Source organism: Hymenobacter sp. CRA2 (assembly GCF_002007105.1).
GTDB lineage: Bacteria > Bacteroidota > Bacteroidia > Cytophagales > Hymenobacteraceae > Solirubrum.
The window spans coordinates 1-57,671 of sequence record NZ_MVBC01000022.1; the positions used below are offsets into that span (position 1 = coordinate 1).

Below are 57,671 nucleotides of genomic sequence, written 5' to 3' on the forward strand. Positions count from 1 at the left end.
CAGGCCCGTACCCGTGAAGCACTGGAGGCGGCTATCCAAACCGCGGTTGAGTGGATTTCCAGCAAGGATGCCAAAGCCTGGTTCAACCATTGTGGTTATCATGTACATCGTTCATGAATCCGCTATAAGGTTCTACTGCCCCTCCCACACATTATCCCGCGTGTAGCTGTCAGGCACCAAAGTGCTGCCCAACTTCACCTGCTTCACGGCTTTGTCGCCGGGCAGGTTCACGGTTACGGTGCGGGCGCCGGTTTCCCAGACGCCAATGTTGCGGTGCGCCTGCTGGGTGCTGCCGTCGGCGTAGGTGATGGTCAGGTCGACGGGCACGGGCTTGGTGCCTTTGGCTTCTACTGTCACGTCGTAGCCGGCGCCTTGCTTGGTCACGCTCTGGATGGAGAGGTCGGGGTAGCCGCCGTCGAAAAACCAGCGCTGCCAGAACCAGTTCAGGTTGCGGCCGGCGCCGGCGTTCATGGAGTTGAAGAAGTCGTAGGGCATCGGGTGCTTGCCGTGCCAGTTCTGGATGTAGGTGTGCAGGGCCTTGGTAAACAGCTCGTCGCCCAAGAGGTCCTTCACGTAGAGGTAGCCGAAGGCGGGCTTGGGGTAGGAGTTCAGAAAGAAAGCCGTGCCCGTTTGCTGGGTGCTGAGCGTGGTGATGGGCACGTCGACCTCGGTGGCGGCGCTCTGGGCGTAGGGCACCACGCCGTAATCGTCGCTCATCTTGGGCTCGATGATGCTCGAAATCAGCCACTCGCCGATGGTGGCCCAGCCCTCGTCCATCCAGCCGTACTTCGTCTCGTTGATGCCCATGTAGAAGGGGAACATCGTGTGGAAGATTTCGTGGTCGGTGAGGGTAATGGCGTCCTCGCGGGTTTCCACCGGGTTGTCGTTCACCATCATGGGGTACTCCATCTGGTCGAGGCCGTCGAACACCGTCTCATGGGAGTAGGGGAAGGGCCACTTCGGGAAAGTGTAGCTCATGGCCTGCACCGTCTTGCGCCCGAAGTCGATGACTTCCTGGTAGTCCTTGTGTTTGGGGCTGTACACGGCGTCCACGCGGGTGCGGCGCTTGGTAGCCGGGTCCACTACCAGGCTGGTGCTCTGCCACACGTAGTGGTCGGCGGTGGCGAAAACGAAGTCCGTCACGTCCTGGGCCTCGAAGTGCCAGGTGTTCTGTGCGTTCGGGGCGGTGATGCCGCGGCGCTGGGCCTCGTCGGGGCTGATGATGCTTACCACGGCGTCCTTCTTCTCGGCCTCGCGCAGGCGCTTGGCGTAGGTTTTGGTCAGCACCTGATCGGCGTTGGTCAGGTCGCCGGTGGCCCACACCACGAAGTCCTTGGGCACGGTGATGTCGGCCTTAAAGGAGCAGAAGTCGTTGTAAAACTCCTGCTGGCCGTTGTAGGCGAAGTCGTTCCAGCCGTCGATGTCGTCGAACACGGCCACGCGGGGGAAAAAGTAGGCCACGAAAGCGGCGCCGGGCTCCACCTCGCCGGTGCGCATGTGCGAGCCTTTGTTGAGCGTGTACGAGTACGTGATGGACACCTTCGCGCGCTGCTTGGTGGTGAGCAGCTGCGGCAGCGGCACCAGCATGTTGGTGTGCTGGATCAGCAGCTTGTCGGTGTCCACCGCCTGCCCGTTCACGCTCAACTGCTCGATGTTCACGCCATCGGTTTCGTCGGCCGGGTCGATGCGGCTGGTGCGCGGGGCACCCTTCTGGTAGTAGTTGGGGTAGAGCTTGAAGAGCAGCCGCGGCAATGACTCGGGGCTATTGTTCAGGTAGTCGATATCCACCGTGCCGGCCACGCGCCGGGTCGTCGGGTCGAAGCTGACCTTGATGGTGTAGTCGGCCGTGTTCTGCCAGTAGTTCGGGCCGGGCTTGCCGTCGGGGCTGCGGGTGCCTTTGGTGTAGGTAGCCTGCAGGTTGCGTGGAATAGGCAACTGCGGGGCAGTTTGCTGAGCGAGGCTGGGAAGCGTGCTGAGGGCGAAGAGAGAAGCGGCGAGCAGGCCGGGGAAGCGCATGTAAGACTGTTTGTTGGGCGTGAAATAAAAGCTGATAGATGTTTTGTGGTATAAAATTATATTTAAGCGCAATGTTATAATGGTTTGAAATATTCGGATGCGTCTTTGATTTCTTTGTACGCTTTAGTAAGTCTGCTTGCTATGTTGGTGAGGTGTTCAATTTTTGTTTCTGAGAATACTTCAAGTTTATAGTAATAGCTAGCCATTACAGAAACACTTGTGATTAATGTGTTGGGAGTGAAATTGTAGTTTGCATAATTTTCGATTGTTTTCACTAGTGGCAAAATAAATCTGATATGAATGTCGTTTAGTTTTTGGTTCTCTAGTTTGTTGCTCGCAATTTCTTGTCGAGCTTTTGCTGTAGAGGTTATATTTGTAATAAATTTGATTTCTTCATTAGTTTTCACAATGCTATTGTCTTCATGTGAAGCCGAGATAAGCTCGTTGATATCTTCAATAACGCTGTCTTGCGCATTTTTGAAGTCTTTTAGGATGCCTTCTATCTGTCTATCTATCTCTTGGTTGGCTGCGTCGATGATTTTAGGTATTGAGCTGATGAATCCAACGGAAGATTGAATATTTTGAAAGAATTCAGTTTTGCCTTGTGTTGGGCCTTTTTTATTGGAGATTAATGCTTTGAACAAATCTGCATGGTTGATTTTGCTGATATTATCTATCGGGTAGTTTGCTTCATTGAATATATTTAAATTCTTAATGTTTTTCATATTTAAATCCTTTAACTTGTCAATACATATATTGATATTTATAATTTGAATTTTTACTGTTTCTTCAGATAGTAATACAAGTGAATGAAAATAATCTTATATTTCTTTTAATCTTTTGCGTTCCTTATACGCATCGATTAAGCGGCTCACTAAAATCCCTGAAATGAAAATAGCAACTGGTGTTATCAGCTTGATGAGTTCAACGCCAGCCATGCCAGAGCTGGAATGCTGACTGGAATCAGTGGCGGCTGCTAAGAGTAAAAAAAACATATTCTTAATTTATGGTTTGTCAAGCCAAAATAGTAATACAGGGAGCAGGTTTGGAAGTTGCTGGGCATAATCAACTCCAAACCTGCTCCCTGTATTACTTCAGCCGCACCAGCGTAGCGCCGTAGCCGAACTTTTCCTTGCGCGCTTCCTCGAAGAACTTAATATCCCGGTTGCGGCTCAGGCGCTTGTGCAGCTCCTTGCGCAGGGTGCCGTTGCCCACGCCGTGGATGAACACGATTTCGTGCATGTTGGTGGCCAGGGCCCGGCTCAGCGCGTCCTCAAAGGCGGCGGTTTGCAGCTCCAGCACGGCAGTATTGCTCAAGCCTTCGGTGCCGCCTTCGGGCTTGAGAGCTTCCAGGTGCAGGTCTACCTCGTGGGGCGGGGGCACAATGGCCTTGGCCGGCTCCGCCTTGGGCGCGGGCACCACCGATTTGGCGTCGCCGCGCAGCTTGTCGGCAATCTGGTCGCGCAGCTTCACCGGGTCCACCGTGGGGGCGGGCTTGGGCGCCTCGTCGGTGGTGGGCACGGCGATGGGAGCGGCGGGCTTTTCGTCGAGCTGGAACAGGTAGGCTTCGCGCTTGATAACCGGCGCCTCGCGGCGGCTGGAGTAGAAGGAGCTGGCCTTGAAGGAGACGCGCTTGAGCAGCGTATCGTAGAGCGTAGGCGCGTTCAGCTGCGAGGGCAACAGCTGCACCACAGCCGTAGACCACTGGTCGAAGTCCTTCAGGTGGCGGTGGCCCAGCGGCTGGCTCACGGTCTTGGGCGCGAGCTTATCGGCGGCCAGAGCGCGGTACTGCCCGTTGCGCTCCTCCCCGAAGGTGAAGAGCACATCGGCGTCGGTATTGTTGATGAGGTGAGCCACCAATAGCTCCGAGGTCTGCTGCACCAGAGCCAAGTACAGGCCCTTGGGCGCAGGCAGCGCGGGGGCGGCTTTGGCCGGCGTTACGGTGCTGCCGGTGGGCGTAGTCGTAGTCGTAGGGGCCGCGGCCGATTTAGCAGCGGCTTTGTTCGGCTTGATGGGGCGCGGGGCGGCTACCTGCGAAGGCGCCAGCTCGCTGCCGCCGAAAGCCTTGAACTCTTCGGCGGCCACCAGTACCAGCTCGGAGCGCAGTACCGGCACCGGGAAATCATCGATGGTGACTTCTACCAGGTTCTGATCGAGGATGCGGGTAACGATGCCTTCTTCGCGCCCGGACATGAGGCGCACTCGGTCTCCAATATTCATAGTGGTTGCAGTTCGGGTTCGGGGATAGGCCTACATACGGCGCAAAAGCGGCTTGCGCAAGGTAGGGCAGGGGGTAAAGGTCGGCAGAGAAACGGGAAAAGTTGCCTGTAGGCCCGAAAGCGGCGCGGCGGCCATCGGGGGCGCTCCTCTACTACGCACGGGCCGCCGGGACAAGTCCTAGAACAGTTAGGCAGGGTAATAAAGTGCATCGGGACTTGTGCTGATGCCGTTCACCAAACCAAGAAATGCGCCGGGACTTGTCCTGGCAGCTTGTTCGGGCTCAATACACGTGCCGCGACAAGTCCCGACGCGGTTTAAGGCCTTGACGAAGTGCCCCGAGACAACACGCGGGCAGCTACAAACCTTACAGCAGCAAGTCGGAACGCGTACCGGCCGCTTTTAGGGGCTGGCTGGCTTCGTTACAGATACAGCCCGTGCATGACCAGCCCGCGCTTGCGGTTCAGCTCCAGCGCCGGGGCCGGCAGGTGGAAGATGCTGGCCACGTAAAACACCGTGCGCAGGGCCTTGCTGCGCGTGGGGATGCGGCGCAGATCGATGTCGAAGGATAGATAGTACTGCCGGTAGGCGTCGAGGCCGGCGGCGCGGTTGGTGTTGGGGTCGTTGAAGACCATCTGCTGGCCGCCGTAGCCCAGGGCCGGCTGCAGCCAGCGCGGCCAGCGGTTGCCGGCGGGCAGAAACGCGCCCACGTCGGCGCAAAGCCAGTAGGTCTGGCCGTTGTAGTCCTTGAGCAGCCGCTCGCCGTCGCCTTTGCCGAGCACGTTGGGGCGCAGCGCGGCGTAGCGCGTGCGGTGAAACGACACCTTGGGCATCAGGCGCACTTCGCCCCAGGCCAGCTGCTGCCCGATCAGGCCCGCCGAGCCGAGGAAGTTGGCCGCCAGATCGGTAGCCGAAGCGCCGTAGTCGGCGTCGCGGCCGTCGAAGTACTCGATAGGGCTCTGTAGCAGAAACCCCACGAAGCCGCCGTACCACAGGGCTTTTTTCGCTGATAGGCCCGACCAGCGCAGCAAATCCACCGCGCCGCGGCTTTCGTGGAAGGCGCCCCAGAAGTGGCCCGCTTTGTCGAGCTGCTTCCACTCGGGCAGGTCGTTGAACCAGTGAAAGCGCGTCCGCTCCCCCGTGTACCAACCCGACGCCAAAGCCGAATAGGTACCCGCGTAGCCCACAGCGAAAGTACCGACGACGAGCGGCAGGCGGTAGCGGGGTATGACCAGAGGGACGGAACAGCGGCCAAGTAGCGGCACTTCTACTTTGTGTACTGTCGGGAGCTGCGTGTGCGTGGTATCAGGTAAAGTGACTATAGGGGGTAAACGCAACACTTGCTGCGCCCAGGCTGAGTGAGTCCTCAATCCATTAAAAAACATTAATAAACCACACAAATAAAAACGGGCGTAACTTAGTGTCGGCATAGGCCGAAAAGTACGCAGAAAAGCCCGGTTTGGCCGTTATCGGTAACCAAAAGGCCTGCTTGTATACGCCATGCTTTCCTGTTGACACCATCTTTTTCTCAACCATTCCCACACTCAATGAAAGCACTTCGACTCCTCGCCGTGCTGCTGCTGGCGCTGACCGGCGCGGCACGCGCGCAGGTGGTCACCACCAACCCGGCGTTTTTCACGGCGGGCGACCCGGTGACCATTACGTTTGATGCCACCCAAGGCAACGCGGGGCTGAACAACTTTACCGGCGACGTGTACGCCCACATCGGCGTCATCACCAACTTGAGCACCTCGCCCTCGGACTGGAAGCACGTGAAGTTCACCAACTTCAACGCCCCCGATCCGTCGGTGCTGCTCACGCGCGTGGCCCCCAACCGCTACACGCTCACCATCACGCCCGATGTGCGCACCTGGTTCAACGTGCCGGCCTCGGAGCAGATCCTGAAGCTGGCCATGCTGTTTCGCAACGGCGCTGGCACGCAGGTCGGCCGCGCCACCGGCGGCGGCGACATCTTCATCGACGTAGCCCAGAGCGCCAACCTCTCGGTGCGCATCACCACTCCGGTAGCCGGCCCGAACCCGACCTTCATCAACAGCGGCACGGCCGTAAGCGTATCGGGCACGGCCTCGCAGGCTGCCACGCTCACCCTGCGCCTCAACGGCACCCAGGTGGCCCAGCAGACCAACGCTACCACGCTCACCAGCAGCGTGACGCCTACCCAGGCCGGCCGCAACGTGATTCGCCTCACGGCTACCGTGGGCAATACGTCGGTGTCGGACTCCAGCATCGTGTACATCCGCCCGGCGGTGGCTACGCAAGTGCTGCCCAGCGGCGTGCGCGACGGCATCAACTACCTGCCCGGTGGCACCTCCGCCGTGCTCGTGCTGACGGCCCCGAACAAGCAGTTCGTGTACGCCATCGGCGAGTTCAACAACTGGCAGCCCGAGCAGGCCGCCTACATGAACAAGACGCCCGACGGCAAGCAGTGGTGGGTGCAAATCAACGGCCTGACGCCGGGCCGCGAGTACGCCTTCCAGTACCTCGTGGATGGCACGCTGCGCGTAGCCGATCCGTACGCGGAAAAGGTGCTCGACCCCGACAACGACCGGTACATTCCGGCCGTGACTTACCCCAACCTGAAGCCTTACCCCACGGGCCTGACCACGGGCATCGTATCGGTGCTGCAGACCAACGCCCCGGCGTATACCTGGACGGCTACTGGCTACCAGCGCCCGGCAAAAACCAAGTTGGTGATTTACGAGCTGCACCTGCGCGACTTCATCGCCCGCCACGACTACCAGACCCTGGTGGACACCCTGGGCTACCTGCAGCGCCTCGGCGTCAACGCCATCGAGCTGATGCCGGTGGGCGAGTTCGAGGGCAACGAATCGTGGGGCTACAACCCCTCGTTCCACATGGCCCCCGACAAGTACTACGGCCCCAAAAACGAGCTGAAGCGCTTCGTGGACGCGGCCCACGCCCGCGGCATGGCCGTGATTCTGGATATGGTACTCAACCACGCCTTCAGCCAGAACCCCCTGGTGCAGCTGTACTACGCCAACAACAACGTGACCTCCGATTCGCCGTGGTTTAACGTCACGCCTACGCACCCCTTCAACGTGGGCTTCGACTTCAACCACGAAAGCCCTCTCACCAAGGCGTATTCGAAGCGCGTGATGGAGTACTGGCTGACCGAGTACAAGATGGACGGCTACCGCTTCGACCTTTCGAAAGGCTTCACCCAGACCAACTCTGGGGCTGACGTCGGGGCCTGGGGCCGCTACGACCAGTCGCGCGTAGACATCTGGACGGACTACTACAACTACATCAAGTCCGTGGACCCAACCGCGTTTGCCATCCTGGAGCACTTCGCCGATAACACGGAGGAACTTGCCCTGTCGAACGTGGGGCTGATGCTGTGGGGCAACATGACCTACAACTACAACGAGGCCGCCATGGGCTACGTGAATACCTCCAACCTGAGCGGTACTTACTACGGCAACGCCGCCGTGGGCGGCCGCGGCTGGACGCAGCCCAACCTGGTGAGCTACATGGAAAGCCACGACGAGGAGCGCCTGATGTTCAAGAACCTCAGCTACGGCAACCAGACCAACCCCGCCCACGACGTGCGCACCCTGCCCGTGGCCCTGGCCCGCAACGAAGCCGCGGCGGCCTTCTTCTTCACCGTGCCCGGCCCGAAGATGATCTGGCAGTTTGGCGAACTGGGCTACGACGTGAGCATCGACTTCAACGGCCGCGTGGGCAACAAGCCCATCCGCTGGAACTACTACCAGGAGCCGGCCCGCCGCAAGCTCTACGACGCCTACAGCGCGCTCATCAAGCTGAAGAAAAGCGAAGCGGTGTTTGACAACCCGACCAGCTACACCCAGCAGCTGGCCGGCGCCGCTAAGAGCATTCACCTGAGCGACGCCACGCAGAAGGTCACCGTCATTGGCAACTTCGACGTGAACAGCACCACCATCGACCCGGCTTTCCAGCAGACCGGCAAGTGGTACGACTACCTGAAAGGGGACAGCATCACCGTCTCGAACGTGAATGCCCAACTGACGCTGCAGCCCGGTGAGTACCACGTGTACACCACCAAGCGCGTAGCTCGCCCCGGCACGGTGCTCCCCACCAAAGCCGCCCAGCAGGTAGCCGCCCTGGGCCTCACGGTAGCCCCGAACCCAACCTCGGCCCGCGCCACCGTACGCCTGATGCTGCCCTCGGCCGCTCCGGTTAAAGTGAGCGTGCGCAACATCATCGGCCGCGAGGTGAAAACCATCAGCCTCGCCAACCGCCCGGCCGGCACGGTGGAAGTGCCCGTGTCGCTCGACGGCCTGGCCGCCGGCGTGTACCTGATCAACGTGCAGGCTGGTGCTACCACCGCCACCACGCGCCTGGTCGTGCAGTAAGCTTCGTGTAAGCGTCTAAGCAAAATCCCGCCCCGAGCAATCGGGGCGGGATTTTTCGTGGCCTGGCAAGCGACTTCAAGAGGAGCCGTGCTAACGCAAAGGGACGACGCGTACATACGTGTCGTCCCTTCGTTTATTAGACCTTCTGTGGTTTCTACTCTGCCGCGGCCATTTCCACGTGGTAGTCCACCAGCGAATCGATAGGGGAGCGGATGATCTTGCCGACTTCCATGCCGTGGGCGCGGGCCACCTGGGCCAGCGCGTCGCGGAAGTTGTAGCCCACCGAGCCCACGCAGTTGAAGGAGTAATCCTGGTAGTTGGGGTAGCGCGTCACCAAGTTCTGGAAGAAGGCCTCGAAGCCGTCCACCACGATGTCGCGGCAGTAGCTCACGTTGTTGTGGTCGTAGGCAAACTTGCTGAACGACGCCAGGAAGCGGTTGGGCAGCGGCTGGTTGTAGAGGCGGTCGAAGATCTGCTCGTTTTCCAGCTCGTACTGCTTGTGAAAGGCTTCCTGCAGGCCGTCGGGAAGCAGGCCGCGCATGTAGTCGCGCAGCAGGCGCTTGCCGATCCACGAGCCGGAGCCCTCGTCGCCGAGGAAGTAGCCCAGCGAGTCGATGTTGTGCGCAATGTCCTTGCCGTCGTAAATGGCGGAGTTGGTGCCCGTGCCGAGGATGGCGGCGAAGCCCGGCTTGTTGCCCAGCAGCGCGCGGGCCGAGGCCAGCAGGTCGTGGCCCACAAACACATTAGCCAAAGGAAACACCTGCCGCATGGCCCGCTCCACGGTGGCCACGTTCTGCTCGGTAGAGCAGCCAGCTCCGTAGTAGCTCACCTCACGCACGGCCTGGCGGTTCAGCGTATCGGGCAGGCTCTCGTCGAGCGAGGCCACGATGCCGGCCGTGTCGATGAAGTAGGGGTTGTAGCCCTCGGTGTTGAAGTGGACGCGCTGGTGCGGGTCCGCGAGGTCGAGCTGGCACCAGCTGGTTTTGGTCGAGCCGCCGTCGGCAATGAGAATCATAAGTAAAGCGGGGAAGGGTTGCGGTAGCTCATGCCCGCGCCACCAAATCCGGCGCGTCACGAAGGGGCTAAGTTAGCAGGGGAGCGTAGAAATCGGCACGGCTCAGGACTTGGAAGCGGAGGTTTTTGCGCGGCCTGAGTGACGATTTACCTACTGCTGTGACAACCAGCTTGGATGAGTGCAATCCATATGAAAAAATAACGCAACAATGATGTATAGGCTTTGCGTATTATTCAACATATTTCCCCAAGTGCTAAGGCTCTTTCAAAAACTTCCCACTTTTTCTTACACACCATGAAGTACACCTCTACGCTGTTTAGTACCGCCGCTCTCGCTTTGTGCGCCTTCAGCGCCCAGGCCCAATTTACCATCGATGGCGTAGCCTCCGCCGCCGAAATGGGCACGGGCGTTGGCAAATACCAGCAAGTGGCCGCTTACTCGGGTACGCACTCCGATGCCGACCGGGGCCTCAAGGCCTTGTACGTGGGCTACACCGCTACCACGCTGAACCTGATGCTGGTGGCCTCCCCCGAAGCCGTTACCTCGGGGCAGTACAAGGCCCTGATCATGTACCTGAACACCCCCGGCCGTACGGGCACAGCCCGCGGCACGCGCCTGGCCGGTGGCAGCGAGCCGCTTTCGCCGCTGAAGCACCGGCCCACCATGGATATGGAAGTCGACTACGGCCTGCGCATGTCCATCGGTCCGAATGCTACCGATGTGTACTTCAGCCGCGTGAACTACACCGCCACTGGGGCCAACGACAGCTACATTGGCGCCGGCAACAAATCGGGAACCGTGGTGACCGTAACCACCCCCACCGATTTTGCGGGTAGCCGGATGGCCTACTCCAACACGGCCAGCCTCGCGGCCAATACCACCAATACCGGCTGGGAAGTGGAAATTCCGCTGTCGGTACTCGGCAATGGCACGACCCCGCTGGCAGTAGGCGGCCGCGTGGATCTGTTTGCCGCCTACACCGATGGCGACGGTGTGTTCACCACCGACGTAATTCCGCAGATTACTGGGCAGACCACCGCGTTGGGGGCTGACCCGAACTTCACCACCATCAACGGCACGCAGTCGTTGGCTTACGTCATCGGCACCGGTGTGCTGGCCACCCGCCCCGAGGTAGCTGCCAAGCTGCAGTTCGGCGTGTATCCGAACCCGGCCAGCGGCGCAGCCCGCGTGCAGTACGTGGTGCCGGGTGGGCAGCAGGACGTAGCCCTGACGGTATACAACGCCCTGGGCCAGCAGGTACGTAGCCTGGCCGCCGGCTCGCAGCTGGGCACGCAGAGCTACGAGCTGGACAAGCTCAGCGCGGGCTCGTACCTGGTGAAGCTGCGCGTAGGCGACCAGACGACCAGCACGAAACTAGTAGTCCAATAATCCTAACCTTGTTGTATAATAGAAAAGGGGGCACGTCTCAGGTGCCCTTTTTCTATGGCCGGTAAAGTATGGTGAAGCGCATTGCCAAAACTAACCAGGCCAGGCTGTGCCCAGAAAGCCAGCGCGTACTTGAAGCAGATGGCACGAGAAACAGCACCATGTTCGGCTTTCCTGGCTCATAAGTCTGTAATGACTGGAAAACAAAAAAGCCCCGCGAGCGGGGCTTTTTTGTTGTGTGTCACGGCAATCCTAGCGGCGCGTGAGCGTAAAGGTAGGCTTGGGAGTAGCGTTCAGGTCCAGCTTGATGGTATAGTTGCCTGCGGCAGCTACCGTGATGTTGGCGCCGTTCAGTTCCAGGGCGCCATCAGCGCCGTCGTCGCCGTAGTTGGTGCCCCAGTCGCGGTTGCGGCGGAACTTGAATTCACCGGCGTTCAGCGCGCGCGTGGTGCCGTAAGTACGCGTATCGCAGTCGTAAGTCAGCACTACGTCGGTGTCCCAGTCAACGCCGGCCGGGCCGATAATGGACCACACGATTTCCGCACCGCTAGCGTCGCGCGGGGCAACGCACACCCGGTAGGCGGTAGCCGTCAGGGGCAGCACTTCCGAGTAGAGCGGGGCGTTGGCGGCGTAGCTGGCGCGCAGGCGGGCCTCCAGCGGAGTCGCCGTGCCGGGGGCCAGGCCGAGGGTATTGAGGCTGGTGTTAAGGGCCTCAACCGTCAGCGCGGTAGTCGGGCCGTTGCCGGCGCTGATGTTGGCCGGCGACGCAAAGTTATTGCCCTGGCGGTCCAGCTGAATCGTGTAAGTGACAGCGGGCTGGTATTCGCTCGAGGCGTTCTGCCACGAGAACGACGAAATCGGCGTCCAGGTGTAGGTAATAGCCGTTTGAGCCGCGTTGGCCTGCGTGAGCACCACACTGTTGGTGGAAGCCCTCAGCGTAGGCGAATTGGAAGGCGTAAGGGTTGCTTGGGTTTCATCCTTTTCGCAGGCCGAAAAGGCGAACAGCACTGCTGCTACCCCCAGGAGCCTAGAGAACCAGTGTTTCATATCGTGGGAAATATTGAATGTGGGAATTTGCTTTTTCAGGGGCTGGCTTTCTCCAGAAGGTAAAGCCAGCCCCACGAAAAGTTGGTTAGTAGCCCGGGTTCTGCGGCAGAGCCGGGTTTACTGCCCGGTCGGAAGCCGGAATGGGGTACAGGGCGCGGAACGTTTCTACGCCACGGCCGCCCGGCGTGCCACCCTTCCAAGGCCACAGGTAGGTGCCCTCCGTAAACTTGCCGTAGCGGATGAGGTCCGTGCGGCGGAAGCCTTCCCAGAACAGCTCGCGGCCGCGCTCATCGAGGATGAAGTCGGTGGTGAGCTGGCCGGCCGTGATGGCGCTGCCCGAGGCGTTGGCGTAAGCGCGGGCCCGCAGCTGGTTCACGTAGGTCAGGGCCAAGCCAGCGTCGCCCGTGCCGCCGCGCTTCACTGCTTCGGCGTAGTTCAGCATCATTTCTGCCAAGCGGATCATCGGGAAGTCCACGCTCGACTGGCTCTGCGAACCGCCCAGCGACACCCCCGTGGAGGTAACGTTGCGGAACTTCACCACGCCGTAGCCGTCCGTAAACGCGCCGAGGTCGTTGATTTCCAAGTTTTGGCCCTGGGTCCAGAAACGGCCGCGGGTGTCGCGGGCCGTGTCGGCGCCGAACAGGTTCACCAGGTTCTTGGTGGCGCGCATGCCGCCCCAGCCGCCCTGGGGCATGCCTACTTTGGCTTTCCAGCTAGCGTTGCTGGAGCTGGCCGAGCCGTTCACCAGGAAGGTGGTGCCGCCGAAGCTGCGGGTGTTGCCGGCATCGAAGGTCACCGGCCAGATGATTTCGTTGCGGGCCGGGGCCGTGTGGTTGTCGGCCAGGAACAAGCGGCCGTAAGCCGAAGCGACGTTGCCGGCGGCCGTGGTCGACAGGGCGTAGCCAGGCACGTCAATCACGCGCTTGGCGTAGGTGGCGGCTTCGGTGTAGCGGGGGGTACCGTTGGTGGCACCCGGCTGGCTGGCCGTGTACACGTTGGCGTTCAGGTACAGGCGGGAGAGCATGCCCCAGGCAGCAGCTTTGTCCACGCGGCCGTACTCGTTGGTGCGCGGGTCAGCAAAGTCCGGGTCGTTGCTCAGGGCCAGCAGCTCGCTTTCCACGAATTCGAAGATCTGCTGACGGTTGCGGTACGGCGGCGTAAACACGCCGGCCGGGTCGGTGTCCGTTACGAAGGGGCCACCGCCGTACAGGTCCAGCACGTGGAAGTAAGCCACGGCGCGCAGGAAGCGGGCCTCAGCGCGGTAGCGCTTGGCGGCAGCCACGTCAGCACCGCTCAGGCGCGAGTTCAGCTTGTCGTCGCTCGATTCGCGGATGAACTCGTTGGCAATGGCAATTTCGTAGTAGATGCGGTAGTACAGCCCACGGATCAGCGGGTTGGAGGCCGACCAGTTCATGTTGTGCCAGTCGCGCACGCCGGCGTCGCCCCAGCCCAGCACGGCCTCGTCGGTCGACAGCTCCTGCGCGCTCCACAGCTGGCGGATGTAGTCGGAAGTACCTTCGTCGATACCGCCCACGTCGCCGCCGCCCGTCGCCAGGTTGTCGTCCGAGCCCAGGCCCGTCACGGCGAAGCCGCCGTACACTTTGGCCAGCACCGAGCGGTAACCGTTCAGGTCCACGTATACCCGGTCCGGCGTCGTCTCGTACTTGGGTTTCACGTCCAGGTCACAGGACGCAAGGCTGGCCGTGAGGGCCAAGCCCGTGGTGGCTGCTACCAAGCCACGGATTAAAACTTTATTCATGGATCGGGTGGGTTAGAAGCTGGCGTTCAGGCCGAACGTAAAGGTGCGCGAACGGGGATAGAAGTTGTTGTCAACCCCGTTGAAAATTTCCGGGTCCAGGCCGCTGTACTTCGTGATGAGGAACACGTTCTGAACAGCAGCGGTCAGGCGAAGATTCGAGCCCTCGCGGAAAATCTTGCCCACGTTGTAGCCCAGGGTGATGTTTTCGCCACGGATAAACGAGCCGTTCTCCACGTAGTAGTCCGACAGCACCCCCTGGCTGCGGAAGCCGGTTTCGCGGATGTTCACCGGCAGGTTGCCCAGGAAGCCCGTCGAGGTGTTGGCGTTGGCATAGTTGGCCAGGTTGCCGGCCAGCGAGTTGTACACGTAGTTGCCGGCGTTGGCGCGCAACACAGCGTTCAGGGTGAAGCGCTTGTAGGCGAAGTTGGTGGTGAAGCCAAACGTAGCCAGTGGGGCGCGCTGCTTGTAGCGGTACAGGTCCTGCTCGTTCACCGAGCCGTCGCCGTTGCGGTCCACGTACACGCCTTCCAGCGGCTTGCCGTCCTGGTTGTATACCTGCTGGTACACGTAGTAGGCGTTGTTGGCGTAGCCTACCGAGTTGATCTGGATGTTGGTGCCCGTACCGCCGGGGATACCTTCCACCGGGTAGCCGATGAAGCCTTCCTGCTGGCGGCCAAGGTCCGTAATCTTGGTTTTGTTGTAGGCCACGTTGAAGTTCACGTCCCAGTTGAAGTTCTCCGTACGCACCGGCACGGCGTTGATGGCCAGTTCCACGCCGCGGTTGGTCAGCTTGCCCACGTTGCGGTTCAGCTGGTTGCTCAAGCCACCGGCCGGCACAAATACGTTGGCGAACAGGTCTTCGGTTTTCCGCTCGTATACGTCGAGGGTACCCGAGAGGCGGTTATCCAGCACACCCCAGTCCAGACCTACGTTGAGGGTGGCCGTGGTTTCCCAGCGCAGGTCCGGGTTGTAGCCCGAGGGACGCTGCGTGGTCACGAAGATGGGGTTGCCGTTGGCATCCACCCCGAACTGGTATTGCACGCCCGAGCGGCCGGTTACGTAGCGCGGCAGCGCGTCGAACGGCCCGCCGATTTCCTGCTGGCCCGTGAGACCGTAGCCGGCGCGCAGCTTCAGCTCCGTAATGGAGGCCGTGTTGGCGAGGAAGTCTTCGCCCTTGAGGCGCCAGCCCAGGCCCAAGGCTGGGAAGTAGCCGCTTTGCTCCTTCGGCAGGAAGCGCGAGGTACGGTCGTTACGCACCGTAGCCGTCAGCAGGTAGCGGTCCTTGATGGAAAGGTTGGCGCGGCCGAAGTAGGACTTCAGCTTGTACGGGTCGTAGTAGCCGGTTACCGTTTGCTCCTGGCCGGCGATGTACGGCGTGGTGCGGTCGAAGCGGTAAGCCAGGAACAGCGGGCCCTGGTTTTCAAACAGCTGGTAGGAGTAACCTGCCTGCACGTCAAACTTGCTGTTCTCGCCCAGCTGCTTGTTGTAGGCCAGGTAGAATTCCAGCAGGCGCATGTCTTTATCCTGCTGGAACCGCGAGTAACGGCCGTTCTGGTTGATGTTGGTCGCGTCGGAGTTGAAGTTGCCGAAGTCCGTCACCGAGTTGGTGGTCGAGCCGGAACCGCGCGAGAGGTCGGTGGCCAGGTTCAGGTTGGCGCGCAGCTCGGGCAGGAAGTGGAACTTGTAGTCCAGCTGCACGTTGCCGATGAAGCGCTTCACGTCGCTGACGTTGCGCGTGTTGCGCAGGGCCGCTACCGGGTTGCCGGGGGCCAGCGTCAGCGGCACGCCGGTGGGCGTCAGGTACTGGTAGTAGCCGCCGAAGGGGGCAAACTGAGCTTCCGACGAGCGGACCGGCTGCGTCGGGTCGAAGAAGATAGCGTTGCCGATGGCGCCGTTATCGATGAAGCGGTTCTGCAGCTGCGTGCCCTTGGCGTTTACGTCGATGCGCAGGTGGCCGTCGAGGATAACCGGCGACAGGGTAATGGAGCCGGTGTTACGCTTCAGGTTGTTAGTCTGGACGATACCGTCCTGGTACAGGTTGCCGTAGGAAACGCGGAAGGGCAGTTTGCCCAGGTTGCCGGTCAGGCTAATGTTGTTGTCGTACGTGGCGGCCGAGCGGAAAATCTCGTCCTGCCAGTTCGTGTTGGCGGCGCCCAGCGTGGCCACCTGCGAAGCCATGCCATTGGCCTGGATCAGCGAGCGGAACTCATCGGCGCCCAGCACTTCGTAGGTCCGGAAGGGCTTCGAAATGGACGTCTGCGAGGACAAGTTCACCGTCAGCTTTTCGCCCTGCACGCCGCGCTTGGTGGTGATGAGGATTACGCCGTTGGAGGCGCGGTTACCGTAGATGGCCAGCGCCGAAGCGTCTTTCAGCACCGTCACCGACTCGATGTCGTTCGGGTTGATCAGCGTCAGCGGGTTGCTGGCGCCGCTGATGCCGCCTTTGTCCACCGGCACACCGTCGATTACGAACAGCGGGTCGTTGTTGGCGTTCAGCGACGAGCCGCCGCGGATACGGATGCTGTTGGCCGAGCCCGGGGCGCCGCCGCCGGTGGTGATGTTCACGCCGGCGATTTTACCCTGCACCAGTTGCTCGGGGTTGGTCACCTGGCCCGGCACGAAGTCCTTCGCCTGCACGGAGGCAATGGAGCCCGTCACGTCCTGGCGACGCTGCACGCCGTAGCCTACTACCACGGCTTCGCTCAGCAGGGTGGTGTTTTCGCCCAGCGTGATGTCCTTCACGTTGGTGGTTTGGCCGTTGGTCACGTTCACCGGAATGCGTTGCGTGGAATAGCCCACGAACGAGGTCAGTACCGTCTGCTGGCCGGCGGGCACGTTCTGAATCAGAAACTGCCCCTCCGCGTTGGTGGAGCTGCCCAGCTGCGTGCCTTCGATCATTACAGTTACGCCCGGTAGGGCCTGCTGCTTTTCATCGAGTACGCGGCCGCTCACGGTGCCCTGAGCGGCCGCACTCAATGTGCAACAGATAAAAAAGAGCAGAAACCAAAGTTTCGGCAGGTAGGATTGCTTCATGATGACATGAAATGGGTTGTGGGAAAATTGCAGGGACTGGTGAGACGCGGTCGAAAGAAGCTCTGTAAGCCTCTGTATTTGGTTTTTCTAATGCGTGAGTAGTTACTAAAACTGCCCGACTCATTAATAAACTGCGCAAGATAAAGTTTTGGTAAAGTCAAACCCAATGAATTGAATCAGTTCCTGGCAATGATTTTTTTACTAGTGGGTAGAGACCTGAAAGCCAGTCAGGCAGGAAAAGCTCGCAACTCGCGCAAAAAGCAGGGTGTTCAACGTGGTTTCGGGCGGCAAAATTGGCGAATTCAACGCAATCGTGAGTGACCGTTTAATCACTAAGCGAGTGGGCTGTTACGGTTTCGCTTAATTATGGCACTTTTACCCGACAAAGTTTCCTGATATATGCGCTTTTCTTTTATCGTCGCGGCGTTGGTGGCGGCCAGCGCTACGGCTCAGGCCCAGACGACCTTTCGGCTGACCAGCGTGCCGGCGGCTACGCCCGCCAACGCCACCCTGTACATGGCCGGCTCCTTCAACGGCTGGAACCCCGGCAGCGCGGCGCATTCGTTCACGCGCCAACCCGATGGCACGTACTCGCTCACGCTGCCGGCCAGCGTCACGGGCACCATCGAGTTCAAGTTTACCCGCGGGGCGTGGGCGTCCGTCGAAACCGACGCGCAAAACCAGGACATCAGCAACCGACGCTACACCATCGGCAGCGCGCCCGCCACGGTGGATGTGCAGGTGGCGAACTGGAAAGACCTCGGCGGCACGGCGCCCCCGCCGTGCCAGTCCACGGCGCTGCAACCGCAGGTGCAGGTCATCAGCACCGCTTTTCAGATGCCGCAGCTCGGCCGTACGCGCCGCGTGTGGGTGTATTTGCCGGCCGATTACGCCAGCAGCGGCCGGCGCTACCCCGTGCTCTACCTGCACGACGGCCAGAACGTGTTCGATCAGTGCACCAGCTTTTCGGGCGAGTGGGGCGTGGATGAAGCCCTGAGCCAGCTCCAGCAGCAGGGGCAGGACCCCATCGGCTGCGTGGTAGTAGCCATCGACAACGACGGCGCGCAGCGGCTTAACGAATATTCGCCCTGGAACAACCCCCAGTACGGCGGCGGGCAGGGCGACCAGTATGTGGAGTTTCTGGTGCAGACGCTCAAGCCTTATATAGATGCGCACTACCGCACCCTGCCCGACCGGCTGAATACCGGCATCGGCGGCAGCAGCATGGGCGGGCTCATCTCGCTCTATACCGCGCTGAAGTACCCGGCCGTGTTCGGGCGGGCTGCCATTTTCTCGCCCGCTTTCTGGTTTGCGGAAGCTGACCTGAAGAACTATCTGCACCAGCACCGGGCTGCGGCGGCCCAGCCCACGCGCTTCTACTTTGTGGCCGGCGCGCAGGAAAGCCAGACCATGGTGCCGCTTATGGCCGCCGTGCGCGACTCACTGCAGCGCGCCGGTTACGCCGCCACCGACCTGAGCTACCAGACCCGCACCGACGGGCAGCACGCCGAGTGGTTTTGGCGCCGCGAGTTTCCGGCCGCTTACCAGTGGCTATTTCGCACCGGGGTCACGGCCACGACGCCTAGTGCCAAGGTAGGCTTTTCGCTCTTTCCCAATCCGGCGGCGCATACCCTGCGCGTGCTGCTGCCCAGCGGCTGGGTGCAGGCCAAGCTGGAAATCAGCGACTCCACGGGTCGGGTGTGGCTGCGGCGCACGCTCCGGCAGGCCGATAGTACCATCGGCGTCGCTGACTTGCGGGCCGGCGCGTACACCGTGCGGCTAAAGCATGGTACGAGCAGCGCCGTGCAGCATTTTATTAAACAGTGACGAACAGCTGTTAGCATTTCCGCAAACCAAGCCGCGGATTGGCTGTTAAGTTTGAAGTATTGACGATATACGTACAGGTATTTTGAAAATTGTTAAAATTTAGCGTCAATCATTGAAATAATTTGATAAATGCTTGCGGCATCTTGACAGTCTGCTGTACTTTTGTGCCGTCAACCATTCACTCACTATGACTCTCGCTTCCACTTCTCAGCTGCTTTGGTGGTGGCCCAGCCGTTTTACCGGTCGGGACTAATGCCCTGCGTCTGTTGAGTTGTTGAAGCAGTTGACCCTGCTACCCCTCAGAGTACTAGCAGTACAAGCCCGGCCAACCAGCCGGGCTTGTTGCATTTAAGCCCGGTTGCTGCCACCTCATCCCGAGCCCCATTTCCGCCATGTCTTCTCCCATTCAGCTCCGTACCCGCCACCTGCGCCTGCCCGCCGATACCGTGACGCCCGTAGGCCTGTACCTGCGCCTGCGCGACCAGTACCCCGGCTGCCTGCTGCTGGAAAGCTCCGACTACCACGCCCAGCAAAACGCGTTTTCCTACCTCGCCCTCGACGAACTGGCCCGTTTTGAGCTGCGCGGTGCCGAGCTGCTGGAGCGGCTGCCCAACGGGCAGGAGGAGCGCAGCACCCTGGCCGACCCGCGCCACGAGGCACTGGGCCGCTTGCGGACGTTTGCCAACCGGTTCACTGCCCCCGAAAGCGAACAGCCGTTTATTTCCGGCGGTCTGTTCGGCTTCATGGGCTACGGCGCGGCCCAGTACTGCGAGGACGTGACGTTTGACGGCGCCAAGCCCAGCCCGTACGAGCTGCCCGACGCCCGCTACGGCCTGTACCGCTACGTGCTGGCCCTGAACCACTACCGGCAGGAGCTGCACATCTTCGAGCACACGCCCGAAGGCGAGGAGCCCAACGAGGTGGCCCTGCAGCGTCTGCTGAGCGTGGTGCGCAGCCCCGTGCGGCCCACGTTCAGCTTCACGCTGGAAGGGGAGGAGACGACCAACCAGACCGACGACGAATTCCGCCGGGTGCTGGCCCAGGGGCAGAAGCATTGCCTGCGCGGCGACGTGTTCCAGATTGTGCTGGCCCGGCGCTTTCAGCAGCGTTTTCGCGGCGACGAGTTTCAGGTGTACCGCGCGCTGCGGGCTATCAACCCCTCGCCCTACCTGTTTTACTTCGACTACGGCCACTACCGCCTGCTGGGCTCCTCGCCCGAGCCGCAGTTGCGGGTAGCGCGCGGCGAGGCCAGCATTTTCCCTATTGCCGGCACCTTCCGCCGCACCGGCCACGACGCCGAGGACGCCGCCCTGGCCGAAAAGCTGGTGCAGGACCCCAAGGAAAACGCCGAGCACGTAATGCTGGTGGACCTGGCCCGCAACGATCTGGCCCGCCACGGCAAAAAGGTGGAAGTGCGCCGCTTCCGCGAAATCCAGTACTACTCGCACGTCATTCACCTGGTGAGCCACGTGGCTGCCACCCTGGCCGACGGCACCGACCCGCTGCAGGTAGCGGCCGATACTTTCCCGGCCGGTACGCTTTCGGGCGCGCCCAAAGTGCGGGCCATGCAACTTATCGACGAACTGGAGCCCACCGACCGTGGCCTCTACGGCGGCTGCATTGGCCACCTGGGCCTGAACGGCGACTTCAACCACGCCATTTTCATCCGCTCCTTCGTGAGCGTGGGCAACACTTTGTTTTACCAGGCCGGGGCCGGCGTAGTGGCCAAATCCGAAATAGAATCGGAGCTGAACGAAGTGCACCACAAGCTGGGCGCCCTGCGGCAGGCCATGAAGCAGGCCGCCAAAGCCGGCGAAGAAGTGTTAGCCACCGAAATCGGCGTCCGCGCCCCGCTGACCACGGCCGCGTTGTAGTGCGCGCCGCATTTCTCACTGCCAGCCGTTTTTGCGATGAACATCCTCGTTTTTGACAACTACGATTCCTTTACCTACAACCTCGTGCAGGTGCTGCGCGAGCTGGGCTACGGCGAGCAGCTGACCGTGCGCCGCAACGACCAGCTCGACCTCGACGAAGTGGACGCCTACGACGCGGTGCTGCTCTCGCCCGGCCCCGGCATTCCGTCGGAAGCTGGCCTGATGCCCGAGCTGATCCGCCGTTACGCACCCACCAAGCGCATTCTGGGCGTGTGCCTGGGCCACCAGGGCATTGCCGAAAGCTTCGGCGCCGAGCTGGTCAACCTCACCGATGTGCACCACGGCGTAGCCTCCGAAGCCACGGTGGCCGAGGCCGATGAGCGGCTGTTTCAGGGTCTGCCCGAGCGTTTTCGGGTGGGGCGCTACCACTCCTGGGCCGTGAAGCCCGGCTCCCTGCCCGAGTGCATCGAGGCCACGGCCTACGACGACGAGGGCGAAATCATGGCCCTGCGCCACAAAACCTACGACGTACGTGGGGTGCAGTTCCACCCCGAATCGGTGCTGACCGAACACGGCCACCAACTGCTCAAGAACTGGCTCGAAGGTGAAATTGTGAAGTAGTGAAATGGTGAATTGACCGACCAGTCATTTCGCCTTTCTATTCGGGGCCACGGCGCTCCTCACAAATTCACCACTCACAACTTCACCTCTATAATGAAAGATTTGCTCACCGCCCTGTTCGACCACCACACCCTGAACCGTAGCGAGGCTCATGCCCTGATGCTGCGCCTGGGGCAGGGCGAAGTGAACGACGCGGAAGCCGCTGCCCTGCTGACGGTGTTCCGCATGCGCCCCATCACCGTGCCCGAGCTGGCTGGCTTCCGCGACGCGCTGCTGGAGCTGTGCCGCGACCCGGAGCTGGGCACCCACGAGGTGCTCGACATCGTGGGCACGGGCGGCGACGGCAAGGAAACGCTCAACATCAGCACCCTGGCCAGCTTCGTGGTGGCTGGGGCCGGCTACAAGGTGGTGAAGCACGGCAACTTCGGCGTCTCGTCGTCGGTAGGGGCGTCCAACATCCTGGCCTACTTCGGCTACGACTTCGACGCTACGCCGGACCACATGCGCCGGCTGCTCGATTCGGCCGGTATCTGCTTTCTGCACGCGCCGGCCTTTCACCCGGCCATGCGCCGCGTAGCGCCTGTGCGCCGCGACCTGGGCGTGCGTACCTTCTTCAACATGCTCGGCCCGCTGATCAACCCGGCCCGGCCGGTGGCGCAGGTGCTGGGTGTGTACAGCCTGGAATTGCTACGCCTCTACCAGTATCTGCTGCAGGAAAGCGGCACCCGCTACGCCGTGGTGCACGCCCTCGACGGCTACGACGAGCTGAGCCTCACCGGCGAGGCAAAAATTGCCACCTCCGAGGGTGGTGAGCGGCTGCTGACGGCGGCCGCGCTCGGCCTACCGGTGTGCCGCGCCGAAGACCTCGTGGGCGGCCGCTCGGTAGAAGGCTCCGCCCGCATCTTCCGCGACGTGCTCGACGGCAAAGGCACCCGCCCGCAGTGCGATGTGGTGGCCGCCAACGCCGCCATGGGCATCTGCTGCATCAACCCCCGGATGTCCTTGCCCGACGCGCTGGAAGCCGCCTACGAATCCCTGGACTCGGGCCGCGCCCGCCACGCCTTTCTGACGCTGCTCAATACCAAATAGCCGCCGCTGCGCCGGCTTTTCTTTGAAACTCCATCACTCCAAATTCCCCAACGCTGCCCGCCCGGGCCAGGGGAGAGGCTTATGAATAACACCGTTGCCCCCGCCGACGTGCTTGCCCGCATCGTGGCGCACAAGCGCCAGGAAGTAGCCGAACGCCGCGAACTGGTGCCCGAAAAGCTGCTTGAACGTAGCCAGTACATCGACTCGCCTACCTTGTCGCTGCGCGGCTACCTGCGCCGGCCCGAGCTGAGCGGCATCATCGCCGAGTTCAAGCGCCGCTCGCCCTCCAAGGGCTGGATCAACGAGTTTGCGCAGGTGGAGCGCACCACGCTGGGCTACATGCAGGCCGGCGCTTCGGCCCTGTCGGTGCTCACCGATACCGAGTTCTTCGGCGGCCGCAACGAGGACCTGACTACCGCCCGCCGCTTCAACCTGTGCCCTATCCTGCGCAAGGACTTCGTGGTGGATGCCTACCAGCTGCTCGAAGCCCGCAGCATCGGGGCCGACGCCGTGCTGCTGATTGCCAGCGTGCTGAGCCCGCAGCAGGTGCGCCAGCTGGGCCGGCAGGCTCAGGACCTCGGCCTGGAAGTGCTGCTGGAAGTACATGACGCACAGGAGCTGCACCGCACCCTCGACGTAGCCTTGGATGCCGTGAACCTGGTGGGCGTGAACAACCGCGACCTGCGCGACTTCTCTGTCAGCATCGAGCGCAGCCTGGAGCTGGTGGAACAGCTGCCCGCTCACCTGGGCCGCGTGGCCGAAAGCGGCCTGCGCACCGCCCAGGACATTTTGCGCCTGCGTCAGGCCGGTTTCGACGGTTTCCTCATCGGGGAAACCTTCATGCGCAACAGCCGCCCGGAGCGCGCCTGCGCCACCCTAGTGCAGCAGCTGCGCGAACTATCCGCCGGTCGCTAGCCTTATCTGCGCTATGACGCTGACTGCCTCTTCCTCGGCCCCAACGCTGCCCGCTCCGCGGCCTGACCGACCCTTATTAAAGGTGTGCGGGCTGAAGTACCCGGCCAATGTGGCCGCCGTGGCCGCGCTGCCGATGGACATGCTCGGCTTCATCTTCGCCCCGAAGTCGCCGCGCTTTGCGCTCAAGTCCTTGGATGCCGCGCAGATGCGGGCTTTGCCAGTGACCAAAGTGGGCGTGTTCGTAAACGAGGCGCCCGCCGTTATCCGCCGCATTGCCCTGCACTTTGGCCTCACGGCCGTGCAGCTGCACGGGCAGGAAAGCCCAGCCGTATGCGCCGAATTGCGCGCCGCCGGGCTGCCGGTGCTCAAGGCCATTGGAGTAGGAGCGGAGTTGCACTTGCAGCAGCTCGAAGCCTACGCACCGCACTGCGACTACTTCGTATTTGACACGAAAGGGCCCGCGGCGGGCGGCAACGGTACCGCCTTCGACTGGCAGCTGCTGCGCGGCTATAGCCTGTCCACGCCCTACCTGCTGGCCGGTGGCCTGGGGCCGGATAACGTCGCTGCGCTGCGTGAGCTGCACCTGCCCGGCTTGGCCGGTTTCGACATCAACAGCCGGGTGGAGCAGGAGCCAGGGCTGAAGAATACTGCTTTGATTCAGGAGTTTATCAGCGAATTGCGGGGCTAGGGTTTCGATCTGGGCCAGCCGGTGGTGCTGCTCCCAGCACCCCGATAACCGAACAACCACACCTTCCATGAGCCAATACCAACCCTCCGCCCGCGGCTACTACGGCCAGTTCGGCGGCGCCTTTATCCCCGAAATGCTCTACCCCAACGTGGAAGAGCTGCGGGAGCAATACCTCGACATCCTGGCCGACCCGGCCTTTCAGCAGGAGTACCAGCAGCTGCTGCGCGACTACGTGGGCCGGCCCACGCCGCTGTTCCGCGCCGACCGCCTCTCGCAGAAGTACGGCGCCGCCATCTACCTCAAGCGCGAGGACCTTTGCCACACCGGTGCCCACAAGGTGAACAACACCGTGGGGCAGATCTTGCTGGCCGAGCGCCTGGGCAAAAAGCGCATCATCGCCGAAACCGGCGCCGGGCAGCACGGCGTGGCCACCGCCACGGTGTGCGCCCTGCGCGGTCTGGAGTGCGTGGTGTACATGGGCGCCGTGGACATGGAGCGCCAGAAGCCCAACGTAGCCCGCATGCGCATGCTGGGCGCCGAGGTGCGGCCCGCCGTCAGCGGCTCGCAGACGCTCAAGGATGCCACCAACGAGGCCATCCGCGACTGGATCAGCAACCCCACCGACACGCACTACATTATCGGCTCGGTGGTGGGCCCGCACCCGTATCCCGACCTGGTGGCCCGGCTGCAGTCGGTTATCAGCGAGGAAATGCGTCGGCAGCTACTCGATCAGGCCGGCCGTGAGTTGCCCGATTACGTGGTGGCCTGCGTGGGCGGCGGTTCCAACGCCGCCGGCGCCTTTTACCACTTCCTCGACGAGCCCGCCGTGCAGCTGGTAGCCGTAGAAGCTGCCGGCCACGGCGTGGATACCGATAAATCAGCCGCTACCTCGGTGCTGGGCCGCCCGGGCATCATCCACGGCAGCCGCACGCTGCTGATGCAGGACGAGCACGGCCAGATTACCGAGCCACACTCGATTTCCGCCGGCCTCGATTATCCGGGCATCGGGCCGCTGCACGCCTTCCTGGCCGATTCGGGCCGCGCTCGGTTCATCAGCATCACCGACGCCGACGCCCTGCAGGCTGCCCAGCTGGTAAGCCGCCTCGAAGGCATCATCCCGGCCCTGGAAACGGCCCACGCCTTCGCCGCCCTGGAGCAGATGGACCTGAAGCCCACGGACGTGGTAGTGGTGAACCTCTCCGGCCGCGGCGACAAAGACCTGGATACCTACCTGCGCGAGCTGCACCTGGCCTGATGCCCGGCGGCAAATCGACCTATCGATTTGTCCCGGATAATAGGTCGATTTTAAAAAACGACCTGTCGTTTTGCCCCGGACATACCGTTGTCCTGCCCGTGAGATACGCACGTCACCCCGATGACAACGGTGTGTCACGCCGGCCAGGCCGCCGCGCCGGCGCCGCCCGTCAATCGTCCACAACCGAAGGAAAGCGGAGCTAAAATCCGTGACATCCGTCAAATCCGCCCCAATCCGTGATTAACCGCTTCGCCGACCTGCTGGCCCGCAAGCCCAGCGGCCTGCTCAACCTCTACATCACTGCCGGCTACCCCACGCTGCACGACACGATGCCGCTGCTGCGCACCCTGGCCGAGGCCGGCGCCGACATCCTTGAAATCGGCGTGCCCTTTTCCGACCCGCTGGCCGACGGCCCGGTCATTCAGCAAACCAGCACCGTGGCCCTGCGCAACGGTATGACGCTGAAGCTGCTGCTGCAGGAGCTGCAAGGCATCCGCGAGTACCTGCCTGATACGCCACTACTGCTCATGGGCTACCTCAACCCCGTGCTGCAGCTGGGCATGGAGGAGTTCTGCCGCCAGGCCGCCGCGGCCGGTATCGACGGCGTGATTCTGCCCGATCTACCGGCCGAAGAGTACGCGGAGTTCTACCAGGAGACGTTCCGCAAGTACAACCTGCGCAAGGTCTTCCTCATCACCCCGCAAACTTCCGAAGCGCGCATTCGCCGCCTCGATGAGCTCAGCGAAGCTTTCCTGTACCTGGTATCGGGTCCGGGCCTGACGGGCGGCAACCAGACCGCCGACCAATCGGTCCAGCAGGCCTATCTGCAGCGCGTGGAGGCCCTGAACCTGCGCAACCCGCGCCTCGTGGGCTTCGGCATTGCCGACAAAGCATCCTTCAACAACGCCTGCCAGCACGCCAACGGCGCCATCATCGGCTCGGCGCTGCTGCGCGCCCTCGACGGCGCCGCCGACCCGCACCAGGCTGCCCGCGCGTTTGTACAACGCATCCGCGGCTAGCGCTACTTGCCGCCCGGTGCTTCTTTTCTCTTCCGACCTCGTCTTATGATCATTCATCTCGAACCCAACCTCTCGCCCGCCGCGCAGGATGCCTTGGTGGCTCAGCTGCGCGAGTTGCGCTTCAAAGTCACGCCCGTGCGCACTCAGCGCGCCGCTTACCTGGTCGCCCTCGGCCCCAAAGACGTGGACATTCGCCGCATCGGGGCCCTGCCCAACGTGCGCGACGTGCACCGCGTGTCCGACGACTACAAGCTGGTGTCGCGCAAATGGCGCGTGCACCCCACCGTGCTTGACCTCGGCGACGGTATTCACCTCGGCGAAGGCTCGCTGAGCATCGTGGGCGGGCCGTGCAGCATCGAGAGCGAGGCGCAGATGGAGGCCGTGATGCAGCACCTGGTAGCCAATGGCGTGCGCATGATGCGCGGCGGCGTGTTCAAGCCCCGTTCGTCGCCGTACTCCTTCCGCGGGCTAGGCCTGGAGGGCCTGCGCGACTTCTACCGGCTGGCCCGGCAGTACGGTCTGCGCATCATCACCGAGGTGATGCAGGTGTCGCAGGTGGAAGAGATGCACGATTACGTGGACGTGTTCCAGGTCGGCGCCCGCAACACCCAGAACTTCAACCTGCTCGACGCCCTCGGGCAAGTGGATAAGCCGGTGCTGCTGAAGCGCGGCATCTCGGGCACCATCGAAGAGCTGTTGCACTCGGCCGAGTACATTTTCTCGGGTGGCAACGAGGACATCATCCTCTGCGAGCGGGGCATCCGTACCTTCGAAACGGCCTCGCGCAATACCCTGGATCTGAACGCCGTGCCCATCCTGAAGGAGAAGACCCACCTGCCCGTGTTCGTCGACCCCTCGCACGGCATCGGCATCCGCAGCCACGTGGCCCCGCTGGCCCTGGCTGGCGTCATGGCCGGCGCCGACGGCATCCTCTACGAAACCGCCCCCGTGCCCGAGCGTGCCGCATCCGACGGGCAGCAGACGCTGGATTTCGCCGAATCGGCCCGCTTGGTGGAGGCCCTGCGCCGCACTTACGCCCTGCGCCAAGAACTGACCGAGCTGGAGCTGGTGTAGGGCTTGCTTTGCGCATTCTGACGGAACCCCGACCTGGCTGCAGGCCGGGGTTCTGCGCTTTCGGCCCTCTGCATTTGGAGGCCGGCACGCCAGCCCCGTCCTTCGCGGCATGCCGTTCACGTTCAGTGTGTATAGTAGTCTGCTGCTGCCCTTCTTCGTGCAGGGCGTGGTGGTCAGTGCGGTGTTGCTGCTGCGTCGTCGGCAGCACGGCACCCCGGCCGACGGCTGGCTAGCCCTGCTACTGCTGCTAAGCACGGCCCGGCTGGCGCAGTGGATGCTGGGCTTCGCCGGCTGGTACGACTCGCACGACGCCTACAGCACCTTCATGTTCTACTTCCCGTTCAGCAACTGGCTGGCGGTCGGGCCGGCGCTGTACTTTTACTTCCGTAGCCTCACCAACCAGGAGTTCCGCTTCCGGCGGCGCGACGGGTGGCATTTCGCCCCGGCGCTGCTGTACTTGGCGTGCCGGCTCGGCATCTGGCTTTACGATATCGGCTGGCAATACGGGGTACTGGGCCAGCCGTTGCCGGGGCACTTCGGCACCAAAGGCGTGCTGGCAACCGGGCTCGACGGCTCCTTCCTCGGCTACCTGTCCGAAGCCTTGGGCTACGCGCTGACGGTGGCCTACGCCTTGCTGACGCTGCGCGACTACCGGGCCTACCGCCGCTACCTCAACGATAATTTTTCCGACACCGAGCGCCTGCGCTTCGGTTGGCTGCGCAACGTGCTGCTGGCCATTCCCGCCGGCCTGCTGGTGACGCTGGCTTTCGAACTGTTCAACTCGGCCGTGAGCGAGCTGGACTACTACCAAGTCTGGTACGACTACTTTTTCACCGGGCTGCTGATCTATTACTTAAGCATTGCCGGCTTGTTAGCCAACCACCACCTCACCGCACCCTTGCACTTCCAGCCCGCGGTGCCCGAACCAGCTCCTGTGCCCCCGCTGCCCGTTGCCCCGCCGCCCGCGGCAGAAGCAGAACCGGTTCTGCCCGAGCCGCAGCCGCAGCCTTTCGCCGAGCTACAAGCCACCGTCGTTACCGTGCCGACAGCAGTGGCCGCGCCCGTTTCCGCTGTCGACGACCCTGAATTGCCCCGCTGGACCGAGCGGCTGCGGCGGCACATGCAGGACCAGCAGCCCTACCTCGCGCCCGAGCTGACTCTGGGCGAGCTGGCCGCGCAGCTGCGCACGAACACCTCATGGTTGTCGCGCGTCATCAACGCCGGCTGCGGGCAGAACTTCAACGATTTTGTGAACGAGTACCGGGTGCGCGAGGCCGAGCAGAAGCTGCGTGACCCGAGGTTCGTGCACTACACCCTGCTGGCCGTGGCCCTGGAGTCGGGCTTCAACTCCAAGTCTACTTTCAACCGGGTGTTCAAAAAGCTGATGGGTGAAACCCCCAGTGAAGCGGCCCAACGGCTCAAATCACAACCTGGGGCGTCCCGAATCATAAGCTGAAACGCTTCGGCGCGGGCATTAGGACAGTTTTGGGCTGTTCAATCAACCCCCATACCGCGCCATGAAAAAGCTGCTGTTTTCCGCCACCCCGTTGCCCAGTCGCGCCACCGATGTGGGCTGGCTGCTGTTTCGCCTGCACCTGGGCCTTTCCATTGCCATCGGGGCGGGCTGGTCCAAGCTCATCCACCTGAGCACCACCCGCGACCTGGTCAAGCTCATGGCGCAGCCCGGCCACCTGACTACGCCCGATTGGTTTGTGCAGCAAGTGGCGCAGCTGGGCTTCACGTTTCCCTCGCCCTACTTCTGGGCCGCACTGACTGTATGGGGCGAGTTTGTGGGCGGGTTGCTGGTGGCCTTGGGCTTGAGCACCCGCCTGGCGGCCGCGCAGTTAGCCGTGCAGTTCATGGTCATTGCCTTCTTTTGGTACGATTCGCCCGAACCGGTGCTCGGCATGTACTACCAGCAGCTGTTGTTTTGGGCCTTCATAGCCGTGGCTGCGGTTGGGCCGGGGCGCTACTCGCTGGATTATTGGCTGATGCGCCCGCACGTGGTGTCATCAGCTGCGAGTTCCTTCGTAGGCTGGTCCAAGCCAGCTGCGGCTACGCTGGTGCTGGTATTGCTGCTGTCAACCGGTGCCTGCTGGGCCGGCGGCGTGCATTCCGATTTGTCGCTGGAGCCAGGCAAGGTATTTGTGCTCGGCGGCGGACAACCCGGCCCGTTCCGCGTCGTGGCCCGCAACGTGGGGCGCGTGAGCGTGGAAGTGCAGGAGCGGCTGGCCGATGGGGCGGTGGCCGCCAAAGCTATTTTGGTACCCGGGCAGCGGGCCACCCTGACTTTTGGCGTCGGCTCGGCCGCGCTGCTGCGCAATGCGTCGGCGCAGCTGGCCCGGCTCGATCTGCGCATCAGCGGCACCCCCGGGCTCAGTATGGGCTACGCCAGCCAAGCACCGCAGCTTTCTGCCCCGCCCAGCACCAGCGTAGCGGACTTTCGCCCGTTGCTGCGTTACGACTGGCGCGGCACGCTCACCTACCTGGACTACCGTACCCAACGCCCGGTCACGCTGGTGACTCAGCTCAACGGCATGCTGGCCCAGGCGCAGGAGCTGGTGCTCGACTACCAATATCAGGAGCCGGAAGGCGGAGTAGTCAAAGGCTTCGACCGCCTTCGCCTGCTGCCCGATGGCACCGGGCTGGAGTGGGACGGGCTGCTAATGCGCCTGCAGCAGCGCGAGCAACTGCCCAACGGCACCTTGCGGCTGGTGCTGGAAGGAGAGGGGCAAGATGACAACCGCGCAGCTGTCATCCGCCGCACGGTGCTCATTGCGGAGCGGCAGTGCAGCATCCGCAAGGAAGTACGCTTCGCCGAGGCGGCCGACTTCCTACAGCGCAACGAATATCGGTTTACCCGCTGAGTGGTACCCAAAAGCCTTTTTATTGGCTTGAACCCGGAAAGACTTGCACCGACGGGAATTCCTGCTACCTTTGTAGCAATCATGCTGCACCAGTCCATTAAATGCAATTTTATGCTGCAGGTCCGCCCCGCCACTGGGGACGGAGCCGTGCCGTTGCATTAATGTCCGGATGATGAGGCCACCGCAGCTAACATACCCGACCTGAAATCAACCAAGCCCGGCTCCGTCCCACGGAGGCCGGGCTTTTTTTCTACCTACCGATGAACGCCCATCACCGCTACACTGCCGAAGACCAACTCGTGTGGAAAGTTCTCTTCGACCGTCAGACTGCCCTGCTACACCGCCGGGCGGCCGCGCCCTTCGTGGCCGGGCTGAACCGGCTTGGGCTCACGCGCGACGCCGCGCCCGAGCTCGACGAGCTCAGCCAGCGCCTGCGCCGCCTTACCGGCTGGGAAGTAGTAGCTGCGCCCGGCCGCGTCGACGACCGGACCTTTCTGGGCCTGCTGGCCCAGCGGCAGTTTCCCGTTACGCGGTGGGTGCGTTCGATGCAGTTCTTCGATTACCATTCCGGCCCCGACCTGTTCCACGACGCGTTCGGTCACCTGCCGCTGCTTTCCGATGCGGAGTGGGCCGCGTGGCTGGAGCACTTCGGGCAGGTAGCGCGCCGTCACCTCCACGACGACCACGCCGTGGAGCAGCTGGTACGGCTGTTCTGGCGCACCGCCGAGTTTGGGCTGACGCAGGAAGCCGATGGGCTGCGCGTGTACGGTGCCGGGCTGCTCTCGTCGGCGGCGGAGCTGCACTACTGCCTCAGCGCCGAGGCCTCGCGCCAACCGCTGGACGTCACGGCTGCCCTGGCTGCTCCCATCATCCGCGACGGGTTCCAGCAGCTTTATTTTGTGTTGCCGAACTGGACGGAGCTGGCCGACGCCACGGCTGAACTGGCCGTGCAGCTGACAGCGCCCGTGGCGCAGGAACAGTCACTGCGCTAGTAAAAGTGTTAGTGTGCATCAACGACAAGGCCCGCACCAGATGGCGCGGGCCTTGTCGTTGATGGAAGAGCCGGAGAGGCTAACGGCGGCGCAGTTGACGGTAGCCCAACAGCCCGGCCGCAGCCAGCAGGGCCGAGGCCCCGCCGTCGATGGGAACGGCCGTGGGGTCGGGCGCGGGGCCCGGTACGGGGCCGCCCGAGCCTGGGCCTTGCGCGGCAGCGGGTTGACTGAGCCAACCGCTAATGAGCAGGACCAGCATACAGCCGCCGGTACGAAAAGCAGTGGTAGAAAGACGCATAAATCTGAAAGCTAGGCGACGATGAAAAAGAAGGGGGCAGGTCGGATTTGGCCTGCACCCCTTCCCGGTAAGAGTTATTCGATGACGACGCGCTTGGTAACAGCGCCTTCCGGCAGGGCTACTCGCAGGCTGTACACACCCCGGGCCAGGCGGCCAAGGTCAAGGGCCTGGGCCTGGGCACCGCGGGTGGCGGGCAGTACCTGGCGCAGCACCTGCTGGCCCAGGGCGTTGATCAGCACCGCCTCAACCGGGCGCTGGCTTACCGGTACGCTGAGCCACAGCTGCTGGTGAGCCGGGTTCGGGAATACCGAAACCTGCGCGCCGACCTGGCTCGGGGACGTAGCCAAGGGACGAGCCGCGTTGAAGAGCAGGGAGAAGCGCGGGCCGGAAAGGGAAGCATCCGCCGTAAACGTATAAGCCGTTTGCGGAGCCAGCGTCGTGAGGGAGCCGGTGAGAGCGTCGCGAAGCTGCACCGTCACGCCGGCGGGCAGGTTTAGCAGCTCATCGGCGCGCAGCGTGTAGGTGCCGGCGCGGGCCACGCGCACCACCAGCGGCAGCGTTACCGGCGCGTTGCCCAGCAGCGGCAGGCCATTGATGGCCAGCGGGCCCGTCGGCTCGTCCAATGCCAGCAGCACGTTGTTGCCTGCCACAAGCTTGGGCGCGTCAAAGGCCGGGTCGAAGCCGGGGGTAGCGCCGTTCTCGAAGTACACGGCCAGTTGATCGTCTGCCCCGGCGCCGCTCAGGCCGAGCTGCAGCAGCGTGCGGCTTTCGGTGCTGGCGGTGCGCTGCAGCGCTACGTTGGAGTAGGTGGTGCTGCGGACGGCGTTGTTCAGGTTGATGGTGGCGCTGCCGCCAGCCGTAGCGGTACGCACGAAGAAGCCCTGGCCCAGCGGAATGATGTTGGTGCCCCCGTTGGTGCTTACCCCGTTGACGAAGCTCGCGTACGAACCCGTATACTGGCCCGTCGATTTGTAGACGTGCACGGCGTTTTCAAGGCCAGTAGAGTTGGCAAACACTTGGTTCCAGTCGATGGGCGCGGGGTAGGGGTTGCCCACCATGTGCCAGCCGGCCTGCGCGGCGGTGCTGCGGCCGAGGCCTGTGAGGCTCACGCCGCCGTTGCCGAGCACGCCGACGAAATCGATGGTTTGCCCGGCGGAAAGGTTGACGGTGTAGCCGCGGCCCGCTACCATGGCGTCGCCAGGGCTGCTGGGCGATACCCAACCATTGTCAAAATCAGCCGTAGCGCCGTTGAGCGTGAGGGGGACGCGGCCTTGGTCGTAGTAAAAAATATTTGGGAAGGGGGTTACCGTGCCAGGGTTAGTAGCACCGTTGTAAGCCGGGTTCACCACCGGCGAGAAGCCCGCCGCTGCCAAATCGGCGAGGGTGGTGCTGCTGACCGGCGCGGAGAGGTGGCGGTAGCCGAGGCCGGCGTTCAGGCTCAGGCTGATGTAGCGCTGCACCGTGGCCGCGCCGCTGACGGCCGCCGCGCCGTTGTTGACCACCATGGCCGTATTGCTGGCGGTGGAGAGCAGCGTGAGGTTGCCGTTGGAGGTCAGGTTGCCGTTCAGGGTCAGCAGGCGCGCTACATTCAGCCGCGTGCTGAGCTGCACGCCGGCGGTACCCACCGTCACGTCGCTCATGTTCACGGCGCTGCTGCCGCCGAAGGTCTGGGCGCTGCTGCCCGTGGTAGTCAGCGCGCCGGCCCCACTGATGGTGCCGTTGTTGGTAAGGTTGCCGCCCAGGCTAAGCGTGCCGCCGCTGGCCACCGTGAGCGAAGCCCCGCTGGCTACGGTAAAGGCGCGCGCCGCAGCGCTGCTGCTGAGTACCGGCATATTGGGCACGCCGGCCGGGATGACCACGTTGTCGCTGGCGGTGGGTACCACGTTGCTGCTCCAGTTGGCCGGGTTGGTGTACACCGTGCTCACGGCGCCCGTCCATTGCCCGTTGGCTACCGGCGGATTGACCACTACGTTGAGCGTGAATACGGATTGTGCCGGCGCGGGCAGCCCGTTGTCGGTGGCGGTGAAGGTCACGGCCGTGGTGCCGACGTTGCAGGCGCTGCCCGTGACGGTGAACGTCAGGTTCGGGTTCGTTCCCCCGTTGCCCGATACCGGGGCCGAGGCGTTGCACAATCCGTTCAGGTTGGTGGTAACGCTGACGGTCTGGTTGGTTTCGGGACCGGAAAACTGCATCGGCAGGGTTACCGTTTGGCCCTGATTGACCGTGATGGTGCTGCCGGCGGGCAGGCCCGCTACTGCGGGCGGCGTGTTGCCCACGCCCCGTACCTGGTAGCCCAGGCACTGGCCGTCCAGCCAGCTGATGCCGCCCGGGTCGCCCACGTTCGGGATGTTGGGCGCCTGGGTGGTGTTGAGGTTGAAGCGGCCCGTCTGAATGAAGTCTACGTTGTTGCCACGGTTGGCGCCCACTGTGGCGGGAATACCATCAAAGCCATTCACACCGTTCGAGGCGCTGCCCGTGGTCCACTGCATGTCGTCGTACGCAATGATGACGTCGTTGCCGGTGAAGCCGGGGGCCGTGTTGGCTTTGATGATGAGTTGGAAGGTGTTCTTCTTGTCGGCTGCCACATTGTAGTAGCCCACACGGTTCCAGGTCACCACCAGGCGGTCGGGGTACACCTTGTACCACACGCTGCCGCTGCCGGGCGCCCGCGTGTCAACGTCGGCCCAGAAGGCGGCCACCATGGGCGTGCCGATGGGAAAGCCCTGCGCGTTGAATGAGTTCAGCGGCGCGTCGAAGGTGATGTTGCCGTTGGTGTTGATGTACACCGTGTTGTAATTGGTACCAAAGAGCGAAAAATTCCAGCCCAGCGGTACGGCCTGGGAGGAGTTGTCGTCTTCGCGCGGCACCATGCTCCAGCCGCCGGCGGCCGTGGTGTCGAACGGTTCAAAGCAAGCCGGCCGGGCCGTCGTACGGAAGGCCGGCGTGGCGGCGGCCTTGGAGCGGGTGGGCTGGTTGTTAATCAGGCGCAGCTTGCGGGCCGCGTACAGCGGGTCGGTAGCAGCCATGCTACGCAGCTGCGTTTCCAGCAAGCGTTGCTGTTGTGGCGACTCAGACCGAGTGGACGATGGGGCCACAGGACGGTGCTGTGCCTGCATCGTGCCTGTAGCCAAGCCCGAAAGCAGCGCGGAGCCGAGTACCCGGGCTAATAATCGAGTAAATGTGGACATACCAGAACGTAATGGTGGGGGGAGATGAACGTGGAGGGCTGCAAAAAGCGCAGTAAACCAACAAAATGGATCTGATATTGGCAGCGGACGAATGTAAGGACTGCCAGACTATCACAATAGCATCTTGCTATATTAATCTAGTTGAGGGCTGAGGATCAGCCAGAATCGGAGCGCTGAACAAGCTTACCCAGTTTGTTTCTCAGCAGGTGCTCAAGCGCTCCGCTGCGGCGGTGGCAACGCGGTGTAGGCCCGCCACAGCAAACCGGCAGGACAAACGGCCGCTATAAGCCACAAAGCCGGTGCAACCCGTAGGCAGCACCGGCTTTGTGCGGTAGTAGTGAGGCTGGTAAGCTAAGCTTTCAGCTTGAACTTCTTCAGTAGGTAATTCAGCGCAATGGTATTGGCCTGGGTGGCGGCTTTGGCGTCGTATTTGGGGTTGCTCGGGTTGGCGAAGGCGTGCACGGCGTCGAAGCTGTGCACGGTCAGCTGCTTGCCGGCCTGCTTCATGTCGGCCTGAAACTGCTTCACCACGGCCGGGCTGATGCCCTGGTCCTGGGTCGCAAACAGGCCCAGCACGTCAGTGTTGAGCGTTTTGAGCTTGGCCACGTCCTTTTCGGGCATGCCGTAATATACCACGCAGCCCACGGCCTGCTTGCCGGCCAGCATGGCCGCCTGCAAGGACCAGCCGCCGCCGAAGCACCAGCCCAGCGTGGCAATCTGAGCCTTGGGCCCGGCGTGCTGAATGGCCCCGCGCAGGATGTTTTTGGCGCGGCCGTTATCCACGGCCTGCACCAGCCGGCTGGCTTCCTGCGCGTCGTTGGCCAGCTTGCCGTCGTAGAGGTCCACGGCCAATACCGTCACGCCGGGCAGGTTGGCGGCCAGGCGGTCCGTTTCGCGCTTGATGTAATCGTTCAGGCCCCACCACTCGTGAATCACCAGCAGGTATTTGCCGTTGGGCTTGACCGGGTGCACCTCGTAGCCGTCGCCGGTGCTGCTGTCGGGCGTAGCGAAGGTGATGTTTTGGCCCGCGGCCTGCGGAGCGTAGTCCAGCGGCAGCGGCGAATCGTGCCCGCTCATAAAGGCCGGGTCGGCGGCCAGGCTGGCAAAGGCTACCAGGGCGTCGGCGGCCGGCTTGGCGCAGCAGGAAGGCGCCGCCGCTTTCTGAGCGAAGGATGCCGTAGTCAGCAGCAAAGCCAGCAGGGAAAGGCAGAGGTGTTTCATGGAATAAGAAATGGTCGTGGAGTGGGGCCTACAGCGAAACCGCCCGCGATATGTTGCGGCCTGGTGAGCTACGATGGCACGGCGGCCCCGGTGCGCACGGTGGCGCCCAGCTCCGTCAGTAGCGCGTACAGTCCTACGTAGGTGCGGTTCAGGTAGATGAAGTGCTCCGAGCCGCGCGGCTCCCGTTGCTGGCGCAGCTCGGGCTGCTGCATCAGATTGTCGCCGAGGGCGTAGAGCGCCTGCATAAAGGCTGGGTCGCCGAAGTCGAATGCGGGCTGGCGAAACGGCCGGCCCACCAGCGTAAGCGAATCGTGCAGGGTGCGCAGGTACAGCTCGCGCAGGCTGGGCGGGTCCTGCGGACGCAGCACGCCGGCTTCTTCGAGCAGGGCCGCCAAGCGGGCTTCGTCGGCCAGGGTTTCGGGCGCCAGCAGGGCCGTGAACAGGCGGTGCACATCGGCCGGGATTTCCTTCACGCAGCCAAAGTCGAGCACGCCCACCGTGCCGCCGTGCTCGGCGCGCAGCAGGAAGTTGCCGGGGTGCGGATCGGCGTGCACCTGCCGCAAGGTGTGCAGCTGGTGCATGTAGAAGTCCCAGAGGGCCTGCCCAAGCTGGTTGCGCACAGCCTGCGGCGGCGCGGTGGCCAGAAATTCCTTCAGGTGCTGACCCGGCAACCAGTCCATCGTCAGGATGCGCGCCGCCGACAATTCCGGGTAGTAGCGCGCAAACTCCAAGTGCGGCAGGTGCCGGCTCTGGGCCGCAATGGCCTCGCCGCGCCGCAGCTCCAGGGCGTAGTCGGTTTCTTCCAGCAGGCGCGTTTCCACTTCTTGCAGGTACGGGCGCACGGTGGCTTCGTCGAGGCCGAGCACGCGCAGGGCCACGGGCTTCACCAGCCGGATGTCGGAGCGGATGCTGTCGGCCACGCCGGGGTACTGCACCTTCACGGCCAAGGCACGTCCTGCTTGGCGGGCAAAGTGCACCTGCCCAATGCTGGCCGCTTGCCGGGCCTGCGGCTCGAACTCATCGAACAGTTCGTACGGCGACTTGCCGAAGGCGTCGCGGAAAGCCTTGCTGACCAGCGGGCCCGACAGCGGCGGCGTCTGGTACTGAGCCTGGGCAAACTGCTCGGCGTAGGCGGCCGGCAGGATGTTCTTTTCCATGGCCAGCATCTGCGCCACTTTCAGCACCGAACCCTTCATCTGGCTCAGGGCGCCGTAGAGTTCGGCCGCGTTGGCCGCGTGCAGGTCTTCGGTGCTCACGTCGGCGCCGGCGGCGCGCTTGGCGTAGTGCTTTACGTAGTTGGCGCCCACTTTCAGCCCGGTTTTGGCGAAGCGGGCAGCCCGGGCCACTTTGGTGGTCGGCAGCGAGGAAAGCGGCTGCCCGGCCGATTGATCGGCGGGCACTTGGTCCAGCGGCTCCTGCATCAGCGGCGGCTCGATTGGAAGAGAAACCGGGCCAGGTCCAAAGCCGAGTCGAAGGTGTTGCGCCCGACAAGGTCGAAGCTGAGCGTAACGGCCTTTTCCACGGCCGCATCGGTGCGCTCGAAGTTCAGGGACTCGTCCTTGGCGAAAAAGCCGAGCACAAACAGCGCCTGCTGCCAGAAGGCACGCGGGTACTGCTCCTGCACCACTGGGCGGCTGGCCACTTCGTCGGTCTGGCGGCCGGTGCGCAGCAAGTCCGCTACGAACGTTTCAAAGTCCTGCCGGAAGTCATCGAGCACGCGCGGGGTAAGGCCCGGCATGCGCGACATGGACCGCCGCAAGGATTGCAGGGCGTAGCTGCGGTTCTGCTTCAGGATTTCGAGCAGGGTGAAGTAAAAGGCCAGCAGCTTTTCGCGGGCGCCGTAGTCGGCCCACACCGGTTCCCGGGCCGCCTGTTCCCGGGCTTGCCGGCCGAAATCAGCCCAGATTTCGCGGTCGATGGCCTCGAAATTGGGGTAGTAGCGGTAAAACTCGGCTTCGGGCAGCTCCAGCTTCTCGGTGAGCTTAAACACCGACGTCGGCGGAGTGCCCTTACGCAGCACGTACGCGAGGTATGCTTGTTTAATGCGGTCCTTCTCCATAGCGTTATCCTAACCACTTTACCCACCAATAGGTTGCCGCCTTATGGTTGAGTTAAATAAGGAAGACTATATCTTTAAAGCTGGATGTCTGACGCATAAATATATTGTAACATATTCAATAAATGGTTGTGTTATTTTTATTAACGTTGTTGAAAATCCACGCCGCTATGTTTCGATATATTCCTTCCGCTGCTACTGCTCTGCTCTGGTGTTGCCCCTTGGCCGCGCAGGTCGTTGTCGCTCAGACGACAACCGTCGGGCTGAATGGCAGTGTCCGGGCCGGCGATAAAACGCCGATAACCCAGGCTGCCGTTACGGTGGTGCACCAGCCATCCGGCCTGCGCCGGGCCGTGCTGACGGATGCCCGGGGCGAGTTTGCCTTCGCCGAGCTGATGGCAGGCGGACCATATATTATTCAGGTCAGCCAGCCGGGGTACAAGCCTCAGTTGGCAGAAAACGTGTTTTTGTCGCCCGAAAAGCCGAGCAACTTGGCTTTCACGCTGCTGAAACCCGGGGCGCCTGCACCCGGCCGTGCCAGCGGGCAGGGAGCTACAAAAGCGGCAACAGCTGCAAAACCGGGCACTACGGCCTACATTGAGCAGGTGCCCCGCACCAGCACCCGGCCCGTACCGGCGGGTGCCACGGCCAGCATCGCGCCGGCAAGTGCTCCGGCCGCTGCGCGGCCCGCTATGCCCGCGCCAGCCAGCACCACGGCAGCCGATGAGCCGCCCCGCACGTACCGCTACACCGCGCCGCGCCCCAACTACCGGGCTGCTGCCGTAGCCAAAGCCGCGCCGAAGGGCGTAGCGCCGGCCGTCAGCGGCCACTACGACGCCAAATCCGGCAACTACATCTACGAAACCGGCGCGCCCGCCACACTGAAGCTGGCCGGCGGCGGTAAGCTCGAGGGCGTGGGCATCAGCTCCACCGAGAGCCTGCTCCACCGCTTCATCACCGACGCGCAGGCCCAGGTGGACACAGTGGACCTGACCAAAGGCTGGATCAACTTCGACCGGGTGTTTTTCGAGCCGGGCAAGGCTTCCCTGACCAAAGAATCTATGCAGCAGCTGCGCAACATCGCGGCCCTGCTGCACGCTTACCCGAACACGCGCATCAAAATCGGGGGCTATACCGACAGCACCGGCACTTACAAAGTAAACCGGCAGCTCAGCGAGGCCCGCGCCCGCAGCGCCTGGGCCGCCCTGGTCGACCTAGGCATCGGGGCCAGCCGCATGGATGCCCGCGGCTACGGCCCACGCTACGCCATTGCGCCCAATACCACCGAGGAAGGCCGGGCCATGAACCGCCGCCTCAGCATCAAGGTGCTGCAGAAATAGGGCCGCTGATTAAGTGCGCGTTAGGCGTTTTAGGACCTCATGCTGGCATGAACGGGTAGGGCTACCTAGGCCGGTAGTGCGTGGTAAGCCGCTTTGAAGGCGGCCAGCGCCCGCTCGCGGGCAAACTTGTGCTCTACCATTGGGGGCGGATAAGCGGCCGTGCCCAGCTCGGGCAGCCAGCGGCGTACGTACTCGCCCGTGGGGTCGAACTGCTTCAGCTGAGAGTCGGGACTGAACACCCGAAACCACGGCGCGGCCACCACACCGGTGCCGGCTACCCATTGCCAGTTACCCACGTTCAGGGCCAGGTCGTAGTCGAGCAGCCGCTCGGCGAAGTACCGCTCGCCCCAACGCCAATCGATGAGTAGGTGCTTGACCAGGAAGCTGGCCGCGGCAATACGGGCGCGGTTGGGCAGGTAGCCCGTCTGGTTCAGTTCCCGCATGCCCGCGTCGATGAGCGGATAACCGGTGCGCCCCTCGCACCAGCACCGAAACTCGGTTTCGTCGTTGCGGAAAGCCACGCCGCGCAGCCGGGGCTCGAAGCTTTCCTCGGGCAGCTGCGGGTAGCGCCAGAACAGCATCATGAAATAGTCGCGCCAGATCAGCTCGGCCAGCAGCTTGGGGTTGAGCGTCTGGGCCTGCTGCATCAGCTCGCGCACGCTCAGGGTGCCGAAGCGCAGGTGCACCGAGCGCCGCGTACTGCTATCTACGGCCAGCCCCAACTGGTCGCGGGTGGTGTGGTAGCCGCGTACCAGCTGCTCGGCGGGCAGCTCACTGGCCGGCACGTACTGCTCGCACCGCTTGAAGCCCATCTGCGCCAGCGTCGGGCGTGCCGGGGCCGCCGGCCACTGCCCCAGGTGCGGCGCCCGAAACAGCTCAGCGGAAGGGTAGGGGCGCAGGTGCTCCGGCCGCAGGGCGGCCAGCCACGCGTCGCGGTAAGGGCCGAATGCCCGGTGCGCCGTGCCGGATTTGGTCAGCACTTCGGTCTTGGCGAAAATGACTTGGTCCTTCAGCGCATGAAACGCCACGCCGCGGGCCTGGCAGAGCTGGGCCACGGCCTCGTCGCGGCGGGTGGCGCAGGGTTCGTAGTCCTCGTTGGTGAAGACGGCCGCCACGTCGAGCTGCGCCAGCAACTGCGCGAATACCTCCGCCGGGCGGCCATAATACGCCAAGAAAGTACCGCCAGCCGCGGCCGTCTCGCGGGCCAGCCCTTCCACTTGGTCATGGATAAAGGTTAGACGCGCGTCGTGCGGACGCGGCAGGTGGTCGAGGATATCGGTGTCGTAGATAAACAGCGGCAGCACGGGCAGGCCACTTTGCAGCGCGGCGGCAAGGCCGGCGTTGTCGTGCCGGCGCAGGTCGCGCCGGTGCCAGAACAGGGCTACGGGCATAGGATATGAGGGTAGGAGTAGGTGAGGATAGGGATTATCGTTCATTGGACAACTCCTAAACTCTTACCCTCTCCAACTCTTAAACTTATTTAAGGGTAGAGTACCCGCCATCGACGCGGATTATCTGGCCGGTGATGAAACCAGCAGCGTCGGACAGCAAAAACGCGGCGGTTTCGGCCAGGTCCTGCGGCTGGCCCACGCGCTGCAGCGGGTGACGCTTGGCCCCAGCTTCCTGCTTTTCGGGCGTGTTCAGCAAGGCAGTGGCCAGCGGGGTATCGGTGAGGGAGGGCGCCAGGGCATTGACGCGGATGCCGCTGCCCGCGTACTCGGCGGCCAACGAGCGGGTGAGGCCTTCCAGGGCGGCTTTGGCTGCCGCAATGCTAGCGTGAAAGGGCATACCGTTGTAGGCGGCTACGGTGCTGAACAGCACCACCGAAGCGCCGCCGGCTTTTTTGAGGCGCTTCATCACGGCCTGCAGCACCTGCACGGCGCCCACCACGTTCAGCTCAAAGTCCTGCCGAAACTGCTCGGCACCCAGCCGCTCAAACGGCCGCAGCAGAATGGAGCCCGGGCAGTACACCACGCCGTGCAGCACCTCCGGCAGGGCCTCCAGCGTAGCGGCGCTGAACTGCGTCACGTCCAGTTCAAGGTGCTGAGCTCCAAGGGCGGCCAGCTCCGGGGAACGGCGGCGCGAAGCCGTAATCAGGGTGGCGCCGGCCGCGTGCAGCCGCTGCGCCGTGGCCAGGCCGATGCCGGACGAGGCGCCGACGACAAGAATGGTTTTGCCGGAAAAGTCCATGGGGTATGGTTGGTTGCGGAACCACCTGACAACCTCACCCGTGGCAGAAGGTTTGGAGGCTGCTGGCTGGCAATGGTCAAGTATTCAGCAGTAAGCTTAGTCATGCGCTGCAAGGAGGCTGTGAGCCAGAAGGCAGCGGTAAAAAGCGGCTGGTTTGTCGGCATGCCTACTAAATTATGTATGGAAAATAGACCGTAAGTAATCGGCTTTTAGTCAATGTTATCTTACCAGAGTGTCATAAATAAACTCCGCAAACGAAGCCGCTAGCCCGGTCTCAGACCCCAGCAAAAGCACTGGCTTTTACGTAGCTTCGGCGCAACCCCTCCCCTCAATTCCCCAATCCCACAACCCATGAACATCCGCAAGCTACTCGTCGCTAACCGCGGTGAAATTGCGATTCGCGTGCTGCGTGCCGCCACTGAGCTCGGCATTCAGACGGTCGCCATTTACACCTACGAGGACCGTTACTCGCTGCACCGCTACAAGGCCGACGAGGCCTACCAGGTCGGGCGCGACGAGGACCCGCTCAAGCCCTACCTCGACATTGAGGAAATTCTGCGCGTGGCCAAGGCAAACGGCGTGGATGCCATTCACCCCGGCTACGGTTTCCTCTCCGAAAACGCCACCTTCGCCCGGCGCTGCCAGGAGGAAGGCATCACCTTCGTGGGGCCCCGCCCGCAGGTGATGGAGGCCCTCGGCGACAAGGTGCGTGCCAAGGAAGTGGCGGTGAGCTGCCAGGTGCCCATCATCGAGAGCAGCCAGCAGGATTTGACCTCGTTTGAGGTGGCGCGTGAGGAAGCCCACCGCATCGGCTACCCGGTGATGCTGAAGGCGGCGGCCGGCGGCGGCGGGCGTGGTATGCGCGTCATCCGCGACGACGAGCAGCTGGAAAAAGGCTTTTTCGAGGCTCGCAACGAGGCCAAGAAGGCCTTCGGCGACGACACGGTGTTCCTGGAAAGATTTGTGGAGCGCCCCAAGCACATCGAGGTGCAGCTGGTGGCCGACAACCACGGCAACATCATGCACCTCTACGAGCGGGACTGCTCGGTGCAGCGGCGCTACCAGAAGGTGGTGGAAGTGGCGCCCTCGCTGAACCTGCCCGACCACATGCGCCACTTGCTCTATGAGTACTCGCTGCGCCTGGGCCGGGCGGTGGGCTACAACAACGTGGGCACCGTGGAATTCTTGGTGAACCCCGAACTAGACCGCATCTACTTCATCGAGGTGAATCCGCGCATTCAGGTAGAGCACACGGTGACCGAGATGATTACCGGCATCGACCTCATCAAAACCCAGCTGCACATTGCCGACGGCCGCCACCTTTCGGACCCGGAAATCGGGCTGGGCGGCGACGTGAAGCCGCTGAAAATCGGTTACGCCATTCAGTGCCGCATCACTACCGAAGACCCCGAAAACGACTTCAAGCCTGACTACGGCACCATCGTGGCCTACCGCTCAGCCGGCGGCTTCGGCATCCGGCTGGATCAGGGCTCGGTGTACCAGGGCGTGAAGATTTCGCCCTTCTTCGACTCGCTGCTGGTAAAAGTGTCGGCCCACGCGCCCACGCTGGAAGGCGCGGCCCAGAAGATGCAGCGGACGCTCGACGAGTTCCGGGTGCGCGGCGTGCGCACCAACATTCAGTTCCTGCAGAACATCATCGCGCACCCTGTATTCGTGGGCGGGCAGGCCAACGTGGATTTCATCAAGGACCACCAGGAGCTGTTTAAGTTCAAGCTGCGCCTGGACCGCGGCACCCGCCTGCTGGAGTTCCTGGGCGACCTGATTGTGAACGGCAACACCGACGTGAAGGGCCACGTCGACCCGAAGCGGGAGCTGCCCAAGCCCACGCTGCCGCACTTCGACCCGAGCGGCCCAGTGCCCGCCGGCACCAAGCAGAAGCTCACCGAGCTGGGCCCCGAGGGTTTTGCCGAGTGGCTGCGCCAGGACCCGCTTATCCACTACACCGACACGACTTTCCGCGACGCGCACCAGAGCCTGCTGGCCACCCGCATGCGCTCCTTCGACATGCTGAAGGTGGCCGACCGCTACGCCCGCTGCCACCCGCAAACCTTCTCGATGGAGGTGTGGGGCGGGGCTACCTTCGACGTGGCCCTGCGCTTTCTGCACGAAGACCCCTGGGACCGGCTGGCCAAGCTGCGCGAGGCCGTGCCCAACGTGCTGCTGCAGATGCTCATCCGCGGGGCCAACGGCGTGGGCTACAAGGCCTACCCCGACAACCTCACGGAGCGCTTCGTGCAGCAAGCCTGGGAAACCGGCGTCGACGTGTTCCGCATCTTCGACTCGCTGAACTGGATGAAGGGCATGGAGTCCTGCATCGGCTTCGTGCGCAACAAGACGCAGGGCCTGGCCGAAGCCGCCATCTGCTACACCGGCGACATTCTGGACCCCAAGCGCAACCAGAAGTACTCGCTCGACTACTACCTGCGCCTGGCCAAGCAGATCGAGGACGCCGGGGCCCACATCCTGTGCATCAAGGACATGGCCGGCCTGCTCAAGCCCTACGCGGCCACCGAGCTGATAACGGCTCTGCGCGAGACGGTGAAGCTGCCCATTCACCTGCACACCCACGATACGTCGTCCTTGCAAGCCGCCACGTACCTGAAGGCTGTGGAAGCCGGCGTCGACGTGATTGACGTGGCACTAGGCTCCTTGTCGGGCCTGACTTCGCAACCCAACTTCAACTCGGTGGTGGAGATGCTGCGCGGCACCGAGCGCCACCGCGAGTTCGACCAGCACAGCCTGAACGAATTCTCGAACTACTTCGAGACGGTGCGCGACTATTACTACCCCTTCGAGTCGGGCCTGAAGGCGGGCACTTCCGAAGTGTTTCAGCACGAAATTCCCGGTGGGCAGTACTCCAATCTGCGCCCGCAGGCCGCCGCGCTGGGCTTGCTCGACAAGTTTGAGCTGATCAAGCAGACCTTCGCCGACGTAAACGAGCTGTTCGGCGACATCGTGAAGGTCACGCCCTCGTCGAAGGTGGTGGGCGACATGGCCCTGTTCCTGGTGTCGAACAACCTGACCACCGAGGACGTGCTCACGAAAGGGGAGGGCATCAGCTTTCCCGAGTCGGTGCGCGAGCTGTTCCGCGGCGACATCGGGCAGCCGGAGGGCGGCTGGCCGCAGCAGTTGCAGCGCATCATCCTCAAGGACGAGCAGCCCTTCACCGACCGCCCCAACGAGCACCTCAAGCCCATTGACTTCGAGCGGGAGTGGCCGAAGTTCCAGGAGAAATTCGGGCCCGGTGCGCGCTTCACCGATCTGCTGTCCTGGCTGCTCTACCCCAAGGTGTTCGAGCAGTACTGGAGCCACTTGCAGCAGTACGGCGACGTGTCGGTGGTGCCCACGCGCGTGTTCTTCTACGGGCTGCGGCCCGGCGAAGAAACCATCATCGACATTGCCCGCGGCAAGAGCATCATCGTGCGCCTGCAATCGGTGGGGCAGGTCAACGACGACGGCATGCGTACCATCTTCTTCACCCTGAACGGGCAGACGCGCAACCTGGAAATCCGCGACCGGTCGGTGGAGGTGAAGACGGTATCCAACCCCAAAGCCGACAAAAACAACGCCCAGCAGATCGGGGCGCCGCTGCAAGGGCTGCTGTCCAAGGTGCTGGTGAAAGATGGGCAGCAGGTGAAGCGCAACACCCCGCTGTTCATCATCGAGGCCATGAAGATGGAAACCACCATCACCGCTCCGGCCGACGCCCTGGTCAAGGCCGTGAACCTGACCGAGGGCACGCTGGTCAATGCCGACGACCTCGTTCTGACGCTGAACTAAGCCCATCCCACTGGTTACCGGCCCCGCGTTGCCCCGGTGCAGCGCGGGGCCGTTGCGTTAAGTGGCAGTGAGGTAGGAAGCTAGTCACACTGAGCCCGATTATTGCTGTACTTTAGGCCGGTTAGCACGCTGTTACGTCCCTGCTTATGCCTTACTCCAGCCGTTTTACCCAACTACTGGCCGCTGCCCTGTTGGCGTTGCCTTTAGCAGGCCGGGCCCAGCAAATGAGGCCCACGCCGGCCCCTGATGCCGCCGCCAACGCGAATAAGACCAACATCGTCCCGGGCGAATTTCAGGCGTATAACTCCTTTGACCATCGGTACGAGGGCATCGTAGGGACGCCCTACCTGATAAAGGGCTGGACGCCGACAACACTGCAACTAGTCGACAAGCGGCAGGTGGACAACGTGCCTGCGCGCTACGACGTGTACCGGCAGGTTCTGGTCATCCGGCCCGATAATAAGTCCGATTCCGTCTGGCTCGATGCCACCCGCCTAACCGGGTTTGTGCTGCCACCGCTGCTGTCCGGGCAGCCGGCACGGGTGTTCCAGCCGTTTGCCGATGCGCCGCAGCCTGATCAGCGCCGGGCCTTTGCGGAAGTGCTATACCAAGGAGCTGCCGGCTACACATTGCTGAAGCTGCCGCGCAAAATCCTGGTGAAGGCCAATTACCAGGGTGGCTACGCCGCCGACCGCCGCTACGACGAGCTGGTAGACCGTAATACCTACTTCCTGCGCCGGCCCGATGGAACGGTGGCAGAGGTTAAGCTGAACCGGAAATCATTGGCAGCTGCGGCTGGAAGTCTGCAGCCAGGCTTGAGCAGCAGCAAGGCCGACATCAAGACCGAGCAGGACGCCGTGCAGGCCCTGCAGGCAGCGGAAGTAACACGCTAAGTCAGAATAGCACGCAGAAGATCAGTGATTATCTGCGTCAGGATACCTACTTTACCTGCCTCTCCCAGTCTCAACTACCTACTCTCGTGCACTACCGACGCTTCGGCTTGCTGGCCCTCGCAATTACTGCTTCAAGCATATCAACCTTGTGCGCCCAGGGCTCGGCGGCTTTGGGGGGCAACAGCAGCAATACCAATATTGATGCGCTGACGCGTGGCGCACCGGCCATGGTGTATGACAACCGATTGGAAAAGATGCACGGCTCGCCGTACGCCTTTACCCGCTGGATTCCAGGCGAAATCACGCCTGCCAACCCTAACCTGCGGCCGCTCAAAGCACCGCTGAAGTACGACGTATTTCACCAGCAATTGCTTACGCAGGTAAACGGCCGCGATTCGGCGCTCATTGTGCCCTCCCTGGTGATGGGGTTCACCCTGAACGATGTGGTGCTGGGCACTGACCACCCGCGCCGCTTCGTGCGGTTTACGGACAGCCCAAACCCGGCCTACAAGCAACAATTTGTAGAAGTGCTCTACGAGCGCCCCAACGGGTACTCATTGTTCAAGCGCTACGACAAAGGGCTGCTAAAAGCCAATTATCAAGGCGCTTACAGCTCTGATAAGCCTTACGATGAGCTGGTTGATCAGCCCATGTATTTTCTGCGCCGCCCCGATGGCAGACTGGTGGAAGTGAAGCTCACACGCAAGGCCTTGGCAGCGGCCGCCCCGGCTTTGCAGGCTGGCTTGGCCAAGCGCGACATCAAAACCGAGCAGGACGCTGTGCTGGCCCTGCAAGCAGCGGATACCAGCAAATAACCCACTACTCGCCACAACAGCAACGCCGGCCATTCCTGCACTAGTCAGGAGTGGCCGGCGTTGGCTTTGGGGGCTGCCGTTGCCGATCAATAACTGCCCGGCATGGCGTCGGAGCGGAGCACCCGGTGACGGTCGGCTGCGGCGGGCACGGCTCCCCGGTTGCGCTCCAGCTCTAGTAAGCGGCTGCTTTGCGTATTGTAGCGCGTCACCAGCTGGTCGTAGGCTTGCAGCAGGCTGTTCAGTTGGGCCTTCAATTCGGACACTTCCGCTGCGGAGGCGTAGCGCGAATCCAGGTCCGGCTGCAGAGCCGGGCCGGGAGCGGGCATCGTCAGGGCTGGAGCTGTCGGTGACGGAGCAGATTGGGCATGAACAGCCGTACGGCCGAGCAGCAGCAACGCAAGCAGGAGCAGGAAACGAAGTAAGGTAAATGGCATATGGCTTGGATGGAGCGGGGTTGGAATGGGACAAAACTAGGTTGTCTGCATTCCGCCGTCAATCACACGAACATGTGACGGCTGCTCATCACCGGCCTCAGCTGCCTTTAATGCGGTAGCCGCACGCTCAGACCCGCCCCGAGTGTGGTGCCGCGCTGGCCCGTAAATGCGCGTCCGGCCGTGATATCCAGCCGCAAGCCCGGCAGCGGCCGCCAGTTCAGGCCCAGCGTGGTGCCGTGCGTATAGGATTGCCGGCCTGTGCCATAGGCTTCGGCGAAGAAGCCAAACTTATTAACCAGGGGACCATTCAGGGCCAGGGTGTACAGAAACTGCCCCTGCTTGGTGTCGGCGGCGCGGAAGCCGCTCTGGCTAAAGCCCAGGTTGCCCTCCAGCCCGTAGCGCTGGCCGATTTGCTGCGACACCAGGGCGCGGACGCCTGCCACGGGCTTGGCCAGCTGCATGGCCCGGTCGCCGGTTTTGGGCAGCGTCAGCTCGGTGAGAAATACCACCTGCGAGCGGGCATCCTGGTTGGTGGACGCCAGCCACTTCGCCCCCACGGTCAGCGGAGCCAAGCCGAAGGAGGCCGCCGGCCCGGCTTCGGGGTTCAGCGCCCGGGGGCCGCTGTGCAGGTAGCCCTGCGTAAGGCGCAGCTCCATGTGATTGAAGAAGCCGACGCGCAGCAGGCCGCTCGATAGCGTGTGGGCACTGCCAGCAGCAGGCAGCTGGCGCAGGGTTCCTAGTTCTACCTGGAACTGACCCGGCCGCAACATGCTGGTCGTCACGGTTTGCCCCGGGCGGTCCGGGCGGATATTGCGCACGAAGGGCGCTTCTTCGTTGTAAGTCGGATCGGTGGCGGGGGCCTGGGCCAAGGTGCGGCCGGCGACGCCCAAAGCCAGGGCGCCGGTCAGCAGAATGGTCGTACGCATATCCCAGCGACAAGCCCCGCCACATAGCCGTTCAATTATGGTGGATGGAAGAGGATAAAGTTGGGAATCAAGAGAACTAGCCGGATTTAAATTGTTCTTTTCAAAGAATATTGCACAAACTGTAACCTTCGCGAATAGCTTATTTTTCGAACCGCAAAACCCAGAAGCTCGACCTTTACGGCATGAAGCACTTATACATTGTCCTGTTGCTGCTAGCCGGTTTGAATTCGGCGCAGGCCCAGACCGCGTTGGACTCCGCCGCTACCGTTTCGCCCTGGAAAACCAAGTTCAAGGGGGCGCTCAACATCAGTCAGGCCCTGCTCTCCGACAACTGGAAGGGCGGGGGCGTGAGCTTTATCGGGCTGAATTCGCTGCTCAATGCCAAGGCCAGCTACCGGCTGGCGCGCACGAGCTGGGACAACGAAGCGGATCTGCTGTTTGCTTTTGCCAATAACCGGGGCCAGGGCTACCGCAAGAACCTCGACCGACTTTTCCTCGACACCAAGTACGGCTATAGCATCAGCTCCGACTGGAACATGTTTGCCTCGCTGAACCTGCTGAGCCAGTTTGCGCCCGGCTACGAGTACGACAAGGACGCCGCCGGCAACGACCGCACGCGCCTGGTATCGTCGTGGTTTGCGCCGGCCTTTCTGACGGCGGCCTACGGCTTCGAATACCACCCAAACACCTATTTCAAGGTGCGCCTGGCCCCTTTTGCGCCCCGTTTCACCTTCGTCGACCGGCCCGAGCGGTTCCTCAGTTCGGTGGGCGCGGAGCCCTACGGCGCGAAGCCACCGCGCGAGCTGCGCCGCGAGTGGCTGGCCGCGCAGGTACTCAGCGAGTTCGATAAGGATGTCATGCAGAACGTCAATCTGCAGGCGCGCTACCTGCTGTTTGCCAACTACAAAGAGCTGGCGTTTCGCAAGCTCGACCACCGGCTGGAAATGATTATTACCGCCAAAGTCAACCGCTACATCAACGTGGCCGTGACCGGCATTGGCCTCTATGACTACGACCAGGACCGGAAAATTCAGGCCAGCCAGGCGTTGTCACTGGGCTTTCTCTATACGTTCCAGAACTACCAGGACGGGAAGAACTAGCCGCCCGCGCACCGACCGGCGCGCGGGCGGCTAGCGGCTGCTTACTGCATCGAGTGCGTTTCGACCTGCGTGGCCAACCGGCGCAGGATAAACTCCGCGTCGGCCGGAATGCCCTGCCGCAGCTGCATGATGGCTGCGTCCTGCCAGTTGCGCAGCAGGATAGGGTCCTCGCGCCGGCCGTGCAGGCGGTCGGGGTGGGTGGTTAGCCACTGCTGCACAATGGCGCGGGCCTGTTGATCGGTCATGGTTTCCATGGGCGTAAGGCGTTGGGTTGCCGATGGACTTAATATACACCCGCGCCGCCCCGATGTGGTTACTTAGTGGCTTGATTTTTAGCGCGGAATCTGATTTGGGCAGGCAATAAAAAAGCCCGGCAGCTCGCCGGGCTTTTTGCTTGGAGACACCGCCGCGATTAGCGTTGGCGCCGGTTGTTGCGGTCATCGAAGTCGCTCCGGTTTCGGTCGTTGTTGCGGCGGTCATCGTCCTCGTCGCGGCGCATGGCGTTGTTGCGGTTGCCGGAGTCGTAGAGCGAGTTGCTGTAGTCGTCGCCGTAGCCGTAATCGGAGCGGTGGCCGTCGCGGTTGCTACCGTCGTAGCGGCCGCGCTGCTCGTTGCGGTCATTGCCCCGGTCATCGTCCTGGCGGTTGATGCGGTCGGTGTAGTTGTCGCGGTAGTCCTCGAAGTAGCGGTCGGTGCCGCGGTCGGCAAAGCCGCGCGAGTACTGGTCGCGGCCCCGCGAGGCTTCGTGGCCGCGCACGCGCGCGTCGTTCTGGTCGTAGTCGCGCGGGGTGATACCGCCGGGGCGCTGGTGGCTGTAGTGGATGTAGGAAGGCGCGTCGTCCTCCCGGGCCGGGTACTGGCGCCGGTCGCTTTCGTCGTAGTAGCTGCGGAACTGCGAATTATCGCGCCGGTAGTATTCGTAGCCGCCGCCCTGCGGGCCGGAGTTGAAGCCGCGCGACTGGTTGCCCTGATCCTGGTTGCGGCGGTTGTCGTCGTATTGCCCGCGCTGCTGGCCCTGGCCGCCGTTGCGGCTGCGCGGGTCGGCGGTGCCGGGGCCGTCGTGCTGGCCGTAGCCCGTGTGGCGGCCCGAGGATGCGTAGGTGGGGCGGCTGCCTTCGCTGCTGCGGCTGTTGCCGTAGTTGCGCTGCTCGTAGGTGTCGCCCTGGCGGCCGTCGCGGGCGTTATCGTGGTGGTCGTACTGGTTGCGGCCGCGGTCGTCGAAGTCGTCGGTCCGGAGCTTTTGGTGATGTGCCATGAGTGCGGAGTGGGTTTTGGTTGAGGCTTTCTTTTACCCCCGGCAGCAAGGTGGGGTTTCGTGTTAGTGGTTGATTGTCAGGTGTTATGGCTGAGCTTGGAATGTGGGCCAGTCAGCATTTAACCTCTGATAACCAGCCGGATTTCAGCTGGTAAAATGCCAGAAGGAAGCGTAGCTGCTCCTGATGCGGCACCAGCTATGCAGAAGGGGCTAAACGCAGAAATCCCCCGGTGAAGCACCGGAGGATTTACTCTCACCAAACCTTTAAAATGGTCGCTGATGACCCGGGCCAGCCGGGCAAAGCCCGCCCGCACCGGGCAGCCGTGAAAAAGCCTTAGGCCAGCAGCCCAAGGTTTTTCTCTCACTAACCGTGACTTAGGCCGTTGCCAGCGTGTGGTGGTCGGGCTCGGGCACTTCAGCAGCCGGGCCGTATTTGGAGTGCTCGGCGCGGTAGGCGCGCTCGAAAATCAGGGGGAAGATGAACAGCGTCAGGATGGTACCGGTGATGAGGCCGCCGATAACCACGATGGCCAGGGGCTTGGAGGTTTCGGAACCGATGCCGGTGCTGATGGCGGCGGGCATCAGGCCGATGGTGGCCATCAGGGCGGTCATCACCACCGGGCGCACCCGGCTGGTCACCCCGTCGAAAATGCTCCGGTCGAGGCTCATCTTCCGGACCATGTTCTGCTTGAACACCGAGATGAGAATCACCCCGTTCTGGATGCAGATGCCGAAGAGGGCAATGAACCCGATGCCGGCCGAGATGCTGAAGTTGGTGTGGGTGAGCAGCAGCGCCGCAATGCCGCCGATGATGGCGAAGGGCACGTTCAGCAGCACCAGCCCGGCGTCCTTGAGGTTGCCGAAGAGAATGAAGAGGATGAAGAAAATCAGTCCGAGCGAAACGGGTACTACCTGCGTGAGGCGCTGGGTAGCGCGGCGCTGGTTTTCAAAGTCACCGGTCCACTTCATGGTGTAGCCCTTGGGCAGCTTCACCACCTCGTTTACCTTCTTCTGGGCCTCTTCGATGGTGGAGCCCATGTCGCGGCCGCGGATGCTAAACTTCACGGCGGCAAAGCGTTTGTTGTCGTCGCGGTAGATGAGCGAGGGGCCGTTGACGGGGCCGATGGTGGCTATTTCCGAAATCGGAATGGTCTTGCCCAATTGCGTAGGCACCCGCAGCTGGCCGATTTCGGCCGGGGTTTCGCGGTACGCCTCGTCGTAGCGCACCCGGATGGGGAATTTCCGCTCGCCCTCGTAGAGCTGGGTGGCCTGCTTGCCGCCCACGGCCATTTCCAGCACGGCGTTGGCGTCGGCTTTGCTCACCCCGTACTGGGCCATGCGCTGCTCGTCCAGCTCCACGTGCAGCTCCGGCTGCCCGATGTTGCGCAGCGCGCCCAGGTCGTCGATGCCCTTGATGTTTTTGAGCACGGCGTACACCTCGCGGCCTTTTTCCTCCATCAGCTTCAGATCGGTGCCGTAGATTTTGACGGCAATGGAGCCCTTTACGCCCGAGGCAGCTTCCTCCACGTTGTCCATGATGGGCTGGGAGAAGTTGAAGTCGACGCCGGGGAAGCGGGCCAGCTGCTGCTTCATGTGCTCGATGAGTTGCTCGCGGTAGGCGGCCGATTTCATCTTGTTCTGTACCTCCTTGGTGTGCTTGATCTGCACCAGGAACTCGTTGTTGTAGAAGCCCGTCGGGTCGGTGCCGTCGTTGGGGCGGCCGGTCTGGCTCACCACGTCCGACACCTCGGGGAAGGCCAAAAACACCCGGCGCATCTCGTTGCAGAGCTTGTTGGATTCCTGCAGGCTGATGCTCAGCGGCAGCTGGGCCCGCACGTAAATGGAGCCCTCGTTCAGCTCGGGCAGGAATTCGGAGCCCAGGAACTTAAAGGCGCCCAGGCCGCCAGCTACCACGATGGTGGCCATGAGCAAGCTGATGCCCTTACGAGCGTAGGTGAAGCGGAAGAAGCCTTGGGCGCCGCGGTTGATGGCCCGCACGAAGAAGTTCTCCTTTTCTCGCACGTTCTTTTTCAGCAGGATGCTGGCCAGCACCGGTACCAGCGTCAGGGTGAAGATGAGGGCGCCGAGCAGGGCGAAACCGAGCGTCCAGGCCAGCGGCGAGAACATTTTGCCCTCTACTTTCTCGAATGAGAAGATGGGCAGCAGGGCGGTGATGATGATGGCCTTGGAGAAGAAAATGGCCTTGCCCATGTCGCGGCCCGTCTTCTTGATCAGGCCCAGTTTGGCCAGATTGTTAAACCGCTCCATGCCCTTCTCGTGCGCCTTGTGGTCGAGGGCTACGAAGAGCCCTTCCACCATAACTACTGCACCGTCGATGATGATGCCGAAGTCGATGGCGCCCATGCTCAGCAGGTTCGCGCTCATGCCCTTCAGGCGCAGGCAGATAAAGGCAAAGAGCAGGGCCAGCGGAATGATGACCGACACGATGACGGTGGTGCGCCAGTCGGCCATGAACAGGAACACGATGACCGTCACCAGCACGATGCCTTCCAGCAGGTTGTGAATCACCGTTTCGGTGGAGAAGTCGATGAGCTGCTGCCGGTCGTAGAAGGTCTTGAGCTGCACGCCCTTGGGCAGGATTTTCTCGTTCAGCTCCTGCACCTTGCTTTTCAGGGCGGCAATGACTTCCGACGGGTTTTCGCCCTTGCGCATCACCACGATGCCCTCCACCTTGTCGTCCTGCTGGCCGCGGCCCACCTGCCCCAGGCGGGGCAGGGCCGACTCGTGCACCTGCGCCACGTTCCGAATCAGAATCGGGGCGCCGTTCACATTCTTGATGACGGTGTTGTTGAGGTCGTTCAGGTTGTTGAGCAGCCCGATGCCGCGCACCACGAAGTTCTGCTGGCCCGCGTTGATGACGTCGCCGCCCACGTTGATGTTGGAGCGCTGCACGGCGTTGTACACGTCGAGCGGGGTGATGCCGAAGGTTTGCAGCTTGCTCGGGTCCACGCTGATTTCGTAGCTCTTCACCTCGCCGCCGAAGCTGTTCACGTCGGCCACGCCGGGTACAGCCTTGAGGTTGCGCTCAATCACCCAGTCCTGGATGGTTTTTAGCTCGCGCACCGTCTTGTCCTTGGCCTCGATGGTGTAGCGGAAAATCTCGCCGGTGGGGCCGTAGGGCGGCTGCACGTCGGGCTCGGCGCCTTCGGGCAGGTCGGCCGAGGGCAGCAGGTTGTTTACCTGCTGGCGGGCGAAGATGTCGTCCACGCCGTCGTCAAAAATCACCTTTACCACCGACAGCCCGAAGAGCGAGGTGGAGCGCACCGAGGTCTTCTTCTGCACCGGGTTCAGCGCAATTTCGATGGGCGCCGTCACGAACTTCTCCAGTTCCTCGGCCGAGCGGCCCGGCCACTGGGTGATGATGGTAATTTCCGTGTTCGTGACGTCCGGAAAGGCCTCGATGGGCGTGTTGCGGTAGCTGACCACGCCCGCCACGATGGCCACGATGGTCATCAGGAAAACGAACCCGCGGTTCTTGAGCGAAAAGGCGATGATGCCCTGGATGAACTTATTCATGGTTTTCCTGCCGAAGGGATAGAGGGGAGGAAGCTTCACAAGCTGGCGCCTCGGGCGCGGCGCCGGGCCCGGCCGGCAAGGGCGGGGCCGCGCACACGCGCAGGCCCCAGCCAGCCAGCGACCCGGTAGTCGCGGCTTCGCCGGAGCCGTGCAGGCCCCAGGCGTTCAGTTCCGGGCTAGTCATTCAGTTCGTCGTAGATGAGGAGCTGGTTTTTGGCGATAATCACGTCGCCGGGCTGCAGGCCGGTGACCACGTAGCTCACGTCGCCCACGGTTTTGGCCAGCTGCACTTCCTTGGTTTCCACGTGCGTGCGGTCGTGGTAAACCATCACGTAGTGGCGGTCCTTGTCGAAGATGACGGCCTTGGCGGGCACGGCCGGCATTTGCTGCGCCTCGGTGTTCAGCACGTTGATCTGGGCGTACATCTCGGGCTTGAGCAGGTAGCCCGGGTTGGGCAGCTTCACGCGCACCTTCATCACCTTGGAGTCGGGGTCGAGCACGTTGAACACCTTGTCGATGCGGCCCGTGAAGCGCTTGTCGGGGTAAGCCAGGGTGGTCACATCGGCCTGGTAGCCTTGCTTCACCTTGGCAATGTCCGATTCAAACACGTTAGCCATGATCCACACGTTGTCCAGGTCGGCAATGGTAAACAGGTTGCCCACGTTGTCGGCGTTGAACTGCATGTGGTCGGTGGCGTTTTTCTCGGTGATGAAGCCCGAGATGGGCGCCCGCAGCGTGTAGGTGCCGTCTTCCGATACGCCATACACGCTCAGCTGCTTGCGCGATTTGCCGGCCGTGCTCTGGGCTTTCTGCAGCTCCTTGCGGGCCAGCACCACGTCGCGCTCCGAGGCCAGCCCGGACTTAAACTGGTCTTCGGCCACCGCGAGGTTTTTGCGGGCAATGTCGAGGTCGGAGCCGGCGTTGGCGGCCTGGTTTTGCAGGTCGGCAATTTCGCCGCTCTTAATCACGGCCAGCACCTGCCCCTTGGTCACGTGGTCACCCAGCTCCACGTTCAGCTCTTCCACCACGCCGCCCACCAGCGGGTACACCTTCACGGTTTGGTCTTCGTTGGTGGCAATCTGGCCCGAAAGCGTCAGCTCGTTGCGCACCGGCTCGGCCCGCACCGTGTCGAGCTGGATTTCGCGCATCATGGTATCGGAGAGAGCAAAGCCTTTGGGCTGTTCGGCCTCGGTAGCTTCCGATTGGGTGCAACTGGCCAGCAGGGTAGTGGCGGCCGCCGGAATCAGCAGAGCGGTGAGGAAACGAGGAAAGCGTAGCATGGCAGTGTGGTGAGTGGAGCGGGCCGCGGGTTAGAGGCAGCGGGCTGCTTATGAGGTGGTTGGCGAATTAGTTGGCGGGCGTGAGCACCGCTTGGCCCACAGCGTAATTGAGCTGCTCGTAGGCGCGGATGCGGTTGTTGCTCCGCTCGTTGCGCTGCAGCAGGTTCTCCTTATAGCTCTCGTAGAAGTCGAGGAACTCCACGATGGTGATGTTGCGCTGGGCGTAGCTGCGCTCGATGCCGGCAATGAGCTTGTCGAAGTCGGCGGTGTTGCGGTCGGTGACGGCGGACAGCTGCTCGGCCTGCTGAGCCAGCACGTAGGCCTGGTGCACGTCTTGCCGCACTTGCAGCTGCTGCTGTTGCAACTGCAGCCGGCTGCCTTCCATCTGGGCCTGCGCCGCGCGGATGTTGCCCTGGTTGCGGTTGAAGAGGGGCACGGCCACGCCTACCGTCACGGCGTTGTAGTTCTGGATATAGTTGCCGGCGCGGTCGTACACGTAGCCCAGGGCCAGGTCCGGGGCGGCCAGCGCGTGCTGCAGGCGCAGGTTGGCCTGCTGCTGGCCGAGCTGGGCCTGGCGGGCGCGCACATCGGCGCGGTAGGCCTGGGCCGAATCGGCCAGCACATTTTCGGCGGGGGCCTGGGCCAGCGAAAGGCTCCGGATGGCCGCCACCGACACCTGCGGCACGTAGGCGCTGCCCTGCTCATCGCGCAGCAGCACGTGCAGGTCGGTCTGGTCCTGGGCCATGTCGCGCAGCAGGGTTTGCCGCTCGGTTTCCAGGTCGAAGAGGAAGGCTTTCAGCCGCACCACGTCTTTCAGGGCGATGTTGCCCTTCTGGTACTGGCCCTCGTAGAGGCCGATGGTGCGGCGGAATTCGGCAATCTGCCGGTCGTATACCCGCAGGCTCTGCTGCTTGAAGTACAGGTCGTAGTAGGTGGTGCGCAGCTGGTAGCGCAGCGTGCGCAGCAGGTCCTGCAGGGTGAACTGCTCGGCCAAAGCGGCTTGCTGAGCAGCATTGGCTGCGGCCTTGCGCCGGCCCGCAATGGCAAACAGCTGCTGCACCTGCACGATGGAGTTGCCGGTCTTCGTGACGTCGAAGTACTTGCGCGTGCCCGGGTTGTAGACGTTCTGCTCCAGGCTGATGGTGGGGTTGTCCCACAAGCGGGCCTGCAGAATCTGCGCCTCGGCGGCCGACACGCTGTAACGCTGGGCTAGCAGGGCAAAGTTGTGGTCGACAAACTGCTTCTCGGCCTGCGCTAGGTCGAGCTGTACGGTATCGGCGGGGGCCGGAGCTACTTCCGCGGCGCGGGCAGTGGCCGCCGTCAGCAGCAGGCCCGCGGCCAGGGAAAGAAGGCGAAGAGGAGCGCGTTGCATGTGTCCGTTGTGGTTGGCAATGCAAGTGTACTCCGGGGGTATTAGGAGGGAATTAGAGGTGCATTAGAAACAGATTAGAACCGATATTATTTTCAAAAATGTCGTTTTAAAAGCCAGTAAGCAGGTTTTTAATGAGGGTAAGCACACGAAAAGTATACGCGCAGTGAGAGCGGAACCGCATAGAAACGGCAACGCACACGACGCAGCGCGGGCTCAAGCCCGCAGTATCTGGCAGCAGGACTAGGCCAGCGCAAAAACGACCTCCGCCACGGTGCCGCCGCCGGCGCGCGGGCGCAGCGTGAGCTGGCCGCCGTGCCGCTCGATGATGTTACGCGCCAGCGGCAGCCCCACGCCGTGGCCCACCACGTGCCGCGAATTGTCGCCCCGGTAGAAGGGCTGAAACAGCAGGCCAAAGTCTTTTTCGGTAATGCCAATGCCACGGTCGAGCACCTGCAGGCGCAAGGTGTGGGGCGCTTCAAAGCTGAAGCGTACTTCCACCGCTTGTTCCTCAGCGGAGTACTTCAGCGCATTTTCGACCAGGTTGCACACAGCGCGCAGCAGCAGTGCCCGGCTGCCGCGCACCACCAACAAGTCGGCGTCGTCGGGCAATTCGGCCAGCTGCACCTGCACCCGGCGGCGCTGCTCGTCGGGCAGGCCCTTGCGCACCTCCCAGGCCAGCTCGTCGAGGCGGATTTCTTCGGCCCGGGGCAGGTCGGTGCCATCGGTTTGGGCCATTTCCAGCAGGTTGTTGATGAGCACGCGAAACTGCTGCAACTCCGCCAGCACCGAGCCCAGCGCTTCGCGGTACTCGGGCGTGCTCCGCTCGCGCGCCATCAGCACCTGCAGCTCGCCGATGGTGGCCGTGAGCGGGGTGCGCAGCTCGTGCGAGGCGTTG

44 protein-coding genes (1 of these 44 running past the window's edge) are annotated in these 57,671 nt (G+C 62.7%); 19 read left to right on the plus strand and 25 right to left on the minus strand.

Annotated elements, in window-relative coordinates:
* Positions 1-132 precede the first annotated feature (132 nt).
* The 5 genes from B0919_RS23070 to B0919_RS23080 all read right to left on the minus strand — a co-directional run bounded on the left by B0919_RS23070 (position 133) and on the right by B0919_RS23080 (position 5,420).
* Entirely contained in the window at positions 133-2,016 is a 1,884-nt protein-coding gene (locus tag B0919_RS23070) for a M1 family metallopeptidase (protein WP_078014672.1), read from the minus strand.
* Positions 2,017-2,090: 74 nt separating this feature from the next.
* Positions 2,091-2,741, minus strand: coding sequence for a hypothetical protein (locus B0919_RS24925; protein WP_139362338.1), 651 nt, complete (start codon positions 2,739-2,741; stop codon positions 2,091-2,093).
* 96 nt (positions 2,742-2,837) lie between these two features.
* On the minus strand, positions 2,838-3,011 hold the full coding sequence (locus B0919_RS25450) for a hypothetical protein (RefSeq protein WP_176133189.1): 174 nt from the start codon (positions 3,009-3,011) through the stop codon (positions 2,838-2,840).
* 94 nt (positions 3,012-3,105) lie between these two features.
* Positions 3,106-4,236: a Smr/MutS family protein gene (locus B0919_RS23075; RefSeq protein ID WP_078014673.1), complete on the minus strand. Its 1,131-nt coding sequence runs from the start codon at positions 4,234-4,236 to the stop codon at positions 3,106-3,108.
* 419 nt (positions 4,237-4,655) lie between these two features.
* Positions 4,656-5,420, minus strand: coding sequence for a YfiM family protein (locus B0919_RS23080; RefSeq protein ID WP_254846654.1), 765 nt, complete (start codon positions 5,418-5,420; stop codon positions 4,656-4,658).
* Between the two features lie 360 nt (positions 5,421-5,780).
* Between B0919_RS23080 and B0919_RS23085 the strand changes: the two genes are divergently transcribed.
* Entirely contained in the window at positions 5,781-8,609 is a 2,829-nt protein-coding gene (locus tag B0919_RS23085; RefSeq protein ID WP_078014674.1) for an alpha-amylase family glycosyl hydrolase, read from the plus strand.
* A 154-nt stretch (positions 8,610-8,763) separates the two neighbouring features.
* Here B0919_RS23085 and B0919_RS23090 read toward each other — a convergent pair whose 3' ends face one another.
* Complete coding sequence (locus B0919_RS23090) at positions 8,764-9,624, minus strand: N-acetylglucosamine kinase (protein ID WP_078014675.1); 861 nt, start codon at positions 9,622-9,624, stop codon at positions 8,764-8,766.
* Positions 9,625-9,918: 294 nt separating this feature from the next.
* On the opposite strand from B0919_RS23090, the gene B0919_RS23095 reads away from it, so the two are divergent.
* The gene (locus B0919_RS23095; RefSeq protein WP_078014676.1) at positions 9,919-11,013 is read left to right on the plus strand and encodes a T9SS type A sorting domain-containing protein; all 1,095 of its coding nucleotides are present in this window, start codon (positions 9,919-9,921) and stop codon (positions 11,011-11,013) included.
* Between the two features lie 249 nt (positions 11,014-11,262).
* Here B0919_RS23095 and B0919_RS23100 read toward each other — a convergent pair whose 3' ends face one another.
* The 3 genes from B0919_RS23100 to B0919_RS23110 all read right to left on the minus strand — a co-directional run bounded on the left by B0919_RS23100 (position 11,263) and on the right by B0919_RS23110 (position 16,792).
* Complete coding sequence (locus B0919_RS23100; protein ID WP_078014677.1) at positions 11,263-12,057, minus strand: SusE domain-containing protein; 795 nt, start codon at positions 12,055-12,057, stop codon at positions 11,263-11,265.
* A gap of 85 nt (positions 12,058-12,142) precedes the next feature.
* The gene (locus tag B0919_RS23105; RefSeq protein ID WP_078014678.1) at positions 12,143-13,816 is read right to left on the minus strand and encodes a RagB/SusD family nutrient uptake outer membrane protein; all 1,674 of its coding nucleotides are present in this window, start codon (positions 13,814-13,816) and stop codon (positions 12,143-12,145) included.
* 12 nt (positions 13,817-13,828) lie between these two features.
* Positions 13,829-16,792, minus strand: coding sequence for a SusC/RagA family TonB-linked outer membrane protein (locus tag B0919_RS23110; RefSeq protein ID WP_254846655.1), 2,964 nt, complete (start codon positions 16,790-16,792; stop codon positions 13,829-13,831).
* A gap of 456 nt (positions 16,793-17,248) precedes the next feature.
* Between B0919_RS23110 and B0919_RS23115 the strand changes: the two genes are divergently transcribed.
* From B0919_RS23115 to B0919_RS23170, 12 genes are all read left to right on the plus strand, one after another.
* The gene (locus B0919_RS23115; protein WP_078014680.1) at positions 17,249-18,676 is read left to right on the plus strand and encodes an alpha/beta hydrolase-fold protein; all 1,428 of its coding nucleotides are present in this window, start codon (positions 17,249-17,251) and stop codon (positions 18,674-18,676) included.
* A 392-nt stretch (positions 18,677-19,068) separates the two neighbouring features.
* A complete protein-coding gene (locus tag B0919_RS23120; protein WP_078014681.1) occupies positions 19,069-20,550 on the plus strand; it encodes an anthranilate synthase component I family protein in 1,482 nt (493 codons plus the stop codon).
* Positions 20,551-20,586: 36 nt separating this feature from the next.
* Entirely contained in the window at positions 20,587-21,171 is a 585-nt protein-coding gene (locus B0919_RS23125) for an anthranilate synthase component II (RefSeq protein WP_078014682.1), read from the plus strand.
* Between the two features lie 93 nt (positions 21,172-21,264).
* On the plus strand, positions 21,265-22,260 hold the full coding sequence (gene trpD / locus B0919_RS23130) for an anthranilate phosphoribosyltransferase (protein WP_078014683.1): 996 nt from the start codon (positions 21,265-21,267) through the stop codon (positions 22,258-22,260).
* An 81-nt stretch (positions 22,261-22,341) separates the two neighbouring features.
* Positions 22,342-23,175, plus strand: coding sequence for an indole-3-glycerol phosphate synthase TrpC (trpC, locus tag B0919_RS23135; RefSeq protein WP_078014684.1), 834 nt, complete (start codon positions 22,342-22,344; stop codon positions 23,173-23,175).
* A 13-nt stretch (positions 23,176-23,188) separates the two neighbouring features.
* Complete coding sequence (locus tag B0919_RS23140; protein WP_078014685.1) at positions 23,189-23,863, plus strand: phosphoribosylanthranilate isomerase; 675 nt, start codon at positions 23,189-23,191, stop codon at positions 23,861-23,863.
* A 67-nt stretch (positions 23,864-23,930) separates the two neighbouring features.
* Positions 23,931-25,118, plus strand: coding sequence for a tryptophan synthase subunit beta (gene trpB / locus B0919_RS23145; protein WP_078014686.1), 1,188 nt, complete (start codon positions 23,931-23,933; stop codon positions 25,116-25,118).
* Between the two features lie 236 nt (positions 25,119-25,354).
* Positions 25,355-26,137 (plus strand): tryptophan synthase subunit alpha, encoded by a 783-nt coding sequence (gene trpA / locus B0919_RS23150; protein WP_078014687.1) that lies wholly within the window; start codon positions 25,355-25,357, stop codon positions 26,135-26,137.
* Between the two features lie 45 nt (positions 26,138-26,182).
* Positions 26,183-27,211: a bifunctional 3-deoxy-7-phosphoheptulonate synthase/chorismate mutase gene (locus tag B0919_RS23155; RefSeq protein WP_078014688.1), complete on the plus strand. Its 1,029-nt coding sequence runs from the start codon at positions 26,183-26,185 to the stop codon at positions 27,209-27,211.
* A 109-nt stretch (positions 27,212-27,320) separates the two neighbouring features.
* Complete coding sequence (locus B0919_RS23160; protein ID WP_078014689.1) at positions 27,321-28,667, plus strand: helix-turn-helix domain-containing protein; 1,347 nt, start codon at positions 27,321-27,323, stop codon at positions 28,665-28,667.
* Between the two features lie 61 nt (positions 28,668-28,728).
* A complete protein-coding gene (locus tag B0919_RS23165) occupies positions 28,729-30,078 on the plus strand; it encodes a DoxX family protein (protein WP_078014690.1) in 1,350 nt (449 codons plus the stop codon).
* A gap of 260 nt (positions 30,079-30,338) precedes the next feature.
* A complete protein-coding gene (locus B0919_RS23170; protein WP_078014691.1) occupies positions 30,339-31,070 on the plus strand; it encodes a hypothetical protein in 732 nt (243 codons plus the stop codon).
* A 79-nt stretch (positions 31,071-31,149) separates the two neighbouring features.
* Here B0919_RS23170 and B0919_RS23175 read toward each other — a convergent pair whose 3' ends face one another.
* The 5 genes from B0919_RS23175 to B0919_RS23195 all read right to left on the minus strand — a co-directional run bounded on the left by B0919_RS23175 (position 31,150) and on the right by B0919_RS23195 (position 37,836).
* Positions 31,150-31,329, minus strand: coding sequence for a PID-CTERM protein-sorting domain-containing protein (locus B0919_RS23175; RefSeq protein ID WP_078014692.1), 180 nt, complete (start codon positions 31,327-31,329; stop codon positions 31,150-31,152).
* Between the two features lie 113 nt (positions 31,330-31,442).
* Positions 31,443-34,394 (minus strand): nidogen-like domain-containing protein, encoded by a 2,952-nt coding sequence (locus B0919_RS23180; RefSeq protein ID WP_139362340.1) that lies wholly within the window; start codon positions 34,392-34,394, stop codon positions 31,443-31,445.
* A gap of 513 nt (positions 34,395-34,907) precedes the next feature.
* Positions 34,908-35,777, minus strand: coding sequence for a dienelactone hydrolase family protein (locus B0919_RS23185; protein WP_078014694.1), 870 nt, complete (start codon positions 35,775-35,777; stop codon positions 34,908-34,910).
* Positions 35,778-35,845: 68 nt separating this feature from the next.
* Complete coding sequence (locus B0919_RS23190; RefSeq protein ID WP_078014695.1) at positions 35,846-37,198, minus strand: ABC1 kinase family protein; 1,353 nt, start codon at positions 37,196-37,198, stop codon at positions 35,846-35,848.
* Positions 37,198-37,836 carry a TetR/AcrR family transcriptional regulator gene (locus B0919_RS23195; protein WP_078014696.1) on the minus strand — a complete coding sequence of 213 codons (639 nt, stop codon included), beginning with the start codon at positions 37,834-37,836 and terminating at the stop codon, positions 37,198-37,200. The genes B0919_RS23190 and B0919_RS23195 overlap by 1 nt, the downstream gene beginning before the upstream one ends.
* 167 nt (positions 37,837-38,003) lie before the next feature.
* Here B0919_RS23195 and B0919_RS23200 point away from each other — a divergent pair, with 167 nt between their 5' ends.
* Positions 38,004-39,173 (plus strand): OmpA family protein, encoded by a 1,170-nt coding sequence (locus B0919_RS23200; RefSeq protein ID WP_176133190.1) that lies wholly within the window; start codon positions 38,004-38,006, stop codon positions 39,171-39,173.
* A gap of 65 nt (positions 39,174-39,238) precedes the next feature.
* Here B0919_RS23200 and B0919_RS23205 read toward each other — a convergent pair whose 3' ends face one another.
* Together B0919_RS23205 and B0919_RS23210 are read right to left on the minus strand one after the other, a co-directional pair.
* Positions 39,239-40,564 carry a cryptochrome/photolyase family protein gene (locus tag B0919_RS23205; protein ID WP_078014698.1) on the minus strand — a complete coding sequence of 442 codons (1,326 nt, stop codon included), beginning with the start codon at positions 40,562-40,564 and terminating at the stop codon, positions 39,239-39,241.
* 85 nt (positions 40,565-40,649) lie between these two features.
* Positions 40,650-41,363, minus strand: coding sequence for an SDR family NAD(P)-dependent oxidoreductase (locus B0919_RS23210; RefSeq protein ID WP_078014699.1), 714 nt, complete (start codon positions 41,361-41,363; stop codon positions 40,650-40,652).
* A gap of 351 nt (positions 41,364-41,714) precedes the next feature.
* Between B0919_RS23210 and B0919_RS23215 the strand changes: the two genes are divergently transcribed.
* From B0919_RS23215 to B0919_RS23225, 3 genes are all read left to right on the plus strand, one after another.
* Positions 41,715-45,164: a pyruvate carboxylase gene (locus B0919_RS23215; RefSeq protein ID WP_078014700.1), complete on the plus strand. Its 3,450-nt coding sequence runs from the start codon at positions 41,715-41,717 to the stop codon at positions 45,162-45,164.
* 146 nt (positions 45,165-45,310) lie between these two features.
* Positions 45,311-46,057 carry a hypothetical protein gene (locus B0919_RS23220; RefSeq protein WP_139362341.1) on the plus strand — a complete coding sequence of 249 codons (747 nt, stop codon included), beginning with the start codon at positions 45,311-45,313 and terminating at the stop codon, positions 46,055-46,057.
* Positions 46,058-46,143: 86 nt separating this feature from the next.
* A complete protein-coding gene (locus B0919_RS23225) occupies positions 46,144-46,872 on the plus strand; it encodes a hypothetical protein (RefSeq protein ID WP_139362342.1) in 729 nt (242 codons plus the stop codon).
* A gap of 86 nt (positions 46,873-46,958) precedes the next feature.
* On the opposite strand, the gene B0919_RS23230 is transcribed toward B0919_RS23225, so the two are convergent.
* The gene (locus B0919_RS23230; protein ID WP_139362343.1) at positions 46,959-47,306 is read right to left on the minus strand and encodes a hypothetical protein; all 348 of its coding nucleotides are present in this window, start codon (positions 47,304-47,306) and stop codon (positions 46,959-46,961) included.
* A gap of 107 nt (positions 47,307-47,413) precedes the next feature.
* Entirely contained in the window at positions 47,414-48,232 is an 819-nt protein-coding gene (locus tag B0919_RS23235) for a transporter (protein WP_078014704.1), read from the minus strand.
* A 182-nt stretch (positions 48,233-48,414) separates the two neighbouring features.
* Between B0919_RS23235 and B0919_RS23240 the strand changes: the two genes are divergently transcribed.
* Positions 48,415-49,332 carry a DUF3078 domain-containing protein gene (locus B0919_RS23240; RefSeq protein ID WP_078014705.1) on the plus strand — a complete coding sequence of 306 codons (918 nt, stop codon included), beginning with the start codon at positions 48,415-48,417 and terminating at the stop codon, positions 49,330-49,332.
* A gap of 41 nt (positions 49,333-49,373) precedes the next feature.
* On the opposite strand, the gene B0919_RS23245 is transcribed toward B0919_RS23240, so the two are convergent.
* From B0919_RS23245 to B0919_RS23270, 7 genes are all read right to left on the minus strand, one after another.
* Complete coding sequence (locus B0919_RS23245) at positions 49,374-49,586, minus strand: hypothetical protein (protein WP_078014706.1); 213 nt, start codon at positions 49,584-49,586, stop codon at positions 49,374-49,376.
* A 158-nt stretch (positions 49,587-49,744) separates the two neighbouring features.
* Positions 49,745-50,587 carry a hypothetical protein gene (locus B0919_RS23250; protein WP_078014707.1) on the minus strand — a complete coding sequence of 281 codons (843 nt, stop codon included), beginning with the start codon at positions 50,585-50,587 and terminating at the stop codon, positions 49,745-49,747.
* Between the two features lie 375 nt (positions 50,588-50,962).
* A complete protein-coding gene (locus B0919_RS23255; protein ID WP_078014708.1) occupies positions 50,963-54,124 on the minus strand; it encodes an efflux RND transporter permease subunit in 3,162 nt (1,053 codons plus the stop codon).
* Positions 54,117-54,308: a hypothetical protein gene (locus B0919_RS24930; RefSeq protein ID WP_139362344.1), complete on the minus strand. Its 192-nt coding sequence runs from the start codon at positions 54,306-54,308 to the stop codon at positions 54,117-54,119. Before B0919_RS24930 ends, B0919_RS23255 begins: the two co-directional genes overlap by 8 nt.
* Positions 54,301-55,404: an efflux RND transporter periplasmic adaptor subunit gene (locus B0919_RS23260; protein ID WP_078014709.1), complete on the minus strand. Its 1,104-nt coding sequence runs from the start codon at positions 55,402-55,404 to the stop codon at positions 54,301-54,303. The genes B0919_RS24930 and B0919_RS23260 overlap by 8 nt, the downstream gene beginning before the upstream one ends.
* 67 nt (positions 55,405-55,471) lie before the next feature.
* Positions 55,472-56,776 (minus strand): TolC family protein, encoded by a 1,305-nt coding sequence (locus tag B0919_RS23265; protein ID WP_078014710.1) that lies wholly within the window; start codon positions 56,774-56,776, stop codon positions 55,472-55,474.
* 240 nt (positions 56,777-57,016) lie between these two features.
* Positions 57,017-57,671 carry the 3' portion of an ATP-binding protein gene (locus B0919_RS23270; RefSeq protein ID WP_078014711.1) on the minus strand. It continues 716 nt past the right edge of the window, so the window shows 655 of its 1,371 coding nt (coding positions 717-1,371); its start codon lies beyond the right edge, outside the window — the gene reads right to left on this strand; it ends in the stop codon at positions 57,017-57,019.

Coding starts and splice junctions, on each gene's coding strand:
- B0919_RS23070 (WP_078014672.1), bottom strand. CDS start 2,016: ATGCGCTTCCCCGGCCTGCTCGCCGCTTCTCTCTTCGCCCTCAGCACG.
- B0919_RS24925 (WP_139362338.1), bottom strand. CDS start 2,741: ATGAAAAACATTAAGAATTTAAATATATTCAATGAAGCAAACTACCCG.
- B0919_RS25450 (WP_176133189.1), bottom strand. CDS start 3,011: ATGTTTTTTTTACTCTTAGCAGCCGCCACTGATTCCAGTCAGCATTCC.
- B0919_RS23075 (WP_078014673.1), bottom strand. CDS start 4,236: ATGAATATTGGAGACCGAGTGCGCCTCATGTCCGGGCGCGAAGAAGGC.
- B0919_RS23085 (WP_078014674.1), top strand. CDS start 5,781: ATGAAAGCACTTCGACTCCTCGCCGTGCTGCTGCTGGCGCTGACCGGC.
- B0919_RS23090 (WP_078014675.1), bottom strand. CDS start 9,624: ATGATTCTCATTGCCGACGGCGGCTCGACCAAAACCAGCTGGTGCCAG.
- B0919_RS23095 (WP_078014676.1), top strand. CDS start 9,919: ATGAAGTACACCTCTACGCTGTTTAGTACCGCCGCTCTCGCTTTGTGC.
- B0919_RS23100 (WP_078014677.1), bottom strand. CDS start 12,057: ATGAAACACTGGTTCTCTAGGCTCCTGGGGGTAGCAGCAGTGCTGTTC.
- B0919_RS23105 (WP_078014678.1), bottom strand. CDS start 13,816: ATGAATAAAGTTTTAATCCGTGGCTTGGTAGCAGCCACCACGGGCTTG.
- B0919_RS23115 (WP_078014680.1), top strand. CDS start 17,249: ATGCGCTTTTCTTTTATCGTCGCGGCGTTGGTGGCGGCCAGCGCTACG.
- B0919_RS23120 (WP_078014681.1), top strand. CDS start 19,069: ATGTCTTCTCCCATTCAGCTCCGTACCCGCCACCTGCGCCTGCCCGCC.
- B0919_RS23125 (WP_078014682.1), top strand. CDS start 20,587: ATGAACATCCTCGTTTTTGACAACTACGATTCCTTTACCTACAACCTC.
- trpD (WP_078014683.1), top strand. CDS start 21,265: ATGAAAGATTTGCTCACCGCCCTGTTCGACCACCACACCCTGAACCGT.
- trpC (WP_078014684.1), top strand. CDS start 22,342: ATGAATAACACCGTTGCCCCCGCCGACGTGCTTGCCCGCATCGTGGCG.
- B0919_RS23140 (WP_078014685.1), top strand. CDS start 23,189: ATGACGCTGACTGCCTCTTCCTCGGCCCCAACGCTGCCCGCTCCGCGG.
- trpB (WP_078014686.1), top strand. CDS start 23,931: ATGAGCCAATACCAACCCTCCGCCCGCGGCTACTACGGCCAGTTCGGC.
- B0919_RS23155 (WP_078014688.1), top strand. CDS start 26,183: ATGATCATTCATCTCGAACCCAACCTCTCGCCCGCCGCGCAGGATGCC.
- B0919_RS23160 (WP_078014689.1), top strand. CDS start 27,321: ATGCCGTTCACGTTCAGTGTGTATAGTAGTCTGCTGCTGCCCTTCTTC.
- B0919_RS23165 (WP_078014690.1), top strand. CDS start 28,729: ATGAAAAAGCTGCTGTTTTCCGCCACCCCGTTGCCCAGTCGCGCCACC.
- B0919_RS23170 (WP_078014691.1), top strand. CDS start 30,339: ATGAACGCCCATCACCGCTACACTGCCGAAGACCAACTCGTGTGGAAA.
- B0919_RS23175 (WP_078014692.1), bottom strand. CDS start 31,329: ATGCTGGTCCTGCTCATTAGCGGTTGGCTCAGTCAACCCGCTGCCGCG.
- B0919_RS23180 (WP_139362340.1), bottom strand. CDS start 34,394: ATGGCTGCTACCGACCCGCTGTACGCGGCCCGCAAGCTGCGCCTGATT.
- B0919_RS23185 (WP_078014694.1), bottom strand. CDS start 35,777: ATGAAACACCTCTGCCTTTCCCTGCTGGCTTTGCTGCTGACTACGGCA.
- B0919_RS23190 (WP_078014695.1), bottom strand. CDS start 37,198: ATGCAGGAGCCGCTGGACCAAGTGCCCGCCGATCAATCGGCCGGGCAG.
- B0919_RS23195 (WP_078014696.1), bottom strand. CDS start 37,836: ATGGAGAAGGACCGCATTAAACAAGCATACCTCGCGTACGTGCTGCGT.
- B0919_RS23200 (WP_176133190.1), top strand. CDS start 38,004: ATGTTTCGATATATTCCTTCCGCTGCTACTGCTCTGCTCTGGTGTTGC.
- B0919_RS23205 (WP_078014698.1), bottom strand. CDS start 40,564: ATGCCCGTAGCCCTGTTCTGGCACCGGCGCGACCTGCGCCGGCACGAC.
- B0919_RS23210 (WP_078014699.1), bottom strand. CDS start 41,363: ATGGACTTTTCCGGCAAAACCATTCTTGTCGTCGGCGCCTCGTCCGGC.
- B0919_RS23215 (WP_078014700.1), top strand. CDS start 41,715: ATGAACATCCGCAAGCTACTCGTCGCTAACCGCGGTGAAATTGCGATT.
- B0919_RS23220 (WP_139362341.1), top strand. CDS start 45,311: ATGCCTTACTCCAGCCGTTTTACCCAACTACTGGCCGCTGCCCTGTTG.
- B0919_RS23230 (WP_139362343.1), bottom strand. CDS start 47,306: ATGCCATTTACCTTACTTCGTTTCCTGCTCCTGCTTGCGTTGCTGCTG.
- B0919_RS23235 (WP_078014704.1), bottom strand. CDS start 48,232: ATGCGTACGACCATTCTGCTGACCGGCGCCCTGGCTTTGGGCGTCGCC.
- B0919_RS23240 (WP_078014705.1), top strand. CDS start 48,415: ATGAAGCACTTATACATTGTCCTGTTGCTGCTAGCCGGTTTGAATTCG.
- B0919_RS23245 (WP_078014706.1), bottom strand. CDS start 49,586: ATGGAAACCATGACCGATCAACAGGCCCGCGCCATTGTGCAGCAGTGG.
- B0919_RS23250 (WP_078014707.1), bottom strand. CDS start 50,587: ATGGCACATCACCAAAAGCTCCGGACCGACGACTTCGACGACCGCGGC.
- B0919_RS23255 (WP_078014708.1), bottom strand. CDS start 54,124: ATGAATAAGTTCATCCAGGGCATCATCGCCTTTTCGCTCAAGAACCGC.
- B0919_RS24930 (WP_139362344.1), bottom strand. CDS start 54,308: ATGACTAGCCCGGAACTGAACGCCTGGGGCCTGCACGGCTCCGGCGAA.
- B0919_RS23260 (WP_078014709.1), bottom strand. CDS start 55,404: ATGCTACGCTTTCCTCGTTTCCTCACCGCTCTGCTGATTCCGGCGGCC.
- B0919_RS23265 (WP_078014710.1), bottom strand. CDS start 56,776: ATGCAACGCGCTCCTCTTCGCCTTCTTTCCCTGGCCGCGGGCCTGCTG.